A 56,548-nucleotide genomic window follows, 5' to 3' on the forward strand; every position below is an offset into this window, starting at 1 on the left:
CGATAGGATGATCGAGCAACATCGTCGTCTCCAGGTTGAATGGATGCAACCTCAGTCTGGCCTCAGACTTGGTCGCTATCCACCCCCATGGAATCTTCGCTGCGCTCGCAATGACAGCAGGGATACAGCATCACGCAAAAAGAGGCGGGGTTTGTCCCGCCTCTCTCGCACTCATCATTTCAATTCTGCTTACGCCTGGCTCGCGATTGCCTTGCCGAGCGCGGCTTGCGCCGCAGCCAGGCGGGCGATCGGCACGCGGTAGGGCGAGCAGGAGACGTAGTCGAGGCCGATCGTGTGGCAGAAGGCGACCGAGGCGGGATCGCCGCCGTGCTCGCCGCAGATGCCGACCTTGAGCGAGGCCCGCGTCTTGCGGCCGCGCGCGACGCCGATCTTGACGAGCTCACCGACGCCCTCTTGATCAAGCGCGATGAAGGGATCGACCGAGAGGATGCCCTTTGCCACGTAGGGACCGAGGAAGCTCGCCGCGTCGTCGCGGCTGATGCCGTACGTCGTCTGCGTGAGATCGTTGGTGCCGAACGAGAAGAACTCGGCGCTCTCCGCGATCTCGGCTGCGAGCAGACAGGCGCGCGGCAGCTCGATCATGGTGCCGACCTGATAGGCGAGCTTCGTATTCGTCTCGCGCATCACCGCCTGCGCAGTCGCATCGATCCGCGCCTTGACGAGGTCGAGCTCGGCCTTGGTCGCGATCAGCGGGACCATCACCTCGAGACCGACGGCCTTGCCGGTGCGCCTCTGCGCCTCGACCGCGGCCTCGAAGATCGCGCGCGCCTGCATCTCGGCTATTTCAGGATAGGCAATCGCGATGCGGCAGCCGCGGAAGCCGAGCATCGGATTGAACTCCGAGAGCTCGCGGGCGCGGTCGGCCAGGCGCCGCGGATCGGTGTTCATGGCGCGCGCCACCTCCTCGACCTCGGCATGGGTGTGCGGCAGGAACTCGTGCAGCGGCGGATCAAGCAGGCGGATCGTGACGGGAAGACCCTTCATGATCTCGAACAGCTCGACGAAGTCGGCGCGCTGCATCGGCAGCAGCTTGGCGAGCGCGGCACGGCGCGCCTGCTCGTCTTCGGAGAGGATCATTTCGCGCACCGTGCGGATGCGCGTCTCCTCGAAGAACATGTGCTCGGTTCGGCACAGGCCGATGCCTTCGGCGCCGAACTTGATCGCGGTGCGGGCATCCTCGGGCGTATCGGCATTGACGCGCACGCCGATCTTGCGGACCTGGTCGGCCCAGTTCATCAACGTGCCGAACTCGCCGGACAGCTCCGGCTCGATCATCGGCATGCGGCCGGCGAGCACCTGGCCGAGCGAACCGTCGATGGTGATGACGTCGCCGGTCTTGAAGGTGCGCGAGCCGATGCTCATGGTACCGCGGCCGTAGTCGACGCGGATGGTGCCGCAGCCGGAGACGCAGGGCTTGCCCATGCCGCGCGCGACCACCGCTGCGTGCGAGGTCATGCCGCCGCGCGTGGTCAAGATGCCTTCGGCGGCGTGCATGCCGTGGATGTCTTCCGGGCTGGTCTCGATCCGAACCAGGATCACCTTGCGTCCGTCGGCCTGGAGCTTGGCCGCCTCGTCCGAGGAGAACACGATCTCGCCGGAGGCCGCTCCCGGCGAGGCCGGCAGGCCGGTCGCGATCACGTCGCGCTTGGCATCGGGATCGATGGTCGGATGCAACAGCTGATCGAGCGAGGCTGGATCGATCCGGGTCACCGCTTCCCTTTTCGAAATCAGGCCTTCATTGGCGAGCTCGACCGCGATGCGCAGCGCCGCTTTCGCAGTGCGCTTGCCGCTGCGGGTCTGGAGCATCCAGAGCTTGCCCTGCTCGACCGTGAACTCCATGTCCTGCATGTCGCGGTAGTGCTTCTCGAGCAGCGTGTAGATCCGCGTCAGCTCCTTGAAGGCCTCCGGCATCGCCGATTCCATCGACGCCTTGTCGGAGCCCGATTCCTTCCGCGCCTCCTCGGTGATGTCCTGCGGCGTGCGGATACCCGCCACCACGTCCTCGCCTTGCGCGTTGATCAGGAATTCGCCGTAGAGCTTGCTCTCGCCGGTCGAGGGATTGCGCGTGAAGGCAACGCCGGTCGCGGAGGTATCGCCCATATTGCCGAACACCATGGCCTGCACGTTGACCGCGGTGCCCCAGGATTCTGGAATGTCGTGCAGCTTGCGGTAGGTCACCGCGCGCGCGTTCATCCAGGAGGAAAACACCGCGCCGATCGCGCCCCAGAGCTGGTCGTGCGGATCCTGCGGGAATTCCTTGCCGGTCTCGCGCGCGACCGCGTCCTTGTACTTGCCGACCAGCTCGACCCAGTCGTCTGCGGACAGATCGGTGTCGAGCGTGTAGCCCTGGCTGTCCTTGAAGGTGTCGAGGATTTCCTCGAAATGATGATGCTCGAAGCCGAGCACCACGTCCGAATACATGGTGATGAAGCGGCGATAGCTGTCATAGGCAAAGCGGCGGTCACCCGACAGCTCGGCCAGCGCTTCCACGGTCTGATCGTTGAGGCCGAGATTGAGCACGGTGTCCATCATGCCCGGCATCGAGGCGCGCGCGCCGGAACGCACGGAGACGAGCAGCGGGTTCTTGGTGTCGCCGAACACTTTGCCGGTCAACTTGCCGACATGCTCCAGCGCCTTCTCAACCTGCGACTGCAGTTCCTTCGGATAGGTCTTGTCGTGTGCGTAGAAGTAGGTGCAGACCGAGGTCGGGATGGTGAAGCCCGGAGGTACCGGCAGGCCGAGATTGGCCATCTCGGCGAGGTTGGCGCCCTTGCCGCCGAGCAGGTCACGCATTTCCGAGCGGCCTTCGGCCTTGCCGTCACCAAATGTGAACACCCATTTGCCGGCCTTGGCCGCTGCTGGCGCCGCCTTGGCGGACGGAGTCTTCTTGGGTGCGGGCTTTGCAGCGACCTTCGGCAGAGCCGCCCTGGTCACAGCTTTTGCCGCCGGCTTGGCAGCGGGCTTTGCGACCGGCTTCGGCGCGCTTTTGGCCAGCGCCTTGCGGGCCCGCGGCGCAGCCTTTGCGGCGGTGGAGGACTTTGATTTCGCTGGCATTTTTTTGGGCTTCGAGGCGGCTTTGGCCATAGCTTGCACACAACCTGCGAGAGGAATGGGAAATCGCGGGCCTTACACCACTTTGGGCGGGCCCGCGCAAGTCGGACAGTTCCGAAAAGTGAACGCCTAGAAGCGGAGCCACTTCAGGAGCCCAAGCCCGATCGCGCCATTCACGATGAGAAAGATCGCGACGATCAGATTGAGGAGTCGCGGCATGATCAGGATGAGCACGCCCGCAATCAACGACAGGATCGGCGAAATGTGGGCGACGGTGATGTGCATGAATTATCTTTCTGTGGAGGTGGACGAATCGCGGGCGGATCATAGCGGCCCCGGTTCCGCGAGTAGAGACGCGGAAAGCCGATGCGAGTTCCCGGCTTCTCGAAAACTGCCCGAAATTGCCGCGGATACGGCAGGCCTTTTCCCGGAACATTGCGAAGTCGCATGCATTGGCCACCGGTTGCGCCACTGGCGCTTGCCAAACATCACATCGAAGGAGTTGCCCATGCGGAACAGGATTCTTGCCCTTGCAGCGCTGGGCGTTGCGATCGGCTCGCCCCTTGCGGCACAGGCGCAAAGCGATGTCACGGTGGGACGCGCGCCTACCGTGGTCGACAGCGCCCCCAGCATTGCCGTCGACCAGCGGCCGGCCTTCCGCGACTATGTCGTCGAACAACGTGTGCCGCCCTTCCGCATTCCGGATCGCGTGGTGGTCGGTGCCACCTTACCCGAGAGCGGCGTCACGTATTATGACGTGCCGCAGCGTTTCGGCGCCACCACCTATCGCTACACCGTCGTGAACGGCGAGACCGTGCTGGTCGAACCGCGCTCGCGCCGCATCGTCGAGGTACTGGACTGAGACTGAGATCGACTACTTGAGATCGACTAGATGTCCGGCGCGCCACATCAGGCTGGCGCGAGCAGTGTTAAATCGGACATCAGGCCCCGCCCGGTCCTCCCCCCGCCGGGCGGGGCACTTTTTGCGTGCCACATCAACAGCCGTCATTCCGGGCTCGCGCCAAGTGGCGCGCCCCGGAATGACAGCGGTGGTAAAGGCGCTACTGCCCGTCAATCCTGGATCTTCGAGAAATCCGCCACCGCCCGCGTGGCGCTGCGAATCTCGTTCAGCAGCTTCAACCGATTCTCGCGCACCTTCCCATCGTCGTCATTGACGCGAACCTTTTCGAAAAACGAATCCACGGGCGGACGCAATTTCGCCAGAGCGCTCATGGCCGCGGCAAAGTCTTCCTTGGCGACGGCAGCGCTCGCCTCCGCCTTGACCTCGCCGATCGCTTTCGCCAGCGCCTTCTCTTCATCGAGGCTGTAGAGCGCAGCATCCGGCGCCCCGTCGAACGTGCGCTTGTCCTTCTTCTCCTCGATCGAGAGGATGTTGCTGGCGCGCTTGGTGCCGGCCAGCAGGTTCTTGCCGTCGTCACTGTCGAGAAACTTGCCCAGCGCCTCGACGCGGCGCACGATCATCAGAAGATCGTCCTGGCCGCCGAGCGCGAACACGGCATCGACGAGATCGTGGCGCGCGCCCTGCTCGCGGAGCTGGACCTTGAGGCGGTCGGCGAAAAAGGCGAGCAGGTCTATCGGAAGCTTTTGCGCATCGGCCGGCTTGACCGACAAACCGGCGAGTGCGGACGCCGCCACCTTCATGACCGACAAACGCAGCGCGTTCTCGGCAATCAACCGGATCACCCCGAGGGCAGCTCTCCGCAGCGCATACGGATCCTTGCTCCCCGTCGGCTTTTCGTCGATAGCCCAAAAGCCAACGAGCGTATCCATCTTATCGGCGAGCGCCACAGCAACGCTGACCGGATCAGTCGGCACGCGATCGGCAGGGCCTTGCGGCTTGTAGTGCTCCTCGCAGGCGGCGGCGACCGAGGCGTCCTCGCCCTGCGCCAACGCATAATACTTGCCCATCAATCCCTGCACCTCGGGGAATTCGCCGACGACTTCGGTCAGCAGATCCGCCTTGGCCAGATGCGCGGCGCGCGTTGCCTTGCCGACGCCGGCGCCGACCAGCGGCGCGATCTCGGCCGCCAGGCGCTCGATGCGCTTGATGCGCGCGGCCTGCGTGCCGAGCTTCTCGTGGAACACGATCTGCTCGAATTTCGGCAGCCGCTCCTCAAGCTTGGTCTTCAGATCCGTTTCATAGAAGAACTTCGCATCACTGAGCCGCGCGCGGATGACGCGCTCGTTGCCGGCGATGATGGTCTTGCCGCCGTCCGTCGCCTCGATATTGGCGACGAGGATGAACTTATTGGCGAGCTTTCCGGCGTTATCCGTATTCTTGGGATCGCTGACGACGAAGCACTTCTGGTTGTTGCGGATGGTGGCGCGGATGACTTCCGCGGGCGTTGTCAAGAATTCCGGCTCGAACGAGCCCATCAGTACGACCGGCCATTCGACGAGGCCGGCGACCTCGTCGAGCAGGTTCTGGTCCTCGACGAGCTCGAACCCTTGCGCGAAGGCGAGCTGCTTGGCGTCGGTGAGGATCGCATCCTTGCGGCGCTCAGGGTCGAGCACGACCTTTGCGGCGAGAAGTTTGGCCTCGTAATCCTCGAAACGACGCACGGAAATCGCCGCGGGTGCGAGGAAGCGATGGCCGTAAGTGGTTTGGCCGGCCTCGATGCCGTCGACCGAGAACTTCACGACGTCGGGCTGTTCCGTCTCGAGCCCGAAAGTCGCGGTGATTGCGTGCAGCGGACGCACCCAGTTCAGCGATCCGGGTTTGCCGGAGCGCGCGCCCCAGCGCATCGCTTTCGGCCAGGGGAAGGTGCGGATGATCACCGGCAGGATTTCCGCGAGCACGTCGATCGCGGCGCGGCCGGGCTTCTCGATCAGCGCAATATAGAAGTCGCCCTTCGGATCCCGTTGGATCTTGGCTTCGTCGAGCGAACTCAAACCGGTAGCCTTCAGAAAACCCTGCACGGCCGCATCGGGCGCGCCAATTTTCGGTCCGCGGCGTTCGGTCTTGAGGTCCGGCTGGCGCGCAGGGATGCCGTGCACGGTCAGCGCGAGGCGGCGCGGCGTCGCGAACGCCTTTGCGCCCTCGTAGACGAGGCCTTCGGCGACCAGCTTGTCGGTGACCATGCGGCGCAGATCGTCGGCCGCCTTGGCCTGCATGCGCGCGGGGATTTCTTCCGAGAACAGTTCGAGCAAAAGATCGGGCATCAGGCAGCTCCGCCCGCTTCAGTATGGATCCAGGCTTCGCCACAGGCCTTGGCCAGCTCGCGCACGCGCAGAATGTAGCTCTGCCGCTCGGTCACGGAGATCACGCCGCGTGCATCGAGCAGGTTGAAGACGTGGCTCGCCTTGATGCACTGGTCATAGGCCGGCAGCGCCATCAGATGCTGCTTGCTGTTGCCGCCTTCGCGCCAGCCGGCCTCGAGATATTTCCTGCAGGCCGCTTCGGCCATCCTGAACTGCTCGAACAGCATCGCGGTGTCGGCATGTTCAAAGTTGTGCCGCGAATATTCCTGCTCGGCTTGCAGGAAGACGTCGCCATAGGTGACCCTGGCGGCGCCATCGCGGCCGTTGAAGTTGAGGTCGTAGACGCGATCGACGCCCTGCACATACATCGCCAGGCGCTCGAGCCCGTAGGTGAGCTCGCCCGCCACCGGCGCGCATTCGAAGCCCGCGACCTGCTGGAAATAGGTGAACTGGCTGACTTCCATACCGTCGCACCAGCATTCCCACCCGAGGCCCCAGGCGCCCAGCGTCGGGCTCTCCCAATCGTCCTCGACGAAGCGGATATCGTGCACGGCGGAATCGATGCCGATCGCGGCGAGCGACTTCAGGTACAGCTCCTGAAGGTTCGGCGGCGACGGTTTCATGATCACCTGGAACTGGTAGTAGTGCTGCATCCGGTTCGGGTTTTCGCCGTAGCGACCGTCCTTGGGTCGGCGCGAGGGCTGCACATAGGCCGCGTTCCACGGCTTTGGCCCGAGCGCGCGCAGGGTGGTCGCCGGATGAAAGGTGCCCGCGCCCATCTCCATGTCATAGGGCTGCAGGATCACGCAGCCCTGCTCGGCCCAGAACCGCTGGAGCGCGAGGATGAAGCCCTGGAACGAGCGTTCCGGGCGCATATGGGCGGGCAAGGAGGCGTCCATCGTCAGATCAGGCTCTCGCGGGGGGTTTTGAATCGCGCGGGACCGTATCGGCGGCGGGGATGGGAATCAAGGCGAAGGGGGAGAAATGGCAGTCATTCCGGGGCGATGCGCAGCATCGAACCCGGAATCTCGAGATTCCGGGTTCGCCCTAGGGCGCCCCGGAATGACGGTGCGTGTGAAAGCCAGAACCACCTATCCCGGGCGGTAAGCTCCGGTCACGGGGTCACGTTTCAGCGTCGGGATGTCCCCCATATGGGCGGCTTCGGTGACGCGCGACAAGCGCATCTCCTCCAGCTCCTGGTTGATCCGGACAGCGGTCTTGTAGGCCCAGCGGACCACGGCAAGCCCGCCCAGCACGCCCGCGAAAGCGACGAACGGCGGCATCGGTCGATCCTTGTCTAGTGCTCAGCCCCCACGCGCATTGTTGCGCAGATGGACCTGCGCCGCAATCGGAGGGTCGAGGGGCCAAATGGCGCGGGAGTGCGAGCCCTAGAACCCGAATTTCGCCCAAATCGCCCGCGTCTCGACCGCCGAGATCAGCTCATCCGGCAGACCGGCCATTGATTCCAGCGCCGAAAGCTGACCCGCCCCGGGCGATTTCCGGCCCAGAAGACCGGACAACAGACCGGTCGGCTGCGCGATCACAGGGGTGAGAACCTTCTCGCCGTAGCGGGCACGAAGAGTTGAGCGGAGATCGCCGATGCTGTCGGCGAGCCCCAGCGCGACTGCGCTCTCGCCCGCCCAATATTCGCCCGTGAACAGGGTGTCGTCGGTGCCTCTCAGGCGCCCGCCGCGGCTGTCCTTTACCAGGGCAATGAAGATCTGGTGGATCTCGCGCTGGATCGCCTTCAGCTTCGCTACGTCATCAGGATTTTCCGGGAGGAACGGATCGAGCATCGCCTTATGGGCGCCGGCGGTGTAGAGGCGCCGCTCGACGCCGAGCCGCTTGATCGCCTCCTGGAAACCAAAACTGCCACCGACCACGCCGATCGAACCGAGGATCGAAGAGGGATCGCAGATGATCTCATCGCCGGCACAGGCGATCATGTAGCCGCCTGAGGCGGCGACGTCCTCGACGAAGACCAGCACGGGCAGCTTCTTCTCCGCCGCGAGCTGCTTGATGCGCAGGTAGATCTGGCGCGACTGCACCGGCGAGCCGCCGGGCGAATTGATCACCAGCGCCACCGCCTTGGCGTTGCGATGTGAAAACGCCCGCTCCAGCACGCGCGCTATGCCCGCGAGCGTCATGCCAGGGCGCAGCGGCGTCACTGCGCCGATCACGCCGGACAGCCGCACCACGGGCACAATTGCCGTGCCGGGCCGGAAACGCGCCGGCAGATATTGCATGAGCTTGTCGGCCAGGCCGGAACTCTCACGATCGTTCAAATCTTCGGCCATGCCGTTACCTCTGTTTAACCATTTTTTATCACGCGACTGTCATTGGAAGTGCCTGGAACGTGTTTTGCAGATTTCCCGTTGGGAGGCTGCAATGAGGCAGCGGAGAACGCCATGAAAATCTATTTGCTGATGCTGCTGATCGGTGCGCTGTTCATGGCGATCCGCCTGACGACGCCGCAGGAACAGCAGTCGGAATCGCTTCCGCAATAAGCGATCACGGCTCCGCCAGCGGCAAGACCGCCCTTCCCTCCAGAATCTCCTTCACCTCTTTTTTAGGCACGCCCGACTCGTCATTGAGCATGAGGCCCGGCAGCACTCGCGCCGGCGCCCGGCCGCCTTTGACCGCGCGCACCAGCACCCGGATCGCCGGCCGCCCCGCCTCACCGTGAACTGGCAGGATCGACAGACTGCCGAAGCCGCGTGACAGCGCTGCCAGGACGTCGGCGATCCCATCTGCACGCCAGATCAACGTCAGCACGCCGTTCGATCGGAGGATGCGCCGCGCCGCATGCACCCATGCATTCAGCGTCTCGTCGCGCGCGACATGGGCGGTGTGACGTGCCTGGTCCGGCGACCCGCGATGCCGAACCGGATCGTTGAAAGGCGGGTTCATCAGCACCACGTCGACGCTGTCGGGCACGAGACCATTTGCCGCAAACGCCTGCGCATCGGCAGTGACGTCGAGCACGATCGTCTCGGCGGCAATTCCATTCGCCGCCGCGTTGGACCGCGCAAGCTCTGCCAGCACCGGATCGATCTCGACCAGGCCGAGCCGCAATCCAGCCACGCGCCTGGCAAGCGCGAGGCCCGCCACACCGATGCCGGCGCCGAGATCGATCGCGCGATCGCCCGCCTTGGCCGTGGTCGCCGCCGCAAGCAGGATGGCGTCGTGTCCGGCGCGATGGCCGGATCGCTTCTGCTTCAGGCGCAGCTGCCCGCCGAGAAAGGCGTCTTCGGTGATATCGGCTGCGGCCTCAATCATCGCCGCGCAATTCGTGGCTGAGGCCGGCCTCGGTGAGAAGCTGGCGGGCCTCGACGGCGTCATCCTCATGGACCAGGATCCGCCGCGGCAGAATGCCGAGCGAGCCCTCGATGATGCTCATGTTCTGGTCAAGCACCAGATGATGGATATTGGCACCGTCGAGCAGCGCGCCGATCGCTGACACCAGCACCATGTCGTTGGTCCGAACCAGTTCACGCAAACGCAGGTCTCCTGCCTGAAAAAGAGGGAAGCGGCAAATGTCAATGGTTCCGCGGCACTTGCCGCATCCGCCACCAGTTTCTATTGTCTTTCCATCAGAATAGCCCTTCCGGGGCAAATATTGGAGACCGGCGTGGCCGTCATCGTACCTTTCGAAACTCCGGGCGCGTCGATCGAAGAGCTGGTTGCCCTTGTCGCCGGTGACATGGAGCGCGTCAACGCCACGATCCTGTCGCGGACCGGTTCTGATGTGACCATGATCCCTGAGGTCGCCAATCATTTGATCTCCTCCGGGGGAAAACGCCTGCGGCCAATGCTGACGCTCGCCATGGCCAACCTCGCCGGCTACACCGGCGACGGCCACATCAAGCTCGCCGCCTCCGTCGAGTTCATGCATACCGCGACCCTGCTCCACGACGACGTCGTCGACGAAAGCGAGATGCGCCGAGGCAAGCTGTCTGCGCGCATGCTCTGGGGCAACGAGGCGAGCGTGCTGGTCGGCGACTTCCTGCTCGGCCAAGCCTTCCGCATGATGGTCGAGGTCGGCTCGCTGCGCGCGCTGGACATCCTCTCTGCGGCCGCCGCGACCATCGCCGAGGGCGAGGTGATGCAGCTCGCCGCGGCCAAGAACACCGCGACCACCGAGGACGAATATCTCGCCGTGATCCGCGGCAAGACGGCCGAGCTGTTCGCCGCCGCCTGCGAGGTCGGCCCCGTGATCGCCAACCGCCCGAAGGCGGAACAGACTGCCTGCCGCTCGGTCGGCATGAATCTCGGCATCGCCTTCCAGCTCGTCGACGACGTGCTCGACTATGGCGGCAAGAGCGCCAAACTCGGCAAGAACACCGGCGACGATTTCCGCGAAGGCAAGATCACGCTGCCGGTCGTGCTCGCCTTCCGCCGCGGCAACGACACCGAGCGCGCCTTCTGGATTCGGGCACTGGAGCGCGGCGACGTCGGCGATTCCGATCTCGATCACGCCATCGGCCTGATGAACAAGCACCGCGCGCTGGAGGACACGCTGAGCCGCGCCCAGCACTACGGCGCCATGGCTGTGGACGCGCTGGCACTGTTCCCGTCCTCGCCGATGAAGAGCGCGCTGGAACAGGTCGTGGCGTTCTGTCTGGCGCGATCACATTAGGCGTGACCGCCCGACGCGCTCTCCACTCGTCAACTGCCGCGGTGACGATCTGGATTGCTGCTTCGCTCCGCTCCCAATGCCGGAGCGTTAGAGGCAGCATCGCACTCCCTTCCGTGTCCCGGACTGCAACGCTCGTCGCGTGGCCGCGCAGGGCCGGGACCCACGCGGCACGCGCAGCTCTCAGCAAGATGGGCCCCGGCGCTGCGCTGCGTCCGGGCGCGAGAGCGGTCCGGCAAGTGCCCGCCGCACATTCCGACCAGACGCGCTGTCTCCCACCGAACCGCTTTAGCCATCATATCACTTACGCTGCTCGCGCCTGCTGCTGCCTGCCCCAGTCACTTGCCTTTTGCAAGTCACTCACCTACCTTGCTGCCATGCAGCCCAAATCTCCCTCCATCCTGGAATGCCCTGTCGGCCGCGCCGTGGAGACGGTCGGCGAATGGTGGAGCATTTTGATCCTGCGCGATGCGTTTCAGGGCGCGACGAAATTCGACGAGTTTTCGCAAAGCCTCGGGATCGCGCCGAACATCCTGTCGCGGCGGCTCGCCCATCTCACCGAGAACGGCATGTTTGTTCGCCGCCGCTATCATGAGCGGCCGCCGCGCTACGAATATGCGCTGACGGACAAGGCGCGGGATTTCTTTCCCGTGATCGTGGCGCTGCTCGCCTGGGGCAACAAGCATCTCGCTCCGAAGGGCGAAGCCATCCTGCTGGCGAGCCGAGACGAGATCCGCCCGTTCGATCCTGTCGTCGTCGATGCCGCCGACCTGCGTCCGATCACGCTCACCAATGCAGTCGTCATCGCCGGTCCACGCGCCAGCCGCGGGATGCGCAAACGACTCGCTTCACTCAAGGCCATGAACCCGGCCGTCGCGCCGTCTGGAGACTGACATGCGTCGTATCGTCGTGACGGGAATGGGCGCGGTGTCGCCGCTTGGCTGCGGTGTCGAGCGGTCTTGGCGCCGGCTGTTGGCCGGTCAAAGCGGGCTGCGCCCTCTGCCCGAATGGGCGCAGGTACTGCCGGCGCACATCGCCGGGCTCGTGCCCGACAAGGCCGATGATGCCGAAGCCGGCTTCGATCCCGCACAGGCGGCTGCGCCAAAAGACCAGCGCAAGATGGACCGCTTCATCCTGTTCGCGCTGCTCGCCACCGCAGAAGCAGTGTCGCAGGCCAAATGGATGCCGCAGGACGCCGCGGCGCTGGCACGGACCGCGACGATCATCGCTTCCGGCGTCGGCGGCTTTCCGGCGATAGCAGAGGCGGTGCGCATCACGGAGCAGCGCGGCGCGCGCCGGCTCTCGCCCTTCACGATCCCCTCGTTCCTCGCCAATCTCGCCGCTGGCCACGTCTCGATCAGATACGGCTACAAGGGACCGCTGGGCACGCCCGTCACCGCCTGCGCGGCCGGGGTCCAGGCGATCGGCGATGCCGCGCGCATGATCCGCGCCGACGAGATCGACGTCGCAATCTGCGGCGGTGCGGAGGCCTGTATCGATATCGTCAGCCTCGGTGGCTTTGCTGCGGCACGTGCGCTGTCGAGCGGCTTCAACGATGAGCCTGCACGCGCCTCGCGCCCGTTCGATCGCGACCGCGACGGTTTTGTGATGGGCGAAGGCGCCGGCATCCTGGTGATCGAGGAACTGGAGCATGCTCTGGCGCGCGGCGCGGCGCCGATCGCGGAGATCGTCGGCTACGGCACGACCGCGGATGCCTATCACATGACCTCGGGTCCGCCCGATGGTGATGGCGCCCGCCGCGCGATGGAGATCGCGCTTCGGCAGGCGAACCTTGCGCCCGCGGATGTACAGCACCTCAATGCCCATGCGACATCAACGCCCGCCGGCGACGAGAGCGAGCTTGGCGCTATCGCCGCGCTGTTCGGCCGTGACCGCGGCATTGCCGTAAGCGCGACCAAATCGGCCACCGGCCATCTGCTCGGCGCCGCCGGCGGATTGGAGGCGATCTTCACCGTGCTCGCTTTACGCGACCAGATCGCGCCGCCGACGCTCAATCTCGAAAACCCGGATCCTGGCGCTGATGGCATCGACATCGTCGCCGGCGCAGCGCGGCCGATGCCGATGCAGAGCGCCATCTCGAACGGCTTCGGCTTTGGCGGGGTCAATGCCAGCGTGATCTTCCGCCGGATCGGCTAAACGAGGGGCCTTGCAATCGCGTCAGGCTTCGCTACCAAAACACAATGATCACGACGAATTTCTGGCTGTTCCTGGCGGCAGCTTGTCTCATTGCCGCCGTTCCCGGCCCCGGCATCTTCTATGTCGCGGCACGGACATTATCGGAGGGACGCGTCAGCGGTTTCGCATCGACTGCGGGCACGGCGCTGGGCGGACTGGTTCATGTGGTGGCGGGTAGCCTCGGCATCTCCGCGATCATCCTGGCCAGCGCCGAACTGTTCGCCGCAGTGAAATTTATCGGCGCGCTCTATCTGGTCTGGCTCGGTATCAAAACTTTTCGCAGCACCGGCCGGGCGCTGTCGCTCGCGAGCGAGCCCATCGGCGACAATCGCGCCTTTCGCGACGGTGTGCTGGTGGAGGCGCTGAACCCGAAGACCGCCGCCTTCTTCCTCGCCTTCATTCCACAGTTCCTCGATCCCGCAGGATCGGACCCCACGCTGCAATTCGTCCTCCTCGGCGCAATCTCGGTGACGCTGAATACGCTCGCCGATGTGGTGGTGGTGCTGATGGCAGCAGCGACGCGCAAGCAGCTGATCGGAAGGCCGCATCTGATGCGGCGCCTCACGCAGGGCTCGGGCGTCTTCATCGCCGGCCTCGGCCTGTCGCTCGCGCTGGCACGGCGGCCGGCAAATGGCTAGCGCCCCGCAAAGCCGGTTCTATGAATCGCACGGCCTGCGGCTGCATTGCGCAGACTGGGGCAACGAGGGCGCACCCATCGCCATCCTCGTCCATGGCGGCCGCGATCATTGCCGGAGCTGGGACGTCATCGCCGGATCGCTGCAGCCGCATTTCCACGTGCTCGCACCCGACCTGCGCGGACACGGCGATTCCGATTGGACCCGAGGCGGCAGCTACGCGCTGACGGAATATGTCTACGATCTTGCCCAGCTCGTCCGCATCATTGCTGCGCCGCAGGTGACGCTCATCGGCCATTCGATGGGCGGCATGGTCAGTCTGATCTTTTCGGGCTCATTCCCCGAGCTGGTCTCCAAGCTCGTCGTCCTCGACGGCGTGACCATGTTGCCGGACACGCCGAAGCCGCCGGTGCATGAGCGCATCGGCAAATGGGTGGCGCAGCTCGACAAGCTGCACGACCGCACGCCGCGCCGCTATTCGACGCTCCAGGCCGCAGCCGCGCAGATGATGCTTCACAACAAGCGGCTGTCCCGCGACCTCGCGCTGCATCTCGCCACGCATGGCGCGCGGCAGAACGAGGACGGCACCTATAGCTGGAAGTTCGATCACTACCAGCGCGCCAGTGCGCCGCACCGGCTCTGGCCAGACGACCACATCGAACTGTGGGCGCGCATCGCCTGCCCGACGCTGCTGCTCAATGCCGGCGAAAGTTTTCTGGCCGGCGCAAAGGCAGCGGGCCTGGAGAGGTATTTCCAGAACGCGCGCATCGAGACCGTCGCCGGGGCGGGACACTGGCTGCAGCATGACAAGCCGCAAGAGGTGCTGACTGAGATCCGGCGGTTTCTCGGGCTCGACGAGCAAAGTGCGGATTAGCTTGCTATCGTAGCCTTCATGAGCGCAGCGACATGCAGGGCGCGGCAAGAAAGAGGCCCGGATCGCCTCGCTCATCCGGGCTGCGCAGCGTCTCCAGGAAAATACTAGCTAGCTCAACGTTCCCGCATGCACCCACCAGCCGGGATGATCGCGCCGGATCTTTTCGGCGGCGGCATAGGCATCGGCCGGCGTGCCATAGATCGCAAAGCACGTCGCCCCGGAGCCGGACATGCGGGCGAGCTTGACGCCGGCAGAGGCACGCAAGGCTTGCAGTACCTTGCCGATCACCGGCTCGATGCGCATCGCGGGCGCTTCGAGGTCGTTGGCGACGGTCTCGAGAACGTTGACCCAGTCAGCGATCGAGGCGCCCTCCTCCGGCCAGGCCGGAGCGCGGATGACGTCGGTGACGCCGACCAGGAGCTCGCCGTTGCGCAGACCCAGCGCCTGGAACACGTCCTTGGTCGCGACCGGCACCCGCGGATTGACCATGACGCAGGGCATGCTCGGCAGCGCGAGCGGCAGCAGTTGCTCGCCGACTCCGGTCATGTCGCAGGCGCGCGAGAGCAGGCACACCGGCACGTCGGCGCCAGTTGCGAGCGCGACCTTCTGGAGACGGGGATCATCGAGCGATAAGTCGTTAAGACGGGCCAAGAGCCGAAGCGCCGCCGCGGCATCCGCCGAGCCACCGCCGATGCCGGCCGCGACGGGGAGCACCTTGTCGAGCACGAAGGCGCCCAGCTTCAGGCCCGGTACGGCCTCGGCCAGAAGCTTGGCCGCCTTGAGCACGAGATTGTCGGCGTTATCGCCGCAGGCTGTGGCCAGCGGTCCGGTGGTGGTGAGCTTCAACTCGCCGCCGGGCTCCAGCGTCAGCCGGTCGGCGCAGTCGGCAAACGCAACCACGCTTTCGAGATCATGATAGCCGTCGGCACGACGGCCGACGACGCGAAGGCTCAGATTGACCTTCGCCCGCCCCTCTTCAATCAACGCCGACATCGGCGACACGCCCCCAGAACCTACGTCTTTCCTTCACATGATCTTGCCGAAAAAGCGCTACACGATTTCCGGATCACGCGCTCAGCTCAGCCGCCCTTGCCGTCATCCTTCTTCTTCTCGGCCTGCGCCGCCGAAGAGTTCGAATTGTCGTCCGGCAGACCGTTGGCGATCTTGGCCTCGATCTTCGGCAGTTCTTCCGGCTCGGGCTTGAGATCGCGCGCATGCGACCACTGGAATTTTGCTTCCAGCGTGCGGCCGACGCGCCAGTAGGCGTCGCCGAGGTGATCGTTGATGGTGGGATCCTCGGGCTTGAGATCGATCGCGCGTTCGAGGTTCTTCACCGCCTCCTCGTAATTGCCGATGCGGTAATAGGCCCAGCCGAGGGAGTCCACGATATAGCCGTCGTCGGGACGCTGCTCGACGGCGCGCTTGATCATCTTCATGCCTTCGTCGAGATTCACGCCCTGGTCGATCCAGGAATAGCCGAGATAGTTTAGGACGTGCGGCTGGTCGGGCTGAAGCTCGAGCGCCTTCTTCATGTCGGCTTCGGCCTTGGCCCACTGCTTGGAGCGCTCCTCGCAGATGCCGCGATAGTAATACCAGACGCTGTTGGCCTTGTCGTTGCCGGGCGGCAGCACCTCGATGCCTTGCGAATAGGTCGCGCCGCAGTCGCCGAACCGCTTGCGGCCGCGCTCGATATTGCCGAGCGCCATGATGGCTTCGAGGTCCTTGGAATCCTCCGACGTGACGCCCTTGAGGATCTTGATCGCCTCATCGGTGCGGTCGGCGGAATCGAGGTCGATGGCGAGCTGGATCTGCGCGTTGCGCTTGAGCGGCGAGGACGAGGGCACGCGCTCATAGACCTTGATCGCCATCTGCGGCCGCTTCACCGATTCATAGAGGTCGGCAAGCGAGAGCAGCGCCAGCGGATGGCTGGGCTGGAGGTAGAGCGAGAGCTGGAGATAGACCAACGCCAGATCCTCGCCGCCGCGGCGGGTCAGCGTGGCGCCGATGCCGTAGAGCGCTTCGGCGGCGCCGGCTTGCGCGGAATCGACGAGCGGCGGCATCTTCTTGCCGGCCTTGGTCTCGCGCAGGCCTTCCAAGATCAGCGGATGACGGGCGAGCTTCTTGTCGAAAGCCTGGTAGACGGTGGTCGCCGCGGCGGAATCCTTGTTGCGCGACAGCCAGCGCGCATAGGCCTCGGTGATGCGCAGCATGGAATCGTCGAGCTTGTAAGCGCGCTCGAAGCGGGTGCCGGCGTCCTTCTCCTTGCCGGAGAGCTCGAGGATCATGCCGGCGTGCAGATCCTTGAACAGCGGATACCATTCCGGACCGGCCAGCTTGTCGATGGCGGCGACACCGCCCTTGGCATCGCCCGCACCATAGGCGGCCCAGCCCGACAACAGCGTGGCGACGAGATCGGTGATCGGGCCGCGGATCGACTGGTTGATGTTGGTTTGCGCCGCCGCGTACTTCTTCAGCTTGAGATCGTGAACGCCGACGACGAGCCGCGCGACGCGGTTGGTCTTGTCGATGGTGAGGATGCGCTCGGCGAGTTTGACCGCCTCGTCGATGTCGCCGTCGGCGACCGAGGAGATGAAGGCACGGTCGAGCAGTTCGTTGTTCTTCGGATCGGTGCGCAGGGCCGAGCGGTAGAACGCCGCGGCCGAGGTCGCGTCGCGCTCGACGCTGGCGTGGCGGGCGGCGAGATAGCTGCCGGCGCCGGTGAGCGACTTCAGATCGTTCCGGGTCGGAAACTGCGCCGCCGTGTTCTCCGGGTGATCCGGCGTCTGCGCTAGGACCGCGCCGGGGACCGCCACGATCGCGGTGCCCATGAAGGCGATGGCGGCAGCAGTCCAGCGGTTGAAACGATTTGAAAACATCAGGGCTCGCCTTGAGTTGGTAGTGCCTGGGTTTGCAGCAGAGGCCATGTCGCATGCGAACGCGGCCGGTGGCATCGGGACCCGGAACCGTCAGGCCGACAATGCCGCTTTTGGCGCCTCGCCGCAAGGATTCGGACCGGGCGATCCCCGCCGCACGTCCCAACGCGGCCAAGTGAATCCGCCACCAGCGCCCCAAGACGCCGCTACTATGGCCTTATCGTGGCCGCCGGCCGCTCCGGCGGCCCCCGGTTTCACGCGAACGTGCGTCACATTGCCGGGGGTCGCGTAACCCCGGCCACATCCGGTCTGGATACGTGATCCCGGCTTACATTGCCTCGTAATTCGGGCCGCCACCGCCCTCCGGGGGAACCCAGGTAATGTTGCCGTTGGGGTCCTTCACGTCGCAGGTTTTGCAGTGGACGCAATTCTGGGCGTTGATCTGGAAACGCGGGCCAGACCCCTCCTCAATCCACTCATAGACGCCGGCCGGGCAATAGCGGCTCGAGGGACCGGCAAACACGTCGTGCTCCGAGGTCTTCTGGAGGTTCATGTCAGCGACCTTGAGATGGATCGGCTGGTCCTCCTCGTGATTGGTGTTGGACAAGAACACCGAGGACAGCTTGTCGAAGGTGATCTTGCCATCCGGCTTCGGATAGTTCTTCGGTGCATGCTGCTTGGCCGGATCGAGCGTGGCGCGGTCATGCTTGAGATGCGATTGCGTGCCGAACAGCGAGGCCCCGAACAGCGTGTTGCACCACATGTCGAAGCCGCCCAGCGCGACGCCGAGCACGGTGCCGAACTTCGACCACAGCGGCTTGACGTTGCGGACCAGGAACAAATCCTTGCCGACCGACGAGGAACGCCAGGCGTTCTCGTATTCCACGAGCTCGTCATTGGCGCGCTCGGCCGCGATCGCCGCGGCGACGTGCTCGGCGGCGAGCATGCCGGTGCCCATCGCATTGTGCACACCCTTGATGCGCGGCACGTTGACGAAACCGGCCGCGCAGCCGATCAGCGCGCCGCCGGGGAAGCTCAGCTTCGGCACCGACTGGTAGCCGCCCTCGGTGATGGCGCGCGCCCCGTAAGCGAGCCGCTTGGCGCCATCGAAAGTGCCGCGGATCGAGGGATGGGTCTTGAAGCGCTGGAATTCGTCGAATGGGGACAGATAGGGATCGTCGTAATTCAGATGTACGACGAAGCCAACGGCGACGAGATTGTCGTCGTAGTGATAGAGGAATGAGCCACCGCCGGTCTTCATATCGAGCGGCCAGCCGAAGGAATGCTGAATCAAGCCCTTCTGGTGCTTGGCGGGATCGATCTGCCAGACCTCCTTGAGCCCGATGCCGAATTTGGGCGGTTCGGCCTTGGCGTCGAGCGCGAATTTGTTGATGAGCTGCTTGGTCAGGCTGCCGCGCGCGCCTTCGGCGAACAGCGTGTACTTGCCGAGCAATTCCATGCCGCGGGTGAAGGAGTCCTTCGGCTTGCCGTCCCGGCCGATGCCCATGTCGCCGGTGGCGATGCCCTTGACCTTGCCCTCCTCGTCATAGAGCACTTCGGCCGCCGCAAAGCCCGGATAGATCTCGACGCCGAGCGCCTCGGCCTTGCGCGCCAGCCAGCGGCAGACATTGCCGAGCGAGCCGATGTAGCAATGATGATTGTCCATCAGCGGCGGCATCATGAAGTTCGGCAGCTTGATCGCGCCGCCGGCCGTCATCCAATAGAAGCGATCGTCCTTCACCTGGGTTTTCAGCGGGCAGTCGGCATCCTCGCGCCAGTCCGGAACGAGCTTGTCGAGCCCGGCCGGGTCGATCACGGCGCCGGAGAGAATGTGCGCGCCGACCTCGGAGCCCTTCTCCACGACGACCACGTTGAGATCGGCGTTGATCTGCTTCAGCCGGATCGCAGCCGACAGGCCCGAGGGGCCGGCGCCGACGATGACGACGTCGAATTCCATGGATTCGCGAGGAGGGAGTTCTTCGGTGCTCATCTGATCTCAGCCCTTGAGACGGTCCTTGGTCGATTGCGCCCTCTTGTTTCCGATTTTTCCGGGTAGGACAACCTCGGAAATACGTTTCGCCGGGGTGCAAGACCGCCCAAGCTGATATAAAAGTCAGACTTTCCCATGATCCCCGAACCCGCACCCACCATCCGCGAGCTTCTCGCCTTCTATCTGGAGGCGGGTGTCGACTGCGCGCTCGCCGAGGAACCGATCGACCGCCTGGCGGAATTAGAAGCCCCGCCACCGGCCCCGCGCGTGGCACCGCCGGTCGAGCCATCGCGGCCCGCCGCCGCGCCGACGCTCATGCGCGGCGAGGCAGCCCCTGCGCCCGACGTCGCGATTGCTTCCGCACGCGAGGCCGCGCGCACGGCGCCGACGCTGGATGCACTGCGCGAACTGATGCAGAGCTTCGAGGGCTGCGCGCTGAAGCACACCGCGACGCGGCTGGTGTTCGCCGACGGCAATCCTAAGGCGCGCATCATGTTCGTCGGTGAGGCGCCCGGGCGCGACGAGGACATCGAGGGACTGCCCTTCGTCGGGCGCAGCGGCAAGCTGCTCGATCTCATGATCGGCGCAATCGGGCTCAACCGCACCACCGCCTATATCGCCAACGTCATTCCCTGGCGGCCGCCCGGCAATCGGACGCCGACGCCGCAGGAGACGCAGATCTGTCTGCCCTTCATCCAGCGTCAGATCGAGCTGGTCAATCCGGATGTGCTGGTGACGCTCGGCAATCCCTCGACGCAGACGCTGCTCGGAACGCGCGAAGGCATCATGCGCACCCGGGGCCGCTGGTTCGACTACGACACCGGCCAGCGCACCATCCGTGCGCTGCCGACATTTCACCCGGCGTACCTGCTGCGCTCGCCGTCCTACAAGCGGCTGGCCTGGCAGGATCTGCGCGCGGTTGCGAAGGTGCTGGCGCAAGGCGCGGTGTAACCACACCCACCCGTCATTCCGGGGCTCGCGAAGCGAGAGCCCGGAATCCATCGAGCGGCAGAGTGAGCGGATGAATGGATTCCCGGCTCGCGGCTTCGCCGCGCCCCGGAATGACACTGACCTACGCCCCCTTCGGCCGCACGATGGCCCAGCCGATGCGCAAAAGCTGCTGGCGGCCGGTTACCAGCCATTCGAAGGCGCGCGGGACTTCCGGGACGATGTTGGGAAATCGTTTGAGGATCTCCGGCGGCGGGGTGCCGGCGGTGTCGGAGGCGCGCCAGACCACGACGCCGCCGGTCTCGCTGAACTTGGCCTGATTCATCCACGGCGTGCGCGCAGGATCGGCGTCGATGAAGAGGTGCGGCCGGCCGGAATGCAGCGCGATCAGGCTCGCAAGCTGGGTCTCGCCGGCGACCGCGCGCAGGCGATGATTGGTGCGGCGGGCGAAGCTCTCGTCGAAGAAATCCGAGATCGCGCGCGCCGGCATCGAGGTTGCGATCTCGCCGGTGCCGGTCCAAGGCATGATCAGGACGGCGAGCACGACGCCGATGGCGGGCGCGATGATTGCGGCGGCCCAGACCATGCGCAGCATCCGCGCGCGGCGCATCGCGATGAGATCCCCTGCGGCGACCATCACGGCAAGCCCGGACATGACCAGCATGACACCGGCGCCGCCGACGACGGATTCGAGCCCGAGCAGGCCGGAGATCAGCACCGCGCCGAGTGGCGGCGCCAGCGCGAAGAAATAGACGAAGTTGCTCGCGAGCGGCTCGACCGGCGGGCGATAGATGATCGGCGGCTCCTCGCCCTTGCCGGCGAACATCCCGGTGTTGAGGAAGATCAGCGCCGGAATCGCCGCCGCCCCAAGCACGAGCCCGCCGAGCAGCCAGGCTGCGTGCAGGACGCCGGCGTTGAGCTCCGAAAGTTGCGGCAAGGCCGGCATCGTCAATGTCTCGGCGCGCATCAGCCACATCGCATAGGGCAGCGCCAGCACGGCGACGACGATCAGCGCGAATAGCGGATCGAGCCCGCGCAGCGCCCTGCGGCCGCCCGCGGTCGAAATCGCGAAGACGACGATCAGGAGGAGGAGGAAGATCGCGGCGGGCGTCGTGAGCAACAACAGGCCGGCCTCGATCGACCAGGCGAACCAGGCATTGCTGCGGCGCTGGCCGATGATCTGCCAGGAGTGCAGCAGCAGCAGCGCCCAGAGCGGCCGTGCCAGCACCAAGGGTCCGAAGTCGAGCGCGGACGAGGAGAAGGCCAGCACGGTCATGGTCAGCAGCACGGCCAGCACCGCCTGCTGTGAGCCGACGACGGCACGAGACAGATGAAAGAGCGCGATGAAGGTCGCGATCTCGCAGAGCTCAGCGAGCACATACACGCCGAACATGTGACCGCCGGCGACGCGATAGGCCATGTCGGCGAGCCAGACCGGCAGCGGCGGGCCGAGATCGGTGCCGACCTGGTACTCGCGGCCGAAGGCCAGCAGCGTCGCCAGACTGCCGGGCGGGCTGCGGTAGAACACCAGCGCCACGAACAGCCACATCGCCGCCTGGAGCAGCACGGCGATCCACACGATCAGCCGCGGCCGGGCGCGAATGAGCTCGATGACCAGGGAGGTAAACCGCATGCAACGTCCGAAAGATGCAGCCAACCCGTCCAGCCGGCCCTGTTCGCTCACACCTGTTTTGATAAAGGGCGCTGCGCGTCGTGGCAACCGCCGCAAGTCGTCATGCCGGGCTTGACGGATGGGGGAAGCTGCGGAGGAAACCTAGAGATTCGCAGACGCGTCGATCTCGATTTGGGCTTCCACCTGCACCTCGACCTCCGCGACAGAGAACAGATCCTGCGCCGGCTCGACGGTCCAGGGCATGTGCTTGGCGCGGGCGGCGGCGACGGGGGCGAAGAAGCTGCGGTGGTGGATGGAGGGGCCGAGGCGATCCAGCGCGTCGAGATGCTCGGGGACAGCGTAGCCCTTGTGCTGCTCGAAGCCGTAGCCGGGGCAGTCCTGCGCCAGCGCGCACATCAGCCGGTCCCGCGTCACCTTGGCAACGATGGAGGCGGCCGCGATCGACAGCACGATGCCGTCACCACCGATCACGGCCTCGCAGTCGCATTCCGTATCGAGCTGGTCGCGGCCGTCGACGAAGACGTGGCGCGGCGCCTCGGGCAGCGCCACCACCGCGCGCTTCAGCGCCCATAGCGAAGCACGCAGGATGTTGTCGCGGTCGATCCGCGCGGGCGAAGCCACCGCGACCGAGACCTGCGCGGTGGCGCAGATCTTGTCGAACAGTTTTTCGCGCTCCTCGGCCGTCAGGCGCTTGGAATCATCGATGCCACGGGGAATGCGGTCGGGATCAAGGATCACCGCCGCCGCCACCACGGGGCCGGCGAGCGGTCCGCGACCGGCCTCGTCGCAGCCTGCGACCGGCCAGACGCCGCGCTTGATCAGCGCGCGCTCACGACGGAAGCTCGGCGGGGCCACGGCAATGATGCCTTTCCGGCCGGCGCTTTTGCCGGTTAAAGCCTGAACCTCCGACGCCTTGGCTTGCGGAGCCTTGGCTTGCGACGCCTTGCCTTCCGACGTGTTGGCAGGCGCAGCTTTCTTCGCACCGTCTTTTTTAGGCGTGTCTTTGGCCGGCTTCTTGGCGGACTTGTCCCGAATCATGGTGGGGATCGTGCGCAAGCGGCTTCGCCAGCGCAACCTGGAACCCGAGACAATTCCCGTTATTCAGGTGGGCCGCCCTATTCCGCCAAATGCACCCGTCGGTCCTCGCCCACCTCGATGCCGGGTGCGATCACGACTTCCCAGGGGTGGCCATCGGGATCGGTGAAATAGCCGGAATAGCCGCCGTAACCGGTCTCGTGCGCCGCTTTCAGCAGCGCTGCACCCTTGTCGACAGCGAAAGCCAGCACCGTATCGACCTCCTCGCGCGTCCGGCAGTTCCAGGCGAGCGTCATCCCACGAAATGCCGGCGGTCTTGGATTGTCCGGCAACCCGGCGTCGGCGGCGAGCTGATCCCAGGGATACAAGGCGAGCACCGGACCACCGGTGTCGTAGAATGCGACCGCCTCACCGGTCGCCTTGAGCAGGCGCGAGAAACCGAGCGCCTCGTAAAAGGCGATGCTGGCGCGGATGTCGCTGACACCGAGCGTGACGACGGTCAGCCGCGGCACCGGCACGGTGGCTTCCTCACTCATGCTACGCCTCGTCCACTTCGCGATCACAACAGGCTGAGCTGATCGCCGTTCCGCTTCGGCCGCGCGAAGTGATCGGTGGTCAGCTTGGAGCGCCGCTTGTTGAGGCCGAGCCGGTCGCAGGCGATCTCGAAGCGACGGCCGATGGTCCAGGCCATCGGGCCGGTCCCCTTCATCCGCTCGCCCCATTTCGCATCGTAGTCGCGGCCGCCGCGCATGTCGCGGATCAGCGTGAAGACGTGGCGGTAGCGGTCTGGATAATTCGCCATCAGCCATTCGCGGAACAGATCGCGGACCTCGAGCGGCAGCCGCAGCAGCACGTAGGAGGCTTCCTTGACGCCGGCATGGGCTGCGGCATCAAGAATGCGCTCGATCTCGGAATCGTTCAGCGCGGGGATCACGGGCGCGACCATCACCGTCGTCGGAATGCCCGCCTCCGAGAGCTGCTTGAGCGCTTCCAGTCGCTTCGGTGGCGTCGCCGCCCGCGGCTCCATGGTGCGCGCGAGCTTCGGATCGAGCGAGGTAACCGAGATCGCGACCTTGGCGAGGTTACGCTTGGCCATCCGCGCGAGAATGTCGATATCGCGCACCACCAGCGCCGATTTGGTGACGATGCCGACGGGATGCCCGGCGCGCTCCAGCACCTCTAGGATGCCTCGCATGATCTTTCGCTCGCGCTCGATCGGCTGATAGGGATCGGTGTTGGTGCCGATCGCGATCATCCGCGGCTCGTAGCCGCTGGCAGCGAGCTCCTTCTCGAGCAGCGCCGGCGCCTCGGGTTTGGCAAACAGTTTTGACTCGAAGTCGAGCCCGGGAGACAGGCCGAGATAGGCGTGCGTCGGCCGCGCGAAGCAATAGACGCAGCCGTGCTCGCAGCCGCGATAGGGATTGATCGAGCGGTCGAAACCGATGTCGGGGGAATCGTTGCGGGTGATCACCTTGCGCGAGGTATCGATCCCGACCGTGGTCTTGAACGGAGGCAGTTCCTCCAGGCTCTGCCAGCCATCGTCGAAGGCGACGCGGGCCTCGGCCTCGTAACGGCCGCTCGCGTTGGACTGGGCGCCCCGCCCTCGCCTGCGTGCGCGGTCGATGGCAACGCCAAGCTCGGGAAAATCGGCAGGAAAATCAGAAGGCGCACCCGCCGGCTCGGAGGGCGCCGTAACCGGCGGGTGCTTGAGGGCACGAGAAGATGCTCGACTCATGAAGCCAACATAGCATGCGCCCGGAACAAATCAAGAACAAGAGCAAAAACGCGAAAACAACCCCATGCACAGTAGCGCTGCCCAAACTTCGGGCGCGCGCCCTTGACCTGACGCAACACCGGCGGGCGGCGATCCCGTTTCATGGCGAAGGGATCAATCGCGCCGGAACAATGTTGGTGACGATCGCTGGGTGAAGGTCGGCAAGAACATGACAAATCAACGACAACTGCGCGCCGCGAGCAGCGAACTCGATCTCCTCGATCGCTACTGGCGTGCCGCCAACTACCTCTCCGTCGGGCAAATTTATCTCCTCGACAATCCGCTGCTGCGCGAGCCGCTGCGACCCGAGCACATCAAGCCGCGCCTGCTCGGCCATTGGGGCACGACGCCCGGCTTGAACTTCATCTATGCCCATCTCAATCGGGTCATCCGTGCGCTCGACCTCAACGTGATCTACGTCTGCGGTCCCGGCCATGGCGGCCCGGGCATGGTTGCCAACACCTATCTGGAAGGCAGCTACAGCGAGATCTATCCCGACATCGCGCGCGATACTGAGGGATTGCGCAAGCTGTTCAGGCAGTTCTCCTTCCCAGGCGGCATTCCGAGCCACGCGGCGCCGGAAACGCCGGGCTCGATCCACGAGGGCGGCGAGCTCGGCTATGCGCTGGTGCACGCCTATGGCGCGGCATTCGACAATCCCGACCTCATCGTCGCCTGCGTCGTCGGCGACGGCGAGGCCGAAACCGGCCCGCTAGCGGCGTCGTGGCACTCGAACAAGTTCTTGAACCCCGCCCATGACGGCGCGGTGCTGCCGATCCTGCACCTCAACGGCTACAAGATCGCCAACCCCACTGTGCTCGGGCGGATGCGCAACGAAGAGATCCGCGAGCTCTTCCGCGGGCTCGGCCATGAGCCGCTGTTCGTCGAAGGCGACGATCCCAAATTGATGCACCAGGCCATGGCGGATGCGCTAGACGTCGCGCTCGTCAGCATCCGCTCGATCCAGCAGCACGCCCGCGACGGGCGCAAAGGCGTCGAGCGACCGCGCTGGCCGATGATCGTGCTGCGCAGTCCCAAGGGCTGGACCGGCCCGAAGGAGGTTGACGGCAAGAAGGTCGAAGGTTTTTGGCGCGCGCATCAGGTGCCCGTTGCGAGCTGCCGCGAGAATCCGGCGCATCTGAAGGTGCTCGAAGACTGGATGCGCAGCTATGAGCCGGACAAGCTGTTCGACCCCAGCGGAGCGCTGATTCCCGAGCTTCAGGCGCTCGCGCCCGAAGGCCAGCGGCGAATGGGCACCAATCCGCATGCCAATGGCGGGCTGTTGAAGAAGGAGCTGAAGCTGCCGGACTTCCGCAGCTTCGCTGTCGAGGTACCGCAGCCCGGCGGTGTCGTGGCGGAAGCCACACGCGAGCTCGGCAAATTTCTGCGCGACGTCGTTCGCCTGAACGCCGAGGCGCGCAATTTCCGCATCATGGGCCCGGACGAGACGGCATCAAACCGGTTAGACGCGGTGTTCGAGGCAACCGAACGCGTCTGGATGGAGCCAACCGAACCTTACGACGTGCATCTCGCGCAGGACGGCCGCGTGATGGAGGTCCTGAGCGAGCATCTCTGTCAAGGCTGGCTCGAAGGCTATCTGCTCACCGGCAGGCACGGCTTCTTCTCCTGCTACGAGGCCTTCATCCACATCGTCGATTCCATGTTCAACCAGCACGCCAAATGGCTGAAGGTGACGCGCGATCTGCCATGGCGCCGCCCGATCGCCTCGCTCAACTATCTCTTGACCTCGCATGTCTGGCGCCAGGATCACAACGGCTTTAGCCATCAGGATCCTGGTTTCGTCGATCTCGTCGCCAACAAGAAGGCTGACATCGTCCGCATCTATTTCCCGCCTGATACCAACACGCTGTTGTGGATCGTCGATCATTGCCTGCGCACCTACAACCGCATCAACGTCATTGTCGCGGGCAAGCAGCCGGCGCCGCAATGGCTGTCGATGCAGGAGGCGGCTACGCATTGCGACGCCGGCATCGGCATCTGGAGCTGGGCGGGCACGGAGGAGGCAAACGCAGAGCCCGACGTCGTGATGGCCTGCGCGGGCGACGTGCCGACACTGGAGACGCTCGCCGCCGTCGACCTGCTGCGCAAGGCGCTGCCCGAGTTGAAGATCCGCGTCGTCAACGTCGTCGACCTCATGACGCTGCAACCTCGGGCGCAGCATCCGCACGGCCTCTCCGACCGCGACTTCGACAGCCTGTTCACATCGGACAAGCCGGTGATCTTCGCCTATCACGGCTATCCTTATCTCATTCACCGGCTGACTTATAACCGCACCAATCATACCGGCATGCATGTGCGCGGATTTGCCGAGGAAGGCACCACGACGACGCCGTTCGACATGGTCGTGCTCAACGGGCTCGACCGCTACCATCTCGCGATCGAGGCGATCGAGCGCGTGCCGGGGCTTGCGACCAGGGCTGCGCAGGTCAAGCAACAGTTCCGCGACAAGCTGATCGAACATTCCCGCTACGTCCGCGAGCATGGCGAGGACATGCCTGAGGTCCGCGACTGGGTCTGGCCGAACAGCGCCGGCGGCAACACGCCAGCCGAAGCCGGCGACTGAAGCCATGTCGGACACTGTCCTTGTGCTCAACTCCGGATCGTCGAGCATCAAGTTCGGGCTGTTCGAGCTGCCGGCGTCCGGCCCCGCCCTGCTCTGCAACGGCTTGCTCGACGAGTACGAGGCAACGCCCCGCCTCGTGCTGAAGCGCCCGGCGGGCGAGAAGCTGTTCGAGACGCGAAGGGACGCGTCGGATACGGACAGCGGTCATCTGTTCGCCGACGTGCTGACCTTCGTAGACCAGCATTTCCGCGAGCATCGCCTGCGCGCCATCGGCCACCGCATCGTCCACGGCGGGCCGGACTACTCCGGCCCCGTCGCGCTAACGGACGACGTCTATGCCAAGCTGGAGGCGCTGACCCCGCTGGCCCCGCTGCACCAGCCGCGTTGCCTGGAGCCGATCCGCATCATCCAGGCGACCCGCCCCGCTCTGACGCAGATCGCCTGTTTCGACACCGCCTTCCACCACAGCCTGTCGCCGCCCGCGCGCCGCTTCGCCATTCCGAGGCGCTATGAGGAGCGCGGCGTGCGGCGCTATGGCTTTCACGGCCTCTCCTTCGAATATGTCGCGGGGCGCCTCGCGGCAATCGCGCCGCAGCTCGCCGCAAAGCGCACCGTCATCGCCCATCTCGGCAATGGCGCGAGCCTGTGCGCGCTGCACGATGGCCGCAGTATCGACACCACGATGGGGCTGACGCCGCTCGACGGCCTCGTGATGGGAACGCGCTGCGGCACGATCGATCCCGGCGTGCTGCTCTATCTGCAACAGCACGAGAACATGCCGGTCGACGACCTCCAAGATTTGCTCTATCACGAGTCAGGCCTGCTCGGCGTCTCCGGCATCTCCGCGGACATGCGCACGCTGCTGGCGAGCAGCGAGGCCGCAGCGCGGGAGGCGGTCGATCTCTTCGTACTCCGCGCGACGCAGCAGATCGTCATGCTGGCGACTACGCTTGGAGGGTTGGACTGCCTGATCTTCACGGGCGGCATAGGCGAGCATGCGAAGGAAATCCGGTTCGCAATTAGTGAACGCCTCGCCTGGCTCGGCATGCGGATCGATGCCGCTGCAAATGATGCCGCGCGCGAGCGCATCAGCCGGGGCGATAGCGCTATTGAGGTGTTCATCATTCCAACGAATGAGGAACTAACGATCGCGCGGCACTGCGCGACGGTGCTGCAGATAATAGAGGGCGCATCGGATTAGCCTTTGATGGCCGTCAATCCGTCATTGCGAGCGAAGCGAAGCAATCCAGACTGGCTCTTCGGCGGGACACTGGATTGTTTCGCTTCGCTCGCAATGACGAAGAATGCGGTAAAGCAGCGCATCACAACGCACCGGCGAGCGTGGGGAGAACCTCTCACCCAAGTGAGTTTGCAAGTGAGCTTGTGCCGACCAGCGGCGCTGCCCACAAGGAGAGAGGGCGCAGCAGTCACGCGCATCTCGCTCTCCTTTCTAATGCGTCCCCGACCAGATCTGGAAGCACCCGATCGCGACCTCGATCACGATCAGCACCACCACCGCGATCTCGAGGCGGAGCGAGCGCTGGGTGTCGATGATGTCGGTCAGCGCGTTGGCGGTCTCCGACACCGCCGTGAGCTTGCGCTCGAGCGTGTCGAGGCGCTCCTTCAGCTCATACTCGTCCTCGAGACGGGCGTAGAGCCGGTCGAGCTCGGGCTTCTCCCAGAGCACGTCGGGTTTTTCCGCGACGGCAACACGGCCCGCGACACGCTGCTGGACGAGAAGCGCGTTGCCGATCAGCCGTAATATACCTTTGCGCCGGCGCGGTGTACGGCCGCGCTCGGCGAGCTCCCGCGCAAACGGCTCGATCACGTCGAAGACCGCGGCGACGCGCCGCTCGTCGCGGGCCAGCGACGTGCTCTTGGCGAGCGCATCCGCGATCAGGAGCAGCCGGTCGTCGGAGAATTTGGCGAGGCAGATCGGCCCGCCGGGCTGGATCGCCTCGGCATTCTCGTCCTTGCAGAGCTGCGCCTGCGCGGTCTCTTCCTCATACGGACTGAACTCGCCGATCACCCGCGGCTTCAGGCTGTCGATCAGCACCTTCTCCTCGGAGGGCAGAAGTCCGATCAGCACCACGACGCCATAGCGGAAGATCACGACAAGCCCGGCATGGACGCGAAAGGCGGCCGGCGTCGAGGACACCAGCGTGCCGATCTCGAGGCCGGAGGCATTGATGCGGTCGCCCAGCATCAGGGCGCGAACCCGCAGGGTCGGCGCGGCGTCCTGCTTCGGCGTTGCTGCCGTCGCGTTGACAGCGAGTTGATCGGCGTTCATGCGAAGCCTCCGTCACCACCCAATCGGCACCCAAGTCGCACATCTTTCCCGTTCGGCGGCTGGTTGCAGCCGATCCTCAACTGGACGATTGCGAACTGCCCTGCGCCGCGCAATATCGCTCCGGGTTGATACGGTCCGGATGAGCTTGTGCCGAAACATTCAACAATAATACCATCGCGCACGCGACACATTTGGGCGATGGCGGGTTTACCAATTGCATGCCGAAACCCCGCCGAAAAGTTGCACTCGGCAACGCCACGTGTTTATGACAACATCATGAACAGCTACGCTTCTTCCGAAGTGCAGATATTGAAGCTTCAATCATGCTGAGCGTCATCATCCCGACCGAAGGCGTCGAGCAGACGGCAGTCGCAACGCTGGCCGCGCTCGTCCCCGGCGCCGCGGCCGGCGTCATCCGGGAAGTGCTCCTGGTCGATGGCACCGGCAACGGTGTCATCGAGCGCGTCGCCGATGTCGCAGGTTGCCGCTTCATCGGCTTCGAGGGATCTTCGCAAGGCGCCGCGCGCGCCGCCGGCGCCCTCCAGGCCCGGTCGCCATGGCTGATGTTCCTCCCCGCTGGCGCGGTGCTGGAAACCGGCTGGATCGAGGAGACCACCCAGTTCATCCAGGCCGTCTCGAGCAGCGGCCGCGATCGCGCGGCGGTGTTTCGCTATGCGCGCTCGCCCTACGCCAACACCGGGCTCCGCGACATTTTCCACGCCGCGGCGCGCAAGCTCGTGGGGCCGCTCGGCGATCAGGGGCTTTTAATCGCACGTGATCACTACGACCGGATCGGCGGCTACTCGCCGCAGGCCCGCCGTTCCGAGGCCCGGCTGCTCCGGCGGCTCGGCCGCTCGTCCCGGACCATGCTGCGCAGCCGGATCGTCATGGTCGGCTGAAGCCGCCCGATACTTGTCAAAGTCAAATAATTGTTTGACAATGGCAAGTATCGAGGTGACCCATGTCAATTGCCGCTACCGACGACCACATTGCAGCGGTCCGCGCCTTCAACCGCTTCTATACCCGCAAGCTTGGTGTGCTCGACCAGCACCTTGGAAAAAGCCCATTTTCGCTCAGCGAGGCCCGGGTACTCTATGAGCTCGCGCATCGCGACGACCTGGCGGCCAAAGAGATCGGAAACGAGCTTGGTCTCGACCCCGGCTATCTCAGCCGCATCATACAAAGCTTCGATGAAAAGGGGCTGATCACGCGAAGGCCCCTGCCCGCAGATCGCAGGCAATACCAGCTCAGCCTCACCGCCAAGGGCCGCCAGGCCTTCGCCAAGCTGAACCTGAGCTCGCAAAATGAGGTCGCCGCAATGCTGGCTCAGCTTTCCGCCAGCGATGCAACGCGTCTCACGCAGGCCATGGCGACCATTGAGGCCGTGCTGGAGCAACGTCGAAGCCAGCCCGCGCCTTTCATGCTGCGCAGCCATCGCGTCGGTGACATGGGCTGGGTCATCTCCCGACAGGCCGCCGCCTATGCCGCGGACTATAATTGGGACATCAGCTACGAGGCGCTGGTCGCCGAGATCTGCGCAGAGTTCATCAAGAACTACGACGCCGCGCGCGAGCACTGCTGGATCGCGGAAGTCGGCGGCGAGCCGGTCGGCTCGATCTTTCTGGTCAAGGCCACGGACGAGATCGCCAAGCTGCGCCTGTTGCAGGTGGAGAAGAAGGCGCGGGGGCTCGGCGTCGGCCGCGCGCTGGTCGAACAATGCATCCAAGGCGCACGCGAGAGGGGCTATAGCAAGATGACACTGTGGACGCAGAGCATCCTCGTGGCCGCGCGGAGCATCTATCAAAGTGCAGGCTTCAAGCTCGTGAAGGAAGAGAAGCACCACAGCTTCGGTGCCGATCTGGTCGGCGAGACGTGGGAGCTGGATCTATAACGCTCTTGCAGCAAGCGAGGTGCGCATAAATGTGCCCTCGCCACTTGCGGGAGAGGGCATGTCAACTGTCAGACACGGGCTCGCTTGGGTGAGCGGTATCTCCCTGGGCAGCCGTGCGGAAAGATACCCCTCATCCGGCGCTTCGCGCCACCTTCTCCCACAAGGGGAGAAGGGAAGAAAGTATGGCTACACCGTCGCGCCTTGCGCTTTCGGCCGGCGCAAGTGCTCGTCCAACCGCGGCATGATCTCGACAAAATTGCAGGGCCGCGTGCGGTAGTCGAGCTGGGCGGCAAGGATGCCGTCCCAGCCGTCGCGGCAGGCGCCAGGGGAGCCGGGCAGGCAGAAGATGTAGGTCGCCCCCGCAACGCCCGCAGTGGCGCGGCTCTGGATCGTCGACGCGCCGATCTTGGCATGGCTCAGCATGTGGAATGCGATGGAGAAACCGTCCATGCGCTTCTCGAACAACGGCTCGATCGCCTCCGGCGTGACGTCGCGCCCGGTGAAGCCGGTGCCGCCGGTGGTGATGACGACGTCTATGCCGGCATCCGCAATCCAGCGGCGGATCACGGCGCGGATCGCCTCGATGTCGTCGGTGACGATCTCGCGCGCGGCGAGCTGATGGCCGGCGGCGGTGAGACGGTCGGCCAGCGTCTGCCCCGACTTGTCGTCGGCGAGGGCGCGCGTGTCGGACACGGTGAGCACCGCGATGTTGAGCGGGATGAACTGCTTTGTCTCGTCGATTGAGGCCATTCTTCACTCTCGCTCGTCGTTCCGGGGCTCGCGGAGCGAGAACCCGGAACCTCGCGCCGCAACTTCTGGATTCCGGGTTCGCGCTACGCGCGCCCCGGAATGACGGCTTACAACGCGCCGGCACCGAACGTGTTGCAGGCCTGCACCGTGCCCTGCTGGTAGCCGGTCATGAACCACTGCTTGCGTTGGGCCGCCGAGCCGTGGGTGAAGGAATCTGGCACGACGCGGCCCGTCGCCTGGCGCTGGAGCGTATCGTCGCCGATCGCGCTCGCCGTGGTCAGCGCGGCGTCGATGTCGCCGGGCTCGAGGAAGTTCGGACGCTTCTTGGCCTCGCGGTTGACCCAGACGCCGGACAGGCAGTCGGCCTGCAATTCCACCTTCACCTGAAGCGCGTTCGCCTCGGCCTTGCTGCCAGCCTGTTGCTGCAGCCGCGTCACGCGCGGAATGATGCCGAGCAGGTTCTGGATGTGATGGCCGGCCTCGTGCGCAATGATGTAGGCGGTCGTGAAGTTACAGGCGGACTTGCCGGAGCAGCCGCGGAAGCGCGTCTCGACCTCGCGGAAGAAGCCGGTGTCGAGGAAGATGGTGCGATCCGGCGGGCAATAGAACGGCCCCATCGCCGATTGCGCCATGCCGCAGCGGCCGCCATTGGTGGCATTGCGGAACAGCACGATCTTCGGGCCGGTGTAGGACTGGCCGGAGGCCTGGAAGATCTCGCTCCACCGATCGTCGATCTCGCCGAGGATGCCGGAGATCATGCTGCCCATCTCGTCGGTCGGCGCGCCGCGCTTGCCGGAGGACGCCTGGCGGTCGGTCTGGTAGGTCGGTGCATGGCCGCCGCCGGTGAGGATCTCGGCGCCGCCGATCAGGATGCGCGGGTCGATGCCGAAGGCATAGCCGACCAAGCCGAGGATGATGATGGTGCCGATACCAAGCCCGCCGCCGCCCATCGGCAGCCCGAACCCGCCTCCTCCGCCGCCAAAGCCACCACCCTCGTCGCGACGATCCTCGATGTCGTCGCTTCGGCGGAAGTCGTCGTAACGCATGGCGGCTTTTCCCCCTGGGGGTCCCTGATTCGAATTCGGCGGCGCGGATGACTGCTGAAGCTCAACGCGCCACACACGTAAAATTTCCGTTGCTTTTATCAATATCGTGGCCGGCAAAAATTGCCTAGTGCGACACCATGCCGATGCCAGCAAATTTTTCCGAGGCTCGAGCAACTTTTTCCGAGAGAAATTTGGAGCCTTCCTGGAGCCTCGACTGCTTCCGCGACGCGAAGAAGCACGAATTGCACTATAAAACAGGGGGAATGCGCGCGACGTCCCGCACGCAATTCGCGATGCGGAGGCTGCTCACGAAAGCGGCGGGTTAAGTCGATTTTTACTTTGCCGCTTCAATGTAACGGTCAGTCGGTTGTTTGGTCCCGCGTCGCCGACAGCGTCGCCTGAGTCAGAGTTCTTGAGTCATGGTAGAGTCGCGTCGCGGGGCGTCTGCAAGGGCGCCCCGCACAAATTTTGAGTCCCCTTCGCATCGTATCATTCTCGGTGATTGCGTCGCCGAGATGTCGAAGCTTCAGGCCGGTTCGGTCGACCTCGTGTTTGCCGATCCGCCCTACAATCTTCAACTCAAGGGCGATCTCAAGCGCCCTGACGAATCCCATGTCGATGCCGTCGACGACGACTGGGACAAGTTCGATTCGTTCTCCGCCTATGACGATTTCACCCGCGCCTGGCTGCTTGCCGCCCGCCGCGCGATGAAGCCGTCGGCGACGATCTGGGTGATCGGCTCCTACCACAACATCTTCCGTGTCGGCGCCATCATGCAGGATCTCGGCTTCTGGCTCCTCAACGACATCGTCTGGCGCAAGACCAACCCGATGCCGAATTTCCGCGGCCGCCGTTTCACCAACGCGCACGAGACCATGATCTGGGCCGCGCGCGACGAGAAGGCCAAGGGCTACACGTTCAACTACGAGGCCCTGAAAGCCGCGAACGAGGACGTGCAGGCGCGTTCCGACTGGCTGATTCCGCTCTGCACCGGCGAGGAGCGCCTCAAGGGCGCCGACGGCAAGAAAGTTCATCCGACGCAGAAGCCGGAAGGCCTGCTCGCGCGTGTGCTGCTGTCCTCCTCCAGGCCCGGCGATCTCGTGATCGATCCCTTCAACGGCACCGGCACCACCGGCGCGGTCGCAAAACGTCTCGGCCGCTCCTATATCGGGTTCGAACGCGACAAGACCTATGCGAAGGCGGCCGAAGCCCGCATCGCGGCCGTCGAGCCGCTGCCGGAAGAGAGCCTGGCCCCGTTCATGACCGCGCGCGAAGCGCCGCGGGTGGCGTTCTCCGAGCTGATCGAGCGCGGCATGATCATGCCCGGCACGAAGCTGTTCGACGCCAAGAAGAAGCTCGGCGCTCTCGTGCGTGCCGACGGCGCAATCATGTTAGGGGACAAGGTCGGCTCGATCCACCGCATCGGCGCCGTGGCGCAAGGCTCGGCCGCGTGCAACGGCTGGACTTACTGGCACGTCGAGACCAAGAAGGGCCTCAAGCTGATCGACGAGCTCCGCGCCGAGATCCGCGCCGGCATGGCGGCGGAGTAGTTTCCCCTCTCGATGGTCATTCCGGAGCGCGCCTCTTGGCGCGAACCCGGAATCCATTGGCCCCCGTGCCCCCGTTGACGATGGATTCCCGGCCCGCGCTTCGCGCGCCCCGGAACGACGAGCGTAGTTGAACGCGCCCGCCGTCAGGACTAGGATCAGCACATCGCACCCCGTCCTGGTCCGGATCCCATGCGACGACAGTCCGAGACATTGCTGCTGGTGCCGCTGCTGCCGATCTTCCTGCTCGGCATGTTTCCGATGTTCCTGATCGCGCTCTTGGGATTTTTTGGCCTCGCCCTGTTCGGAGTGCTCGTGGTCTGCGTCGGGCTTGCCAGCAGCAACGAGGCCCACGACAACTTCAACCACGATATCATCGTGCATGGCTACGCGCGCGGATCGGAGCGCAAGGCGCGGGGCCTCCGACATGCATCTCGCGACCAAGCTCGGGCTGCGCCTGGAAGCGGTCGGCGCGGCGATGGTCATTACGGCGGCGATCGGTCTTTGTTACGCCGGCTGATCTGCGCCGCGCGCAGATACCGCCCGGCAAACTCGCCGGTTGCGCATCCGCATGGTTCGGGTCAGACAAAGCGGCCTCGCGGCAATGATGCAGCGCCGCTCTCGGCAACGAACCCCTGGGGAGATGATCGATGCTCAAATTCTATTTCAACGGGTCGCCGAACCCGACCAAGGTCGCGCTTTATCTCGAAGAGTCCGGCCTGCCCTTCGAGCCGGTTGCGATCGACACCCGCAAAGGCGAGCAATTCACGCCGGAATTTCTCAAGATCAATCCGAACGGCAAGGTGCCGGCGATCGATGACAATGGCACCATCGTGTTCGATTCGAATGCCATCCTGCTCTATCTCGCCGAGAAGACCGGCAAATTCCTGCCCGCCAATCGCGCCGAACTCCTGTCCTGGCTGATGTTCGTGGCGACCGGTGTCGGCCCCTATTCGGGCCAGGCCGTGCACTTCAAGCATTTTGCGCCGAAGGACCAGAACCACGACTACGCCCACAACCGCTACCAGTACGAGACCGATCGCCACTACAAGATTCTCGACGGTCACCTCAAAGGCCGCCGCTACATGGTCGGCGACGACTATTCGATCGTCGACATGGCGCTTTGGGGCTGGGCCCGAATGGTGCCGTTCAAGCTCGGCGACGACGCGTTTGCGCGATACCCGAACGTGAAACGCCTCGTGGACGAGATCTCGGCGCGCCCCGCGGCTGCGCGTGCCATCGCGTTGAAGGACAAGTTCACCTTCAAGGCCGAGATGGACGACGAGGCCCGCGCCAACATGTTCAAGCACATGACGGCGAAAGTGGCCTGATCGCGCCGCGCCGGTCCACGAGGCCACGCACATGCGCGTGGCCTTTTGCGACTCAGGCGGCGTGGACCGAGTTCAGGAACCTGGCGACCTCGACCTTCAAGCGGTTGCTGTCCGCCGACAGCGAGCGCGCCGCCGAGAGCACCTGCGATGAGGCCGAGCCGGTCTCGGACGCCCCGCGCTGCACGTCACCGATATTGATCGAGACGCGCTGGGTCCCGTGCGCGGCCTGCTGCACGTTGCGGGAGATTTCCTGCGTGGCGGCGCCCTGCTCTTCCACGGCGGCGGCGACCGCCGAGGAAATCTCCGACAGCCGCTCGATGGTGCCGCTGATCTCCCTGATGGCGCCGACCGATTGCTCGGTGGCGCCTTGGATGTTGGCAATCTGCTGGCCGATCTCGCCGGTCGCCCTCGCCGTCTGCTCCGCGAGCGCCTTGACCTCGGAGGCGACGACGGCAAAGCCGCGGCCGGCCTCGCCCGCGCGCGCCGCCTCTATGGTGGCGTTGAGTGCGAGGAGATTGGTTTGCCCGGCGATCGTGCTGATCAGCTCGACGACATCGCCGATCCGGGCGGCCGCCTTGGAGAGCTCGCCGACACGGTCATTGGTCCTGCTCGCCTGACCCACGGCCTCGCCCGCGATGCGGGCGGATTCCTGCACCTGGCGTGCGATCTCGCTGACCGACGAGGACAGCTCCTCGGTGGCGGAGGCGACCGCCTGCACGTTGGCGGTGGCTTCCTGCGATGCGGATGCCACTTCAGTCGACAGATCCTGGGCGCGCGAGGCGGTCGTGGTCAGCGTGCCGGCGGACGCTTCCAGCTCGTTCGACGCCGATGACACGGTGTTGACGATCTCGCCGACGGCCCGCTCGAACTGGTCGGCAAGCCTGACCATATCTCTCTTGCGGTTTTCGGCCTGACGCGCCTCGAGTTCGACCTGCTCGGTGCGCATGCGCTCGGTGTCGATCATGTTGTCCTTGAATACCTGGATCGCTTTGGCCATGTCGCCGATCTCGTCCGCCTTGCCGCTCCCGGGAATGTCGACATCGAGATTGCCGCCGGCCAGCCGGCCCATCGCGCGCGTCATCGAGGTCAGGGGCCCGACGATGCTGCGGGCGATCAGGAAGGCGACGATGCCGCCGAACAGGATGGCGAGGCCGCCGGCGATCTCCTGAATGGCCGTCGTGCCGGCGATCACAGCTTCGGCATGGTTACGCGATTCCTGATAGTCTTTCTTCAGCGTCGCTTCCGCGGCCTTGAGCCTGGCGATACTGTCGACGATGAGGGGCGCGAGACTCTTGTGATAGATCTCGTCGGCCTGAAGCATCGCGGCCGATGTCGTCTCGAACGCGGATTTGTAGATTCCGAGCGAGGTCTTCACCGGCGCAAGCGTGGCGCGCAAGTCCGTCGCCTGTGGACTTTTCTCGATCGCGGCGAGCCGTTGCGCTGCCCTGTCCACGCTCGCCCTGAAATTCGCCGGCCCCTGCGCGTCACGCACTGCCAGAAAACGCCAGTTTGCGACCCGGACAAGGAGGATTCTGGATTCGAGGTCGGCGACCAGGGCTGCGGTGTCCTCGTCGGCCGAGGCGCGCGCCGCATCGACCAGCTTGCCCATTTTGACGGCCAGTTCCTCCCCGCTCGGCAGCAGCGTCGCCTTGCCCGTTCTTGCCTCGTTGACGGCGTCTCCGAGATTGTCACGCAGCCGTCGCATTTTGGCGATGTCGTCGATGAGGCCGTTGTAGAGCGCTCGCCGCTCCTCCGAGCGCGTTCCTTTCGCCCCGACCTGCAACAGCTCGGTCGCCGCGGTCTCCCGCTCTTGCGCCTCTTTCATCGCCGGCTCGTTGGCGTCGTAGACGTAACGCAGATTGGCGCGCTGAATCGCCTGAAGATGGGCCGATATCTCCAGCACCCGCGCCGTGCTGTCCGAGAGCGCGGATTGTCTTGCGACCTGATCCTGCACCGCCCGCAAATTCCAGACGGCGACCACCGTCATCACCAGACCGACCGCCACAAGGGCCATGAAGCCTGCGTACAGGCGTCCCCTGATCCGCAAACGAAACTTCGGCATTCCCACTGTCCACCCAGATGCATTTCACTTCGAGCGGCCGAACAATTCCGGCGATCGTCACGGGCCACCCCGGCAGCCGCGCGTCGCGTCTTTGCGACTCACGCTGCACCGCGACACAATGGGGGACACTCGTTAATTGAACCTTCCAATTTTTCACGCAGCGCCGCGGCAACGCCGACGAAACCTGCTGATTTTGTCGGCAGTTGCGCAAGGTTCTGGCGTGCGTCCCGCACCGACTTGCAGATCGCTGCATGGGATGCCCTGGACCCGCTCTCTCTATTTCCGCCGGACAGCCTTCTTCAGCTCGTAGGCGATCTCTGCCCGGGTTATCCCACAGTCCTGAAGCTCCCGTTCGGTCATGGCGGCGAGCTGACACCGTGCCTGAGACCGCTCGCGCCTGAGGCGGGCCATTTCGACCAGCGTCTGCCAGGTCTGCACGATCGTTATCGGCTCTGGCGGACGAGATCGGCCGGCGGAGGTGACGCGGCTCGATCCATTCAGCTCGCTGCCCTCCTGCCCGCTTGCGGAAAAGGACCGAGCGCCTTCTCGGTCAGGACCGAGTCGCAATATTCCCGGATCTCCTTGATCTTGCCGTTCTCCAGGCGAAACACGAGACAATAATCGTTGTCGTAACGGACGCCTTCGGGCGTGACGTTGTCGCCCTTGGCTTCCACCACGACGATATCGCCATCGGCAATGAAGCGGTGGGCGACCGTGCGCGTGCGGTCACGCAGGCGGGTGCGGACATAGCCGTGCAGATCGTTGAGGATCGCCTCCTTGCCCGCGAAGGTGCGCGACCAGGAATATTGCCCGGTCACGACCCATTTGGCGTCGTCGGCAAGGCTCGCGGCGAACAGCACGCGGTCGCGCGCAGCGGGATCAGGGTTTGCGGCGGCGGCAAAGATATCCTGCATCAGTTTCTTGTTGGCGCTCGCGCTCATGGCGGCATCTCCTTGTGGTGACATCGGGAAGATCATCGCCGTCCGAACACAATTCTTCAAATCGATAGCTAATATGATATCTATTCACCTCATGAATTTGAATTCGCTTGATCTCAACCTCCTGACCGCTCTCGATGCATTGCTGCGCGAGGCCAATGTCAGCCGCGCCGCACTTCGGATCGGCCTGTCGCAACCGGCGGCGAGCCATGCGCTCCAGCGCCTGCGTGACATCTTTGGCGATCCGCTTTTGGTGCGTACCGGCGCGCGCATGGAGCTGACGCCACGGGCCGAGGCGCTCCGCGCACCGCTGGCCCACGCGCTCGACCAGGTGCGTGGGTTGTTCGTGCCTGAGGACTTCGACGCGGCGCGTAGCGAACGGCAATTTCGCCTGATGATGCCGGACTTGGCGGTCGAGCTGTTGATGCCGCCGTTGATGGAGAAGGTGACACGCCTTGCGCCCAACGTCCGCATCGAAATCGTGCCATGGCGGGGACCTGCGATCTTCCACGCCGAGTTCGCCCGCACCATCGATCTCGTGATCTCGATCGGCAACGCCTTCAAGGGATTTCACCGCCAGCTGCTTTACACCGACAGCGATGCGCTGGCGGTGCGGCGCGGCCATCCCATGGGGGCGAAGCTGAAGCGCCGCGAGGCGTTCCTAGCTGCGCGTCATGTCGGCGTGATCATCCGCGGCCAGAGCGAGGATCTGATCGATACCTGGCTGCGCAGCAAAGGCATCGAGCGGGACGTCTCGCTGGTCGTGCCTGGATACCTCGAAGCCCTGCACGTCGCCGCCCGCACCGACCTCGTCGCCTTCGTGCCGCGCCGGTTGATCGCGGCGCTGTCGAGCCAGCTCGGCCTCGTCACGGTGACGCCGCCGCTCGACCCCGGCATCGACGAGCAGTTCATGTTCTATCCGACCCGCGCGCAGATGGATCCGGGATCGGTCTGGCTGCGGCGGCTGATGCTGGACACGGGACGGGAGCTGGAGAAAGCCAAGCGCAAGCTCCCGTAGGGGTCGGCAAAGCGAAGGTGCCCACCGTCTCGCGGCTTGGAAATGGCTGGGCACGGCACTTCGCGCCTTTGCCCACCCAACAAGGCCGCTTACGCCTTCTGCGCCTCCATCACCTTGCGCACGGCAGGGCGGTCGGACATGCGCTTGAAGTGATCCGCGATCTTCGGCGTCGCGTTGATGTCGACGCTGTCGCCTTCGAGCCAGGTCGAGAGGGTGTAGAGATAGGGATCGCAGATCGTGTACTGCTCGCCCATCACCCACGGACCCCGAAACATCTTCTGCTCGATCAGTGAGAAGGAGGCACCCATGGTCTTCGGGACCATCGCCTTCATGTCGGCGAACGAGCTCTCCTGCGTCGCCCAGCGCGGGCCGCGCATCTTGTGGGCATGGTTGATGTGTACGGTCGAGCAGAGATAGGAGTTGAACGACTGCACCTGGGCGAAGTCGAATGGATCGTCGAGCGGCGCGAGCTTCGCCTTGGGGAAGGTCTGCGCGATGTAGGCCAGCATCGCCGGCGTCTCGGTCAGGACGCCGCGATCAGTCAGAAGCGCCGGCACGCGGCCCTTCGGATTGATCGCGAGATAGTCCGGGCTGTTCTGCTGGTTATCCTTGAAGCTCAGCCGTTCGGCCGTGTAGTCGGCACCAGCCTCCTCCAGGGTGATGTAGGTGGCGAGCGCGCAGGTGCCGGTGGCGTAGTAGAGCTTGAGCATGTCGGACCTCATGGGAAAGCTGGAAACTAACGGCTGCCGGCCCCCACGTCCATAGCACGATACCCTCTTCGCAGTTGCCCACCGCCGCCCGCCTGTGCCAAGACGCCGGCAACAGGAGGGGGTTTGTCATGACTGTACTCATCGCCGGTGGCGGCATCGGCGGGCTGACGCTCGCGCTCAGCCTGCACGGAATCGGCGTTCCCGTAAAAGTGTTCGAGAGCGTCGCGGAATTGAAGCCGCTCGGCGTCGGCATCAACGTGCTGCCGCATGCGGTGCGCGAGCTGATCGAGCTCGGACTGATGGAAAAGCTCGACGCCAGCGGCGTGCGCACCCGCGAGCTCGCCTATTTCTCCAAGCATGGTAAGCCGATCTGGAGCGAGCCGCGCGGGCTGGAGGCCGGCTACAAATGGCCGCAATTCTCGATCCATCGCGGTACGCTCCAGCAGCTCCTGCTCGACACTGCGGTCGAGCGGCTCGGCCGCGAGAACATTCTCACCAGCCATCATCTGACCGGCTGGACCGAGACGGCGGGTGGCGTGCGCGCCGACTTCATCGACAGGGCGACCGGCAAAGCCGCAGGCAGCTACGACGGCGCGATCCTAATCGCCGCCGATGGCATCCATTCCGCCGCGCGCGAAAAGCTCTATCCGAACGAAGGCCCGCCGATCTGGAACGGCCGCATCCTCTGGCGGGGCGTCACGCCGGCGAAGGCCTTCCTCACCGGCCGCACCATGATCATGGCCGGCCACGAGATCCTGAAATTCGTCTGCTACCCGATCTCGAAAGAGCCGGATGCGGCGGGCAATCACCTCATCAACTGGGTCGCCGAGCGCCACATGCCGCCGACCTATCAATGGCGCCGCGAGGACTATAACCGCACGGCGCGGCTGGAGGAGTTTCTGCCCTGGTTCGAGAGCTGGCGGTTCGACTGGCTCGACGTGCCCGGCCTGATCAAGAACTGCCCGCACGCCTACGAATATCCGCTGGTCGACCGTGATCCGGTGTCGCAATGGTCGTTCGGCCCTGTCACGCTGATGGGCGATGCCGCACATCCCATGTATCCGATCGGATCGAATGGCGCCTCGCAGGCGATCCTCGATGCCCGCGTCATCACCCGTGAAGTCCTGGCGCATGGACCGACGCAGGCAGCGCTGCTCGCCTATGAGGCCGAGCGCAGGCCCGCGACCACCGACCTCGTCCTGCTCAACCGCAAGAACGGCCCCGAGCAGGTGATGCAGTTGGTCGAGGAGCGCGCGCCCGAGGGCTTTGAGGTCGTCACCGACGTGCTGTCGCAACAGGAGCTGGAAGACATCGCCGCCAACTACAAGCGGGTCGCGGGTTTCCAGGTCGAGGCGTTGAATGCCAAGCCGGCGATCGTGAGCAAAGACGCGAAGCGGATCGGAGCGTGACGCTCTCGCTCGAGGCGAGACGCATGTTACTGTGCCCTCGCCCCTTGTGGGAGAGGGCAGTTCCGCTGGTAGACACGGTCTCACTTGGGTGAGGGGTCTGTCTCGGCGCACTCATCTCGCTGTTAGAGCTCGCGGATAGAACCCCTCATCCGGCGCCAAAGCCGAAGCTTCGCTTCGGCGTCTTTTAAGCACGGCCGCCGGAGGCGGCCTATGCCACCTTCTCCCACAAGGGGAGAAGGGAAGTGGAGCGCGTGGCTACCGCCTTACCGCACCACCCTCGCCGCCTCCAGCAGCCGCTCGGTCGCACTTGCCGCCGCCAGCACCGTGCCGTCCTCGGCCATCAGCTTGCCTTCGACGAAGGCGATGGTCTTACCGAGCTGCGTCACCCGGGCCTCGCCGAGGATCGGGCCGGGCTTTGCCGGCGACAGAAAATTCACGGTCATGCTGATGGTGGTGGTGTAGAGCCGGCCCTCGCTCATCACCAGCACGGCGGGGCCCATCGTGTCGTCGAGCATGGCCGAGAGCATGCCGCCCTGAATGAAACCTGCTGGATTGCAGAACTCCGGCTTGCCCTCGAAACCGAGCTTGATCCAGCCCTCCTGCGGGCGGGCATCGAGCAGGCGCCAGCCCAATAGCTCGGCGCAGGGCGGCTTTCGAAAGTTATCGAGCGCAGTCTTGACCATGCGAACCTCCGTTGCCGAACGGGGATAACGCAGGCCTGCTGCCAGCATGATGTCAGCAGACTGGGCGCTAGAGATCCAATCCATGCGCGATGACCTTGCGCATGACGTTGGGCAGCGCTTCGCCGGTAAGCGTGGCGATCGGCACCCACCGCATGCCCTCGGGCGCGCGCGTGCGGGCTTCCACCTCCGCCGTGTAGACCACCAGCTCCAGCGGAAAATGCGTGAAGACGTGGGTGACGACGCCCATCTTGCGCTGCCAGCGCGTCAGCCCTTTCAGCTCCGGCGCCTGCTGCTTCGCGGTTGTATCGTCCTGGCCGGCGAGCCAATCCGAGCACGGCACCTCGGTCATGCCGCCGAGCAGGCCCTTTTCCCGTCGGCTGCGGACGAGCAGTTCATCGCCGCGGGTGACGACGAAGGCGGCACCGCGCCGCAACGTTCCGCTCTTCTTCGGCGCCTTGCGCGGAAATGTTTCCTGCGTCCCCAGCGCACGTGCGACGCAATCCTCGTTGAGCGGACACAGCGAGCAGGCCGGCTTCTTCGGCGTGCAGATCGAGGCACCGAGGTCCATCAGCGCCTGTGCGCTGTCGCCGGCGCGAGCGTCTGCGAGCAGCGTCGTCGCCAGTTGCTGGATCAGCGGCTTGGCCTGCGGCAGCTCCTGCTCGACGGCGAACAGGCGCGAGACCACGCGCTCGATATTGCCGTCGACCGGCATGGTGCGGCGGTCGAATGCGATCGCCGCAATCGCAGCTGCTGTGTACGGGCCGATTCCTGGCAGCGCACGCAGGCCCTCCTCGGTGTCGGGAAAGACGCCGCCATGCTCGCGCGTGACCGCGACCGCGCAGGCGTGGAGGTTGCGCGCGCGCGAATAGTAACCGAGCCCGGCCCACATCCGCAGCACGTCGTCGAGCGAAGCCCGGCCGAGCGCCGTGACGTCCGGCCAGCGCGTCACGAATTTCTCGAAATAGGGCCCGACTGCCTTCACCGTGGTCTGCTGGAGCATGATCTCCGACAGCCAGACGCGGTAAGGGTCTGATGCCTCGCCGGGCGCCGCGCGCCAAGGCAGACGGCGGCGGTGGCGGTCATACCAATGAAGGAGCGCCAGAGGACGAGCCAGATGTTCCGGTTGGATTGGTTCCGATTTCGTCTTGCGGGCCGATTTGGAGGGCATGCTCGCACTGTAACGATGTGGGGCCGGTCTCTCCATGTCCCGCCCGCGCTTGCCGCGGGCATCCACGTCTTTCTTCGCGGCAAGGCGTGGCTGGCCGGAAGAAAGCCCGGCCATGACGGTAGCAGTTCCTGGCGCGTCGGGCACAGTGCTATAAGGTCGCCATGTCCAAATTCCCGCCCAAACCCGGCCCTATCAGCGCAAAGCCGCTTTCGCTCCTGCTGAACGACGTCTTCGCCGAGGCGTATGCCAAGCAGGGCTTTGCGGCGCGCGAGCTGGTGACGCGGTGGGCGCAGATTGCGGGGCCGGAGATCGCGGCCCACGCCGAGCCGCTGAAGATGCAATGGCCGAGGCCGGTGGAGGGCCAGCCGCAGGAGCCGGCGACGCTGGTGCTGCGGGTCGAGGGGCCGATGGCGCTGGAGATCCAGCACTCCGCCGACGTGATCCTGGAACGGGTCAACCGCTTCTTCGGCTGGAGCGCGGTCGGCAAGCTGGCCTTCCGTCAGGCCCCGCTGTCGCGTACCCGGCGGCCGGCTCGGCCGGGCCCGCCCGATCCCAAATCGGTGGCCAAGGTGGCGGAGAGCTTGGGCGACATCGAAGATGAACAGCTCAAGACGGCGCTGGCGCGGCTCGGAGCCGCCATCAAGCGAAATTGAGCCTCATTCCCTAGCTAATCTGGACCTCGACTTGTCGCTCGCCATTGCCTCAATCGACGTTTCAAGCTAGCGACAGGCCGCCCGGGCGGGAACTCGATAGAATCCTCGGGCGACACTTTGCCAATCCGGGAGCCGACCGTGATCATCACCCGCCGCGCCTTCACAACGATGCTGTCGCTGACCGGGCTTGCCGCGCTCGCCGGGTTCTCGCCGCTGCGGTTGATGTCCGAGGCCATGGCCCAGTCCGCCGCTGATGTGGCGAAGCCCGTGTCGCTTCCCGACATGGCGCTCGGCCCGAACGATGCCGCCGTCACCATCATCGAATACGCCTCGATGACCTGCCCGCATTGCGCGGCCTTCAACGAGCAGGTGTTCCCCAAGATCAAGAAGGAATACATCGACACCGGCAAGGTGCGTTACATCTTCCGCGAGTTCCCACTCGACATCAAAGCCGCCGCAGGCTCGATGCTGTCGCGCTGCATCGCCAATGGCGACGCACCGAAATATTTTGCGGTCACCGACATGCTGTTCCGCCAGCAGAACGACTGGGTGGTGAAGAACACCACCGAGACCCTGACACGGATCGGCAAGCAGGCCGGTCTCACCCAGCAGCAGGTCGAGGCCTGCCTGAAGGACCAGGCGCTGCTCGACAAGATCGCCGCCGACCAGAAATACGCCAGCGACGTTCTGAAGGTGGATTCGACGCCGACGTTCTTCATCAACGGCGAGAAGATCAAGGGCGAGGCCTCGTTCGAGGAGTTCGCCAAGAAGATCAATGCGCTGCTGAAGAGCTGATTCGCACGCCACAATTCTGATTCGCGCATCTAAAGCCGTATCATTCCTGGCGTAAATCCCTTGGGAAAAGCGGCTTTCGCCGGTTGCCCTCGCGGCGCACCGCGGCCATTGTCCGCCGCACGAGCCGCCTCGCGCGACTCGCCCAGACAGCGACAATGCCTTCCATGGTATTGTCCGGGCAGGGGATTCGCGCCTGCCAACAGAGATGCGTGTTTATGAAAATCACCCGCCTGCGCCTTCACGGCTTCAAGTCCTTCGTTGAGCCCACGGACTTCGTTATCGAGCCCGGCCTGACCGGCGTGGTCGGCCCCAATGGCTGCGGCAAGTCGAATCTGGTCGAGGCGCTGCGCTGGGCGATGGGTGAGACATCATACAAGTCGCTGCGCGCCGCCGATATGGACGCGGTGATCTTCGCCGGCTCCGGCAACCGCCCGGCGCGCAACCACGCCGAAGTGACGATGACGATCGACAATGCCGATCGCACCGCGCCGGCGGCGATGAACGACAGTCAGATCCTCGAAATCTCCCGCCGCATCGAGCGCGAGGCCGGCTCGGTCTATCGCATCAACGGCCGCGATGTGCGCGCCCGCGACGTGCAGATCCTGTTCGCCGACGCCGCCACCGGCGCGCGCTCGCCGGCGCTCGTCCACCAGGGCAAGATCGGCGAAATCATCCAGGCCAAGCCCGAGCAGCGCCGCCGCGTGCTGGAAGATGCCGCCGGCGTCGCCGGCCTGCACGCGCGCCGTCACGAGGCCGAACTGCGGCTGAAGGCGGCCGAAACCAACCTCACCCGCGTCGAGGACGTGATCGGGCAGCTCTCCGGCCAGATGGAAGGCCTGAAGAAGCAGGCCCGCCAGGCGGTGCGCTACCGCGAGGTCGCGGCCAAGGTGCGCAAGGCCGAGGCCACGCTGTATCACCTGCGCTGGCTCGGCGCCCATGCCGACGTCAACGAGTCCGGGCAGACGCACGATCTCGCGGTCCGCGAGATGGCCGAGCGCACCCAGCACCAGGCCGAAGCCGCCCGCATCCAGGCCATCCGCGCCGCCGAGATGCCGGCGCTGCGCGATGCCGAAGCGCGCGCCGCGGCCGGGCTCCAGCGCCTCACCAATGCCCGCGAGCAGCTCGACCGTGAGGAAGAGCGCGCCAAGGAGCGCGTCGCCGAGCTCGAACGCCGTCTCGCCCAGTTCGAGGGCGACATCTCGCGCGCCCAGCAGCAGACCATGGACGCCGACGTGGCGCTGCAGCGACTCGACGCCGAAGACGCCGAGCTGAAGGAAGAGATCAAGTCGCGGGTCGAGAAGCGCTCCGGTGTCGATGAGCGCGTCGCGGAAGCCGAGGCGGTGCTGACCGAAACGGAGCAGCGCTTCGCCGAGCTCACCACCGCGCTCGCCGACCTCACCGCCAAGCGCAACCAGTTAGAGGCCAACGTCCGCACCCATCGCGACAAGCTCGCCCGGCTCGACCAGGAGATCGCGAATGTCGCGGCGGAAGAGCAGAAGCTTGCGCAGGAGACCGGCGGCTTCGGCGATCTCGATGAGCTGACCGCTCTGGTCGAGATCGCAGAGCAGACGCTGGCGGCTTCCGAAGCCGCAGCGCAGGCAAGCGAAGCCGCGCATGTCGCCGCGCGCCAGACGCTGGAATCCTCGCGCTCGCCGCTGGTCGAAGCCGACAAGCGCGTGCAGCGGCTCGAGACCGAGGCGCGCACGATCTCCAAGATCGTCAACGGCGAGACCAAGAACCTGTGGCCGCCGATCATCGACGGCATCACCGTCGACAAGGGATTTGAAAAGGCGATCGGCGCCGCGCTCGGCGACGATCTCGACGCGCCGGTCGATCCCTCGGCGCCGATGCGCTGGACCAATGCCGGCGTCACCGACGGCGATCCGGAGCTGCCCGAAGGCGTCGTTCCGCTTGCCAACCACGTGCAGGCGCCGGCTGAGCTGGCCCGCCGCCTGGCGCAGATCGGCGTCGTGCCGCGCGAGCGCGGCGCCGAGCTGGTCTCGCAGCTCAAGACCGGCCAGCGGTTGGTTTCGCCCGAGGGCGATGTCTGGCGCTGGGACGGCTTTGTCGCCGCAGCTCATGCCCCGACGGGTGCCGCGCGGCGCCTCGCGGAGCGCGCCCGCCTCGTCGACATCGAGAACGAGCTGGAGCAGGCCCGCATCGACGCGCAGATCAAGCGCCAGGCGCTCGAGAATGCCGAGTCCGAGTTGCAGATGGCGGCCAGCACCGAAGGCGCCAGCCGCGAAGCCTGGCGTGCCGCGCAGCGCGAGCTCAACGTCGCGCGCGAGCGCCATGCCACCGCCGAACGCGAGATCAGCCGCCATGCCGCGCGCAAGGCGACGCTGTCGGAAGCGCACAGCCGCCTCGCCGCCGACCGCGCCGAGGCCGAGGCCGCCTACGAATACGCCGAAGCCGGCATTGGCGAGCTGCCGTCGAGCGAGGACACCGAGACCCGTCTCGCCGCCGTCCGCAGCGACATTGAGGGCCATCGCCGCATGGCCGCCCAGGTCCGCGCCGAGGCGCAGGCACTGGCGCGCGAAGCCGAGCTCGCCGACCGCCGCGTGCAGGCGATCCTCGCCGAACGCACCGAGTGGCAGAACCGCAAGGAGAGCGCGGCCTCCCACATCGACACCATCCAGGCCCGCATCGCCGAACTGACGATCGAGCGCGGCGAGCTCGAAAACGCACCGGCATTGTTCGCCGAGAAGCGCAGCGCGCTGATCACCGAGATCGAATACGCCGAGAACGAGCGCCGCATGGCCGCCGACGCGCTCGCCGCCGCCGAAACCGCGATGGCGGAGACCGACCGCGTCGCGAAGCTGACGTTAGAGGCGCTCTCCAGCGCGCGCGAGGCCACCGCGCGCGCCGAGGAACGCATGGAAGGCGCGCGGCGCCGGCTCGAGGACATCGAGCGCGAGATCCGCGACATGCTCGAAGTCGAGCCGCAGGCCGTCGCCGGCCTCGCCGAGATCGAGCCCGGTGCCGAGCTGCCGCCGCTGCACGACATCGAGGAAGAGCTCGAAAAGATGCGCCGCGACCGCGAGCGCCTCGGCGCAGTCAACCTGCGCGCCGAGGAAGAGCTGCGCGAGGTCGAGACCCAGCACACCGGCCTCGTCACCGAGCGTGACGACCTGGTTGAGGCCATCAAGCGGCTGCGCCAAGGCATCCAGAGCCTCAACAAGGAGGCGCGCGAGCGGCTCCTGACCTCGTTCGAGGTCGTCAACAGCCACTTCAAGCGCCTGTTCGTCGAACTGTTCGGCGGCGGCGAGGCCGCACTGCATCTGATCGAGAGCGACGACCCGCTCGAAGCCGGTCTCGAAATCATCGCCAAGCCGCCGGGCAAGAAGCCGCAGACGCTGTCGCTGCTCTCGGGCGGTGAGCAGGCGCTGACCGCGATGGCGCTGATCTTCGCGGTGTTCCTCACCAATCCCTCGCCGATCTGCGTGCTGGACGAAGTCGACGCGCCGCTCGACGACCACAATGTCGAGCGCTACTGCAACCTGTTGCACGAGATGACCGGCTCGACCGACACCCGCTTCATCATCATCACACACAACCCGATCACGATGGCGCGCATGAACCGGCTGTTCGGCGTCACCATGGCCGAGCGCGGCGTCTCGCAGCTGGTGTCGGTGAGCCTGCAAGAGGCGGTGGATATTCTCGACCAGAACGTGGCGTGACGCGCGATCCCTCCATACCCATTGACGTCATCATCCGCGCAGGCGGATGATCCAGTACGCCGCGGCTTCTCGGCTTGACGGCACCGTCTCGGAGTACTGGATGCCCCGCCTACGCGGGGCATGACCGCGGATGATAATCTCACCCACCCTCCCCGCTGAACTCAAGGCGGCCCTCGATGCGAGGCTGCAGGGCTTTTCGCGCACCGAGGCAGCACAGCGCTCGCAAAAGATATCCAACACCTATCGCTCAGGTGGCGGCTCGAGCGCGATCAAGTCGGAAGCCGATGCGCTTGCCTACGCGCTGGCGCGCATGCCGGCGACGTATGCGGCGGTGGCCGCAAGCCTGAATGCGCTGACCGCGATCGCACCGGACCTCGCTCCGGAAAGCCTGCTCGACATCGGCGCAGGTCCAGGCACCGCGAGCTGGGCCGCCGCAGAGGCGTTTGCCTCGCTTCAGGATTTTACCCTGCTCGACGCCAACGCCACTCTCAGCCGGCTCGCGCTCGAACTCGCACATGACAGTACCCGCCTCGCGGACTGCCGCTATCTGCCGGGCGACGCCGGCGCGAACCTCGCCGAGGTCTCGCAAGCCGATCTCGTCGTTGCGAGCTACGTCATCGGCGAGCTCAACGAAGGCGACCAGCGCAAGCTCGCGGCGGCCATGTGGACCAAAGCGCGGCACGCGCTGGTGGTGATCGAGCCCGGCACGCCCGCCGGCTACACGCGCATTCTCGCGCTGCGCCAGCAACTGATCGCGGCAGGCGCCTACGTCGCCGCACCCTGTCCGCACGACAAGCCGTGCCCGCTCATCGCGCCCGACTGGTGCCATTTCAGCCAGCGCCTGCCGCGCTCGCAGGCGCACCGCCAGATCAAGGGCGCCGAGGTGCCGTTCGAAGACGAGCGCTTCATCTACGTCGCCCTGACCCGCACGCCGCCTGCGCCGCGCGCCTCGCGCGTGCTGGCGCCACCGGACCTCGGCAAGGCGGAGATCACGGCAAAGCTCTGCACCGAGACTGGGGTCGCGCTGACGAAAGTCCCACGACGCGACAAGCCCGCCTATGCGCAGGCCCGGCGCTGGCGCTGGGGCGATGCGATCATGTCCGAAAGTTAACCTCGATCGCCCCTCTGGCCTTGAACTCAGATGGTTCCTCGTCCGACCAAGCCTTACCTCCCCGCGCCGGGGCTCTCGCCCTGCGCCAATTTGGTCTAGGCTGCGCCCGCCTTCTTCCCCTCTCCAGGAGTTCTCCATGTCGATCGGCTGGATCGTTCTCGGCGTCATCGTCGTCCTCGTGCTGCTCGCCTTCAGCGCCTACAACCGCCTGGTGGCGCTGAGCCAGCGCGTCGGCCAGGCCTTTGCCGACATCGACGTGCAGCTCAAGCAACGGCACGACCTGATCCCGAACCTGGTCGAGACCGTGAAGGGCTACGCCTCGCACGAGCGCGGCACGCTCGACGACGTCATCAAGGCGCGCAATTCGGCGATGTCGGCGCAGGGACCGGCGCAGGTATCCGCGGCCGAGAACCAGCTCTCCGGCGCACTCGGCCGGCTGATCGCGCTGTCGGAGGCCTATCCCGACCTCAAGGCCAACGCCAATTTCCAGCAACTCGCCAGCGAGCTCTCCGACCTCGAGAACAAGATCGCGGCGAGCCGACGCTTCTTCAACAACGCGGTCCAGGAATACAACACCGGCATCCAGCAGATGCCTGCCGCTTTGTTCGCCGGCATGTTCGGCTTCACCCGGAAGGAGTTCTTCGATCTCGGCGCCAGCCGCACCGAAGTCGAAATCGCGCCGCAGGTGAAGTTCTGAGTTGAGCCGATAGACCGGCAGGGCACGCGTCATGGCCGCGTATGGTCTCTACACGCACATCGCCTCGAACAAGTTTCGTTCGATGCTGCTGCTCGCCGGCCTGTTCATGCTGGTCTACGTGCTGGTCTATGCGGGCGCGCTGATTGCCGAGGTCGTCATCAACGGCAATGGCACGGTGGCCTACTATCTGAGCCGCGCCTTCGCCGACCTGCTCAAAGCCGCACCTTTCGCGACCGTCGCGGCGATCGCCTGGATCACGATCGCCTATTTCTTCCACCAGTCGATGATCGACGCCGTCACCGGCGGTCACGACGTCGCCCGGCAGGAGCAGCCGCGGCTCTACAACCTGCTCGAAAACCTCTGCATCTCGCGCGGCATCACCATGCCGAAGCTGAAGATCATGGAGAGCCCGGCGCTGAACGCGTTCGCGGCCGGCCTCAATCCGCGGCAATATTCGATCACCGTCACCACCGGTCTCCTCGATGCGCTGAACGACAAGGAGATCGAGGCAGTGCTGGGCCACGAGCTGACCCACATCAAGAACGGCGACGTGCAGCTCATGGTCGTCGCCGTCATCATCGCCGGCGTGGTCGGCTTCTTCGGCGAATTGTTCTTCCGCCTGTTCACGAATCTCAACTGGAGCTCCGGCTCGGGTGGCTCGTGGTCCTCGGGCTCCTCCTCGTCGTCGCGATCGTCCCCGTCGTCGAGCGACAGCAAGAGCTCCGGCGGTGGCGCAATCATCGTCATCATCATTGCGATCGTGCTGCTCGTGGTGGCCTGGCTGCTGTCGCAGGTGGTCAAGCTGGCGCTGTCGCGGTCACGCGAATATCTCGCCGACGCCGGCTCGGTCGAGCTGACGAAAAACCCCGACTCGATGATCTCGGCGCTGCGCAAGATCGAGAATCGCGGCGAATTGCCCGGCGCGACCTCGGCCGTGATGGAGCTCTGCGTCGACAATCCGCGCGAGGGCTTTGCCGATCTGTTTGCAACCCACCCTTCGGTGCAGTCGCGGGTCGACGCGCTGATCAAGTTTGCCGGGGGCCGCGACCCCGGTCCAATGCCGACTCTTACTGACGAGACGAAAGAGCCGGGGGCGCAAGCCGGCCGGCAGGATGCCCCGCCGCCGCTGCGCCATGGCCCATGGGATGATGCCGACGGATCGGGGAGCCCGCCGCCCGTGCCCGCAGCCAGTCCCTCCGGAACCGCAGGCAGCAACCCGGAGGGCAATCCCATGGGTAATTCTGTGGGTCCTTGGGGCCGTCATTGAGCACCTGATTCCCGCCATGCGCGGCGAGTTTCTCCGCGATTGGGAAAAACCTCGGGATTTGCCGTAACTGGGACCTCCGGAATTGAATTCTCCCTTGTTTCTGCCATGTTCGCGCCCAACAGCAGACTCGGGACATCGATTTGGGGCCCGGCCGATTGCGACCTCGCGATCGGGGGCGCGTTAGGGGACAGCAATGGCAAAGCCGGCAGTGGTTGTGGTGGGCGCAGACAAGGGCGGGGTCGGCAAGACCACGGTGTCGCGTACCTTGCTCGATTATTTTTCCGCCAACAACGTGCCGACGCGGGCGTTCGACACGGAGTCGCCGCGCGGAACCCTGAAGCGCTTCCACCCCGACATCACCGAGATCGTCGACATGACGACGACGTCGGATCAGATGAAGATTTTCGATACCCTCAACGCGGTGAGCCCGTCGGTGACCGTGATCGACGTCCGCGCCGGCCTGCTCTCGCCAGCGCTGGCTTCGCTCCGCGACATCGGCTTCCTCGACGCAGCCAAGGCCGGCCAGATTACCTTTGCCGTGTTCCACATCCTCGGGCCCTCGATCGCCTCGCTGGAGGAGATCGCGGAGACCGCCGGCTTCATGGGCGGCGCGAAATATTTCCTGGTGAAGAACTTCATCAACGACACCCAGTTCTTCCAGTGGGACCAGGCGACCTACAATTCCTATTTCCACCGCATCAAGGACGCGACCGAGCTGACCATCCCCAAGCTCAACGAAATGGCCTATGAGCAGGTCGAGGTCTCCTCCGTTCCGTTCCTGAAGTTCGTCGCCAACAAGGGCCTCAACGACGACGCCGCGAACTACTCGTTCGTGCTGCGCGGCTATGTCCGGCACTGGCTGGCCAATGTCTGGAGCGAGTTCGACCGGATCCGGCTGACCGACATCGTCGGTTCGAAATCCGCCACCCGCAACAGCGAAAAATAGTTGCGCAAGCGAGGCTGATACGGCTGGATTGGGCGGCGAGTTCGCTCAGATAATAGTTCGTGATGCCCGCGACACCCGTCTACATCATATGCTCGCCCCGCCCGCAGGTCGGCAAGACCCTGCTGGCGCGGCTGCTCACCGAATTCCTGCTGCTCAAGAACGGTAACGTCGCGGCCTTTGACGTCAACCTGAAGGAGCCGTCGCTGCTCGATTACTTGCCTGCTGTCACCGAGACCGCGGACGTGATCGACACCTACGGCAAGATGCAGCTGATGGACCGCGTCATCATCGATGACGGCCTTGCCAAGGTGATCGACCTCGGCTTCCACGCCTTCGACGAGTTCTTCAAGATGACCGAGGAGATCGGCCTGCTCAAGGAGGCGGCCCGCCGCCACGTCGCGCCTCAGATCCTGTTCGTCGCCGATACCGACCGCACCTCGGCGCGGGGCCATGAGATGCTGCGCGGGCAAATCCCGCGCGTGAACCTGATCACGGTGGACAACGAATATATCGTGCGCGGCGAGCTGCCGCCCGCGATGGCCGGCGGCCGCCTGTTCCGCCTGCCGGCCCTGCCGGGCTTCCTCAAGACCTATATCGACCGGCTGAACTTCTCCTTCACCGGCTATTTGCGCCAGGAAAAGGACGCCTCGACCGAGCTGCACCAGTGGACCCGGCGGAACTACATTGCGTTCCGCGAACTCGAACTCAGCTTGATCCTGCAGCGGTCGTAGCCTGGAATTACCAGGGCTTGCTCAATGCCCCTCGAACGTCATCAGCGTGCGCACCGGCACGTCCATGGCGCGCAGCTTGGCAGCGCCGCCGAGCTCGGGCAGGTCGATGATGAAGCAGGCCGCGACGACATTGGCGCCGATCTGGCGCAACAGCTTCACCGCGCCTTCCGCGGTGCCGCCGGTGGCAATGAGGTCGTCGACCAGGATCACGCGCTCGCCGGGCTGGATGGCGTCGACATGCATTTCCATCTCGTCGATGCCATATTCGAGGGAGTAAGCGATGCGCACGGTGGTGTGCGGCAGCTTGCCCTTTTTCCGGATCGGCACAAATCCCGCCGAGAGCTGATGCGCCACCGCGCCGCCGATGATGAAGCCGCGCGCCTCCATGCCGGCAACCTTGTCGATCTTGTTGCCGGCCCAGGGATTAACTAGCTCATCGACCGCGCGGCGGAACGCGCGCGCGTCCGCGAGCAGCGTGGTGATGTCGCGGAACATGATCCCTGGCTTCGGATAGTCCGGGATGGTGCGAACGCTCGCCTTCAGATCGTGGTCAAAGGTCATCGATGTCTCATCTCAGTTGTCATCCGGGGCGCGCAAAGCGCGAACCCGGAATCTCGAGATTCCGGGTTCGGCTCTTCGAGCCGCCCCGGAATGACGAAATATGAAATATCCTGCGCTCAATTTGCTCCCGCATCCAGCCGGAACGCATTCTCGACAATTCGCAAACCCACCTCGCCACCGAGCGACATCAGCGATTCCGGGTGGAATTGCACGCCGGCGACCGGCAGGGTCTTATGCTCGAGCGCCATGGCGACGCCGTCCTCGGTGCTGGCGGTCACGCTCAGAACTTCGGGCATGCTGTCGCGCTCGACAAATAACGAATGATACCGGCCAATGACGATCTCGTTCGGCAGATTGCGCATCAGTCGCCCGCCGCGCACCTGCACCCGCGAGGGCCGGCCGTGGGCGGGATGGGTGAGCTGCCCGAGCTCGCCGCCAAAATATTCGCCGATCGCCTGCACGCCGAGGCAGACGCCGAACACCGGCAGCTTCTTCTCCAGCGCCGCATCGATGGTTTTCTTGATTGCGAAATCCTCCGGCCTGCCGGGGCCCGGCGACAGCACCAGCAAGTCCCACCTCTTCTGCTTGAGCATGTCGAGCGCATGCACATAGCGGACCACGGTGACGCTGGCGCCGACCTGGCGAAAATAGTCGGCGAGCATGTGCACGAAGCTGTCGTCGTGATCGATCAACAGCACCTGCTTGCCCGAGCCGGTCGCATCGGGCGCGAAGGTCGAGAGCGGTTTTGGCGGATCGCCGCGCAGCGCCTGGAACAGCGCGGCGGCCTTGACCTGGCACTCGCGGTCTTCGGCGGCGGGATCGGAATCGAACAGGCAGGTCGCGCCGACGCGCACCTCGGCGAGGCCATCCTTCATGCGGATGGTGCGGATGGTGAGGCCGGTGTTGATGCTGCCGTCGAAATTCACCGCGCCGATCGCGCCGGCGTACCAGCGCCGAGGCGAGCGTTCGTGATCTTCTACGAACTGCATCGCCCAGAGCTTTGGGGCGCCGGTCACGGTCACTGCCCAGGCGTGGGTGAGAAAGGCATCGAGAGCGTCGAAGCCGGGACGCAGCATGCCCTCCACGTGGTCGACGGTGTGGAACAGCTTTGAGTAGGTCTCGATCTGCCGCCGCGCCAGCACCTTGATCGTGCCGGGCACGCAGACGCGCGCCTTGTCGTTGCGGTCGACGTCGGTGCACATGTTGAGCTCGAACTCGTCCTTCTCCGAGTTCAGGAGCTGGCGGATCTGCTCGGCGTCGCCGATCGCATCGAGGCCGCGCGCGATCGTGCCTGATATCGGGCAGGTCTCGACGCGGCGTCCGTCCGAGCGCACGAACATCTCCGGCGAGGCCGATACCAGGAATTCGCCCTCGCCGAGATTCATCAGCGCGCCGTAAGGCGACGGGTTGATGACGCAGAGGCGCTGGAACACTTCGGCCGGCGAGCGGTCGCAGGGCTCGGCGAAGAGCTGCCCCGGCACCGCCTCGAACAGATCGCCACGGGCGAAGGCTGCGCGCGCCGTCTCGACCGTGGCCTGATATTCGCCGGGGGCGTGATCGGCAAATCCTTGCCGCGGCGTCTTCAGATACGGGCTGTCGGCGGTCTCGCGCGGCAGGCCTTCGGTGGACTTGCCGTTCCAGGCGAAATCGTAAGTGAGCACCACGCCTCGGCCGGTGGCGCGGTCATAGGCCAGCAGGCGATCGGGCACGTAGAGCACGATGTCGCGCTGGTCGCTTTCGCGCGGCCGCTTCTGCACGAGGTCCTCGATCTGGAACACGAGGTCGTAGGCGA

Annotated in this window: 50 protein-coding genes (1 of these 50 cut by a window edge); 24 read left to right on the plus strand and 26 right to left on the minus strand. The window is 65.2% G+C overall.

Going from position 1 to position 56,548, the window contains the following annotated elements; all coding sequences use genetic code 11:
• Positions 1 to 189: 189 nt before the first annotated feature.
• Entirely contained in the window at positions 190 to 3,105 is a 2,916-nt protein-coding gene (gene ppdK / locus IVB12_RS17725) for a pyruvate, phosphate dikinase (RefSeq protein WP_247300858.1), read from the minus strand.
• 96 nt (positions 3,106 to 3,201) lie between these two features.
• Positions 3,202 to 3,357 carry a DUF3096 domain-containing protein gene (locus IVB12_RS17730; RefSeq protein WP_008562090.1) on the minus strand — a complete coding sequence of 52 codons (156 nt, stop codon included), beginning with the start codon at positions 3,355 to 3,357 and terminating at the stop codon, positions 3,202 to 3,204.
• A gap of 223 nt (positions 3,358 to 3,580) precedes the next feature.
• Between IVB12_RS17730 and IVB12_RS17735 the strand changes: the two genes are divergently transcribed.
• A complete protein-coding gene (locus IVB12_RS17735) occupies positions 3,581 to 3,934 on the plus strand; it encodes a DUF1236 domain-containing protein (RefSeq protein ID WP_247279670.1) in 354 nt (117 codons plus the stop codon).
• A 209-nt stretch (positions 3,935 to 4,143) separates the two neighbouring features.
• Here the strand turns inward: IVB12_RS17735 and glyS are convergent, their stop codons facing one another.
• The 6 genes from glyS to IVB12_RS17765 form a co-directional block, all read right to left on the minus strand.
• A complete protein-coding gene (glyS, locus tag IVB12_RS17740) occupies positions 4,144 to 6,255 on the minus strand; it encodes a glycine--tRNA ligase subunit beta (protein WP_247300859.1) in 2,112 nt (703 codons plus the stop codon).
• Positions 6,255 to 7,193 (minus strand): glycine--tRNA ligase subunit alpha, encoded by a 939-nt coding sequence (locus IVB12_RS17745; RefSeq protein ID WP_247300860.1) that lies wholly within the window; start codon positions 7,191 to 7,193, stop codon positions 6,255 to 6,257. Before IVB12_RS17745 ends, glyS begins: the two co-directional genes overlap by 1 nt.
• A gap of 192 nt (positions 7,194 to 7,385) precedes the next feature.
• Positions 7,386 to 7,577, minus strand: coding sequence for a hypothetical protein (locus IVB12_RS17750; protein WP_247300861.1), 192 nt, complete (start codon positions 7,575 to 7,577; stop codon positions 7,386 to 7,388).
• A 105-nt stretch (positions 7,578 to 7,682) separates the two neighbouring features.
• Positions 7,683 to 8,591: a S49 family peptidase gene (locus tag IVB12_RS17755; protein ID WP_247300862.1), complete on the minus strand. Its 909-nt coding sequence runs from the start codon at positions 8,589 to 8,591 to the stop codon at positions 7,683 to 7,685.
• A gap of 214 nt (positions 8,592 to 8,805) precedes the next feature.
• Complete coding sequence (locus IVB12_RS17760; RefSeq protein WP_247300863.1) at positions 8,806 to 9,573, minus strand: methyltransferase; 768 nt, start codon at positions 9,571 to 9,573, stop codon at positions 8,806 to 8,808.
• A complete protein-coding gene (locus IVB12_RS17765; protein WP_166817884.1) occupies positions 9,566 to 9,793 on the minus strand; it encodes a DUF2007 domain-containing protein in 228 nt (75 codons plus the stop codon). The genes IVB12_RS17760 and IVB12_RS17765 overlap by 8 nt, the downstream gene beginning before the upstream one ends.
• Before the next feature lie 132 nt (positions 9,794 to 9,925).
• Here IVB12_RS17765 and IVB12_RS17770 point away from each other — a divergent pair, with 132 nt between their 5' ends.
• The 5 genes from IVB12_RS17770 to IVB12_RS17790 all read left to right on the plus strand — a co-directional run bounded on the left by IVB12_RS17770 (position 9,926) and on the right by IVB12_RS17790 (position 14,635).
• The gene (locus tag IVB12_RS17770; RefSeq protein ID WP_247300864.1) at positions 9,926 to 10,933 is read left to right on the plus strand and encodes a polyprenyl synthetase family protein; all 1,008 of its coding nucleotides are present in this window, start codon (positions 9,926 to 9,928) and stop codon (positions 10,931 to 10,933) included.
• Positions 10,934 to 11,307: 374 nt separating this feature from the next.
• Positions 11,308 to 11,823: a helix-turn-helix domain-containing protein gene (locus tag IVB12_RS17775; RefSeq protein ID WP_247300865.1), complete on the plus strand. Its 516-nt coding sequence runs from the start codon at positions 11,308 to 11,310 to the stop codon at positions 11,821 to 11,823.
• Between the two features lies 1 nt (position 11,824).
• Positions 11,825 to 13,087 carry a beta-ketoacyl-ACP synthase II gene (gene fabF, locus IVB12_RS17780; protein WP_247300866.1) on the plus strand — a complete coding sequence of 421 codons (1,263 nt, stop codon included), beginning with the start codon at positions 11,825 to 11,827 and terminating at the stop codon, positions 13,085 to 13,087.
• A 44-nt stretch (positions 13,088 to 13,131) separates the two neighbouring features.
• Positions 13,132 to 13,764 (plus strand): LysE family translocator, encoded by a 633-nt coding sequence (locus IVB12_RS17785; protein WP_247300867.1) that lies wholly within the window; start codon positions 13,132 to 13,134, stop codon positions 13,762 to 13,764.
• A complete protein-coding gene (locus IVB12_RS17790; RefSeq protein WP_247300868.1) occupies positions 13,757 to 14,635 on the plus strand; it encodes an alpha/beta hydrolase in 879 nt (292 codons plus the stop codon). Before IVB12_RS17785 ends, IVB12_RS17790 begins: the two co-directional genes overlap by 8 nt.
• Before the next feature lie 108 nt (positions 14,636 to 14,743).
• On the opposite strand, the gene IVB12_RS17795 is transcribed toward IVB12_RS17790, so the two are convergent.
• From IVB12_RS17795 to IVB12_RS17805, 3 genes are all read right to left on the minus strand, one after another.
• Positions 14,744 to 15,628 (minus strand): 4-(cytidine 5'-diphospho)-2-C-methyl-D-erythritol kinase, encoded by an 885-nt coding sequence (locus IVB12_RS17795; protein ID WP_247300869.1) that lies wholly within the window; start codon positions 15,626 to 15,628, stop codon positions 14,744 to 14,746.
• 86 nt (positions 15,629 to 15,714) lie between these two features.
• Positions 15,715 to 17,511 (minus strand): tetratricopeptide repeat protein, encoded by a 1,797-nt coding sequence (locus tag IVB12_RS17800; RefSeq protein WP_247300870.1) that lies wholly within the window; start codon positions 17,509 to 17,511, stop codon positions 15,715 to 15,717.
• A gap of 325 nt (positions 17,512 to 17,836) precedes the next feature.
• Positions 17,837 to 19,498 (minus strand): electron transfer flavoprotein-ubiquinone oxidoreductase, encoded by a 1,662-nt coding sequence (locus tag IVB12_RS17805; protein ID WP_247300871.1) that lies wholly within the window; start codon positions 19,496 to 19,498, stop codon positions 17,837 to 17,839.
• Positions 19,499 to 19,633: 135 nt separating this feature from the next.
• On the opposite strand from IVB12_RS17805, the gene IVB12_RS17810 reads away from it, so the two are divergent.
• Positions 19,634 to 20,449, plus strand: a complete 816-nt coding sequence (locus tag IVB12_RS17810; RefSeq protein ID WP_247300872.1) for a uracil-DNA glycosylase — start codon at positions 19,634 to 19,636, stop codon at positions 20,447 to 20,449.
• A 121-nt stretch (positions 20,450 to 20,570) separates the two neighbouring features.
• Here IVB12_RS17810 and IVB12_RS17815 read toward each other — a convergent pair whose 3' ends face one another.
• The 4 genes from IVB12_RS17815 to IVB12_RS17830 form a co-directional block, all read right to left on the minus strand.
• A complete protein-coding gene (locus tag IVB12_RS17815; protein WP_247300873.1) occupies positions 20,571 to 22,079 on the minus strand; it encodes a glycosyltransferase family 39 protein in 1,509 nt (502 codons plus the stop codon).
• Positions 22,080 to 22,220: 141 nt separating this feature from the next.
• Entirely contained in the window at positions 22,221 to 23,117 is an 897-nt protein-coding gene (locus IVB12_RS17820) for a ribonuclease HII (protein ID WP_247300874.1), read from the minus strand.
• Positions 23,118 to 23,194: 77 nt separating this feature from the next.
• Positions 23,195 to 23,650, minus strand: coding sequence for a VOC family protein (locus IVB12_RS17825; RefSeq protein WP_247300875.1), 456 nt, complete (start codon positions 23,648 to 23,650; stop codon positions 23,195 to 23,197).
• Between the two features lie 23 nt (positions 23,651 to 23,673).
• Positions 23,674 to 24,849 (minus strand): PA0069 family radical SAM protein, encoded by a 1,176-nt coding sequence (locus tag IVB12_RS17830; RefSeq protein WP_247300876.1) that lies wholly within the window; start codon positions 24,847 to 24,849, stop codon positions 23,674 to 23,676.
• Between the two features lie 208 nt (positions 24,850 to 25,057).
• Here IVB12_RS17830 and IVB12_RS17835 point away from each other — a divergent pair, with 208 nt between their 5' ends.
• Positions 25,058 to 27,472 (plus strand): phosphoketolase family protein, encoded by a 2,415-nt coding sequence (locus IVB12_RS17835; protein WP_247300877.1) that lies wholly within the window; start codon positions 25,058 to 25,060, stop codon positions 27,470 to 27,472.
• A gap of 4 nt (positions 27,473 to 27,476) precedes the next feature.
• Complete coding sequence (locus tag IVB12_RS17840) at positions 27,477 to 28,673, plus strand: acetate/propionate family kinase (RefSeq protein WP_247300878.1); 1,197 nt, start codon at positions 27,477 to 27,479, stop codon at positions 28,671 to 28,673.
• A gap of 249 nt (positions 28,674 to 28,922) precedes the next feature.
• Here the strand turns inward: IVB12_RS17840 and IVB12_RS17845 are convergent, their stop codons facing one another.
• Positions 28,923 to 29,762: an RMD1 family protein gene (locus tag IVB12_RS17845; RefSeq protein WP_247300879.1), complete on the minus strand. Its 840-nt coding sequence runs from the start codon at positions 29,760 to 29,762 to the stop codon at positions 28,923 to 28,925.
• 323 nt (positions 29,763 to 30,085) lie between these two features.
• Here IVB12_RS17845 and IVB12_RS17850 point away from each other — a divergent pair, with 323 nt between their 5' ends.
• Together IVB12_RS17850 and IVB12_RS17855 are read left to right on the plus strand one after the other, a co-directional pair.
• Positions 30,086 to 30,661: a glycosyl transferase gene (locus IVB12_RS17850; protein WP_247300880.1), complete on the plus strand. Its 576-nt coding sequence runs from the start codon at positions 30,086 to 30,088 to the stop codon at positions 30,659 to 30,661.
• A gap of 62 nt (positions 30,662 to 30,723) precedes the next feature.
• Complete coding sequence (locus tag IVB12_RS17855; RefSeq protein WP_247300881.1) at positions 30,724 to 31,653, plus strand: helix-turn-helix domain-containing GNAT family N-acetyltransferase; 930 nt, start codon at positions 30,724 to 30,726, stop codon at positions 31,651 to 31,653.
• A 186-nt stretch (positions 31,654 to 31,839) separates the two neighbouring features.
• On the opposite strand, the gene moaB is transcribed toward IVB12_RS17855, so the two are convergent.
• Both moaB and IVB12_RS17865 read right to left on the minus strand, forming a co-directional pair.
• Positions 31,840 to 32,403 (minus strand): molybdenum cofactor biosynthesis protein B, encoded by a 564-nt coding sequence (gene moaB, locus IVB12_RS17860; RefSeq protein ID WP_247300882.1) that lies wholly within the window; start codon positions 32,401 to 32,403, stop codon positions 31,840 to 31,842.
• Between the two features lie 107 nt (positions 32,404 to 32,510).
• Complete coding sequence (locus IVB12_RS17865) at positions 32,511 to 33,449, minus strand: neutral zinc metallopeptidase (protein WP_247279644.1); 939 nt, start codon at positions 33,447 to 33,449, stop codon at positions 32,511 to 32,513.
• A 419-nt stretch (positions 33,450 to 33,868) separates the two neighbouring features.
• On the opposite strand from IVB12_RS17865, the gene IVB12_RS17870 reads away from it, so the two are divergent.
• The 3 genes from IVB12_RS17870 to IVB12_RS17880 all read left to right on the plus strand — a co-directional run bounded on the left by IVB12_RS17870 (position 33,869) and on the right by IVB12_RS17880 (position 36,327).
• Positions 33,869 to 34,999 (plus strand): site-specific DNA-methyltransferase, encoded by a 1,131-nt coding sequence (locus IVB12_RS17870; protein WP_276576803.1) that lies wholly within the window; start codon positions 33,869 to 33,871, stop codon positions 34,997 to 34,999.
• A gap of 379 nt (positions 35,000 to 35,378) precedes the next feature.
• A complete protein-coding gene (locus IVB12_RS17875) occupies positions 35,379 to 35,516 on the plus strand; it encodes a hypothetical protein (RefSeq protein WP_247300884.1) in 138 nt (45 codons plus the stop codon).
• Between the two features lie 130 nt (positions 35,517 to 35,646).
• Positions 35,647 to 36,327 carry a glutathione S-transferase family protein gene (locus IVB12_RS17880; protein ID WP_247300885.1) on the plus strand — a complete coding sequence of 227 codons (681 nt, stop codon included), beginning with the start codon at positions 35,647 to 35,649 and terminating at the stop codon, positions 36,325 to 36,327.
• 52 nt (positions 36,328 to 36,379) lie between these two features.
• Here IVB12_RS17880 and IVB12_RS17885 read toward each other — a convergent pair whose 3' ends face one another.
• From IVB12_RS17885 to IVB12_RS17890, 3 genes are all read right to left on the minus strand, one after another.
• A complete protein-coding gene (locus tag IVB12_RS17885) occupies positions 36,380 to 38,389 on the minus strand; it encodes a HAMP domain-containing methyl-accepting chemotaxis protein (protein ID WP_247300886.1) in 2,010 nt (669 codons plus the stop codon).
• Positions 38,390 to 38,665: 276 nt separating this feature from the next.
• Positions 38,666 to 38,800, minus strand: a complete 135-nt coding sequence (locus IVB12_RS38185; protein WP_247355494.1) for a DUF1127 domain-containing protein — start codon at positions 38,798 to 38,800, stop codon at positions 38,666 to 38,668.
• Positions 38,801 to 38,886: 86 nt separating this feature from the next.
• On the minus strand, positions 38,887 to 39,330 hold the full coding sequence (locus IVB12_RS17890; protein WP_247300887.1) for a nuclear transport factor 2 family protein: 444 nt from the start codon (positions 39,328 to 39,330) through the stop codon (positions 38,887 to 38,889).
• Between the two features lie 91 nt (positions 39,331 to 39,421).
• On the opposite strand from IVB12_RS17890, the gene IVB12_RS17895 reads away from it, so the two are divergent.
• Entirely contained in the window at positions 39,422 to 40,345 is a 924-nt protein-coding gene (locus IVB12_RS17895) for a LysR family transcriptional regulator (protein ID WP_247300888.1), read from the plus strand.
• An 89-nt stretch (positions 40,346 to 40,434) separates the two neighbouring features.
• On the opposite strand, the gene IVB12_RS17900 is transcribed toward IVB12_RS17895, so the two are convergent.
• Positions 40,435 to 41,055, minus strand: coding sequence for a glutathione S-transferase N-terminal domain-containing protein (locus tag IVB12_RS17900; protein ID WP_247300889.1), 621 nt, complete (start codon positions 41,053 to 41,055; stop codon positions 40,435 to 40,437).
• A gap of 128 nt (positions 41,056 to 41,183) precedes the next feature.
• Here IVB12_RS17900 and IVB12_RS17905 point away from each other — a divergent pair, with 128 nt between their 5' ends.
• Complete coding sequence (locus IVB12_RS17905) at positions 41,184 to 42,464, plus strand: flavin-dependent oxidoreductase (protein ID WP_247300890.1); 1,281 nt, start codon at positions 41,184 to 41,186, stop codon at positions 42,462 to 42,464.
• Between the two features lie 263 nt (positions 42,465 to 42,727).
• Here IVB12_RS17905 and IVB12_RS17910 read toward each other — a convergent pair whose 3' ends face one another.
• Together IVB12_RS17910 and mutY are read right to left on the minus strand one after the other, a co-directional pair.
• The gene (locus IVB12_RS17910; protein WP_247300891.1) at positions 42,728 to 43,147 is read right to left on the minus strand and encodes a PaaI family thioesterase; all 420 of its coding nucleotides are present in this window, start codon (positions 43,145 to 43,147) and stop codon (positions 42,728 to 42,730) included.
• A gap of 67 nt (positions 43,148 to 43,214) precedes the next feature.
• Positions 43,215 to 44,315, minus strand: a complete 1,101-nt coding sequence (mutY, locus tag IVB12_RS17915) for an A/G-specific adenine glycosylase (RefSeq protein ID WP_247300976.1) — start codon at positions 44,313 to 44,315, stop codon at positions 43,215 to 43,217.
• Between the two features lie 161 nt (positions 44,316 to 44,476).
• On the opposite strand from mutY, the gene IVB12_RS17920 reads away from it, so the two are divergent.
• The 8 genes from IVB12_RS17920 (at position 44,477) to IVB12_RS17955 (ending at position 54,195) form a co-directional block, all read left to right on the plus strand.
• Positions 44,477 to 44,968, plus strand: coding sequence for a DciA family protein (locus tag IVB12_RS17920; RefSeq protein WP_247300892.1), 492 nt, complete (start codon positions 44,477 to 44,479; stop codon positions 44,966 to 44,968).
• Between the two features lie 138 nt (positions 44,969 to 45,106).
• Positions 45,107 to 45,763, plus strand: coding sequence for a DsbA family protein (locus IVB12_RS17925; protein ID WP_247300893.1), 657 nt, complete (start codon positions 45,107 to 45,109; stop codon positions 45,761 to 45,763).
• Between the two features lie 215 nt (positions 45,764 to 45,978).
• On the plus strand, positions 45,979 to 49,443 hold the full coding sequence (gene smc, locus IVB12_RS17930) for a chromosome segregation protein SMC (protein ID WP_247300894.1): 3,465 nt from the start codon (positions 45,979 to 45,981) through the stop codon (positions 49,441 to 49,443).
• Positions 49,444 to 49,573: 130 nt separating this feature from the next.
• A complete protein-coding gene (locus IVB12_RS17935; protein ID WP_247300895.1) occupies positions 49,574 to 50,554 on the plus strand; it encodes a small ribosomal subunit Rsm22 family protein in 981 nt (326 codons plus the stop codon).
• Positions 50,555 to 50,690: 136 nt separating this feature from the next.
• Positions 50,691 to 51,251, plus strand: coding sequence for a LemA family protein (locus IVB12_RS17940; RefSeq protein WP_247300896.1), 561 nt, complete (start codon positions 50,691 to 50,693; stop codon positions 51,249 to 51,251).
• Positions 51,252 to 51,282: 31 nt separating this feature from the next.
• A complete protein-coding gene (locus tag IVB12_RS17945; protein ID WP_247300897.1) occupies positions 51,283 to 52,518 on the plus strand; it encodes a M48 family metallopeptidase in 1,236 nt (411 codons plus the stop codon).
• A 193-nt stretch (positions 52,519 to 52,711) separates the two neighbouring features.
• Positions 52,712 to 53,464: a hypothetical protein gene (locus IVB12_RS17950; protein ID WP_247279628.1), complete on the plus strand. Its 753-nt coding sequence runs from the start codon at positions 52,712 to 52,714 to the stop codon at positions 53,462 to 53,464.
• A gap of 62 nt (positions 53,465 to 53,526) precedes the next feature.
• A complete protein-coding gene (locus tag IVB12_RS17955; RefSeq protein ID WP_247300898.1) occupies positions 53,527 to 54,195 on the plus strand; it encodes a hypothetical protein in 669 nt (222 codons plus the stop codon).
• Positions 54,196 to 54,216: 21 nt separating this feature from the next.
• On the opposite strand, the gene IVB12_RS17960 is transcribed toward IVB12_RS17955, so the two are convergent.
• Together IVB12_RS17960 and IVB12_RS17965 are read right to left on the minus strand one after the other, a co-directional pair.
• Positions 54,217 to 54,756, minus strand: coding sequence for an adenine phosphoribosyltransferase (locus IVB12_RS17960; protein ID WP_011085277.1), 540 nt, complete (start codon positions 54,754 to 54,756; stop codon positions 54,217 to 54,219).
• Between the two features lie 116 nt (positions 54,757 to 54,872).
• On the minus strand, positions 54,873 to 56,548 hold the 3' portion of the coding sequence (locus IVB12_RS17965; protein ID WP_247300899.1) for an anthranilate synthase component I. 490 nt of this gene lie beyond the right edge of the window; only the last 1,676 of its 2,166 coding nucleotides appear in the window; its start codon lies off the right edge, out of view — the gene reads right to left on this strand; it ends in the stop codon at positions 54,873 to 54,875.

Origin of the sequence: Bradyrhizobium sp. 179, from assembly GCF_023073535.1 — a bacterium.
Lineage (GTDB): Bacteria > Pseudomonadota > Alphaproteobacteria > Rhizobiales > Xanthobacteraceae > Bradyrhizobium.

What these genes read in the sequence shown, in the direction of transcription:
- ppdK (WP_247300858.1), bottom strand. Translation starts at nt 3,105, where the DNA reads ATGGCCAAAGCCGCCTCGAAGCCCAAAAAAATGCCAGCGAAATCAAAG.
- IVB12_RS17730 (WP_008562090.1), bottom strand. Translation starts at nt 3,357, where the DNA reads ATGCACATCACCGTCGCCCACATTTCGCCGATCCTGTCGTTGATTGCG.
- IVB12_RS17735 (WP_247279670.1), top strand. Translation starts at nt 3,581, where the DNA reads ATGCGGAACAGGATTCTTGCCCTTGCAGCGCTGGGCGTTGCGATCGGC.
- glyS (WP_247300859.1), bottom strand. Translation starts at nt 6,255, where the DNA reads ATGCCCGATCTTTTGCTCGAACTGTTCTCGGAAGAAATCCCCGCGCGC.
- IVB12_RS17745 (WP_247300860.1), bottom strand. Translation starts at nt 7,193, where the DNA reads ATGGACGCCTCCTTGCCCGCCCATATGCGCCCGGAACGCTCGTTCCAG.
- IVB12_RS17750 (WP_247300861.1), bottom strand. Translation starts at nt 7,577, where the DNA reads ATGCCGCCGTTCGTCGCTTTCGCGGGCGTGCTGGGCGGGCTTGCCGTG.
- IVB12_RS17755 (WP_247300862.1), bottom strand. Translation starts at nt 8,591, where the DNA reads ATGGCCGAAGATTTGAACGATCGTGAGAGTTCCGGCCTGGCCGACAAG.
- IVB12_RS17760 (WP_247300863.1), bottom strand. Translation starts at nt 9,573, where the DNA reads ATGATTGAGGCCGCAGCCGATATCACCGAAGACGCCTTTCTCGGCGGG.
- IVB12_RS17775 (WP_247300865.1), top strand. Translation starts at nt 11,308, where the DNA reads ATGCAGCCCAAATCTCCCTCCATCCTGGAATGCCCTGTCGGCCGCGCC.
- fabF (WP_247300866.1), top strand. Translation starts at nt 11,825, where the DNA reads ATGCGTCGTATCGTCGTGACGGGAATGGGCGCGGTGTCGCCGCTTGGC.
- IVB12_RS17785 (WP_247300867.1), top strand. Translation starts at nt 13,132, where the DNA reads ATGATCACGACGAATTTCTGGCTGTTCCTGGCGGCAGCTTGTCTCATT.
- IVB12_RS17790 (WP_247300868.1), top strand. Translation starts at nt 13,757, where the DNA reads ATGGCTAGCGCCCCGCAAAGCCGGTTCTATGAATCGCACGGCCTGCGG.
- IVB12_RS17795 (WP_247300869.1), bottom strand. Translation starts at nt 15,628, where the DNA reads ATGTCGGCGTTGATTGAAGAGGGGCGGGCGAAGGTCAATCTGAGCCTT.
- IVB12_RS17800 (WP_247300870.1), bottom strand. Translation starts at nt 17,511, where the DNA reads ATGTTTTCAAATCGTTTCAACCGCTGGACTGCTGCCGCCATCGCCTTC.
- IVB12_RS17805 (WP_247300871.1), bottom strand. Translation starts at nt 19,498, where the DNA reads ATGAGCACCGAAGAACTCCCTCCTCGCGAATCCATGGAATTCGACGTC.
- IVB12_RS17810 (WP_247300872.1), top strand. Translation starts at nt 19,634, where the DNA reads ATGATCCCCGAACCCGCACCCACCATCCGCGAGCTTCTCGCCTTCTAT.
- IVB12_RS17815 (WP_247300873.1), bottom strand. Translation starts at nt 22,079, where the DNA reads ATGCGGTTTACCTCCCTGGTCATCGAGCTCATTCGCGCCCGGCCGCGG.
- IVB12_RS17820 (WP_247300874.1), bottom strand. Translation starts at nt 23,117, where the DNA reads ATGATTCGGGACAAGTCCGCCAAGAAGCCGGCCAAAGACACGCCTAAA.
- IVB12_RS17825 (WP_247300875.1), bottom strand. Translation starts at nt 23,650, where the DNA reads ATGAGTGAGGAAGCCACCGTGCCGGTGCCGCGGCTGACCGTCGTCACG.
- IVB12_RS17830 (WP_247300876.1), bottom strand. Translation starts at nt 24,849, where the DNA reads ATGAGTCGAGCATCTTCTCGTGCCCTCAAGCACCCGCCGGTTACGGCG.
- IVB12_RS17835 (WP_247300877.1), top strand. Translation starts at nt 25,058, where the DNA reads ATGACAAATCAACGACAACTGCGCGCCGCGAGCAGCGAACTCGATCTC.
- IVB12_RS17840 (WP_247300878.1), top strand. Translation starts at nt 27,477, where the DNA reads ATGTCGGACACTGTCCTTGTGCTCAACTCCGGATCGTCGAGCATCAAG.
- IVB12_RS17845 (WP_247300879.1), bottom strand. Translation starts at nt 29,762, where the DNA reads ATGAACGCCGATCAACTCGCTGTCAACGCGACGGCAGCAACGCCGAAG.
- IVB12_RS17850 (WP_247300880.1), top strand. Translation starts at nt 30,086, where the DNA reads ATGCTGAGCGTCATCATCCCGACCGAAGGCGTCGAGCAGACGGCAGTC.
- IVB12_RS17855 (WP_247300881.1), top strand. Translation starts at nt 30,724, where the DNA reads ATGTCAATTGCCGCTACCGACGACCACATTGCAGCGGTCCGCGCCTTC.
- moaB (WP_247300882.1), bottom strand. Translation starts at nt 32,403, where the DNA reads ATGGCCTCAATCGACGAGACAAAGCAGTTCATCCCGCTCAACATCGCG.
- IVB12_RS17865 (WP_247279644.1), bottom strand. Translation starts at nt 33,449, where the DNA reads ATGCGTTACGACGACTTCCGCCGAAGCGACGACATCGAGGATCGTCGC.
- IVB12_RS17870 (WP_276576803.1), top strand. Translation starts at nt 33,869, where the DNA reads ATGGTAGAGTCGCGTCGCGGGGCGTCTGCAAGGGCGCCCCGCACAAAT.
- IVB12_RS17875 (WP_247300884.1), top strand. Translation starts at nt 35,379, where the DNA reads ATGGCTACGCGCGCGGATCGGAGCGCAAGGCGCGGGGCCTCCGACATG.
- IVB12_RS17880 (WP_247300885.1), top strand. Translation starts at nt 35,647, where the DNA reads ATGCTCAAATTCTATTTCAACGGGTCGCCGAACCCGACCAAGGTCGCG.
- IVB12_RS17885 (WP_247300886.1), bottom strand. Translation starts at nt 38,389, where the DNA reads ATGCCGAAGTTTCGTTTGCGGATCAGGGGACGCCTGTACGCAGGCTTC.
- IVB12_RS38185 (WP_247355494.1), bottom strand. Translation starts at nt 38,800, where the DNA reads ATGGCCCGCCTCAGGCGCGAGCGGTCTCAGGCACGGTGTCAGCTCGCC.
- IVB12_RS17890 (WP_247300887.1), bottom strand. Translation starts at nt 39,330, where the DNA reads ATGAGCGCGAGCGCCAACAAGAAACTGATGCAGGATATCTTTGCCGCC.
- IVB12_RS17895 (WP_247300888.1), top strand. Translation starts at nt 39,422, where the DNA reads ATGAATTTGAATTCGCTTGATCTCAACCTCCTGACCGCTCTCGATGCA.
- IVB12_RS17900 (WP_247300889.1), bottom strand. Translation starts at nt 41,055, where the DNA reads ATGCTCAAGCTCTACTACGCCACCGGCACCTGCGCGCTCGCCACCTAC.
- IVB12_RS17905 (WP_247300890.1), top strand. Translation starts at nt 41,184, where the DNA reads ATGACTGTACTCATCGCCGGTGGCGGCATCGGCGGGCTGACGCTCGCG.
- IVB12_RS17910 (WP_247300891.1), bottom strand. Translation starts at nt 43,147, where the DNA reads ATGGTCAAGACTGCGCTCGATAACTTTCGAAAGCCGCCCTGCGCCGAG.
- mutY (WP_247300976.1), bottom strand. Translation starts at nt 44,315, where the DNA reads ATGCCCTCCAAATCGGCCCGCAAGACGAAATCGGAACCAATCCAACCG.
- IVB12_RS17920 (WP_247300892.1), top strand. Translation starts at nt 44,477, where the DNA reads ATGTCCAAATTCCCGCCCAAACCCGGCCCTATCAGCGCAAAGCCGCTT.
- smc (WP_247300894.1), top strand. Translation starts at nt 45,979, where the DNA reads ATGAAAATCACCCGCCTGCGCCTTCACGGCTTCAAGTCCTTCGTTGAG.
- IVB12_RS17935 (WP_247300895.1), top strand. Translation starts at nt 49,574, where the DNA reads ATGATAATCTCACCCACCCTCCCCGCTGAACTCAAGGCGGCCCTCGAT.
- IVB12_RS17940 (WP_247300896.1), top strand. Translation starts at nt 50,691, where the DNA reads ATGTCGATCGGCTGGATCGTTCTCGGCGTCATCGTCGTCCTCGTGCTG.
- IVB12_RS17945 (WP_247300897.1), top strand. Translation starts at nt 51,283, where the DNA reads ATGGCCGCGTATGGTCTCTACACGCACATCGCCTCGAACAAGTTTCGT.
- IVB12_RS17950 (WP_247279628.1), top strand. Translation starts at nt 52,712, where the DNA reads ATGGCAAAGCCGGCAGTGGTTGTGGTGGGCGCAGACAAGGGCGGGGTC.
- IVB12_RS17955 (WP_247300898.1), top strand. Translation starts at nt 53,527, where the DNA reads ATGCCCGCGACACCCGTCTACATCATATGCTCGCCCCGCCCGCAGGTC.
- IVB12_RS17960 (WP_011085277.1), bottom strand. Translation starts at nt 54,756, where the DNA reads ATGACCTTTGACCACGATCTGAAGGCGAGCGTTCGCACCATCCCGGAC.